54 protein-coding genes, 1 tRNA gene, 1 other RNA gene, 6 pseudogenes and 1 riboswitch are annotated in these 57,671 nt (G+C 43.2%); of the genes and pseudogenes, 37 read left to right on the top strand and 25 right to left on the bottom strand.

Features of this window, described 5'->3' with window-relative positions:
- Positions 1-728 precede the first annotated feature (728 nt).
- From arcB to mtgA, 3 genes are all read left to right on the top strand, one after another.
- A complete protein-coding gene (gene arcB, locus LG003_RS06920; RefSeq protein ID WP_262980416.1) occupies positions 729-3,074 on the top strand; it encodes an aerobic respiration two-component sensor histidine kinase ArcB in 2,346 nt (781 codons plus the stop codon).
- Positions 3,075-3,307: 233 nt separating this feature from the next.
- The gene (elbB, locus tag LG003_RS06915; RefSeq protein ID WP_112878879.1) at positions 3,308-3,961 is read left to right on the top strand and encodes an isoprenoid biosynthesis glyoxalase ElbB; all 654 of its coding nucleotides are present in this window, start codon (positions 3,308-3,310) and stop codon (positions 3,959-3,961) included.
- A gap of 4 nt (positions 3,962-3,965) precedes the next feature.
- Entirely contained in the window at positions 3,966-4,724 is a 759-nt protein-coding gene (gene mtgA, locus LG003_RS06910) for a monofunctional biosynthetic peptidoglycan transglycosylase (protein WP_112878878.1), read from the top strand.
- A gap of 103 nt (positions 4,725-4,827) precedes the next feature.
- On the opposite strand, the gene dolP is transcribed toward mtgA, so the two are convergent.
- The 4 genes from dolP to LG003_RS06890 all read right to left on the bottom strand — a co-directional run bounded on the left by dolP (position 4,828) and on the right by LG003_RS06890 (position 8,224).
- On the bottom strand, positions 4,828-5,403 hold the full coding sequence (gene dolP, locus LG003_RS06905) for a division/outer membrane stress-associated lipid-binding lipoprotein (RefSeq protein WP_112895518.1): 576 nt from the start codon (positions 5,401-5,403) through the stop codon (positions 4,828-4,830).
- 10 nt (positions 5,404-5,413) lie between these two features.
- The gene (gene diaA, locus LG003_RS06900; RefSeq protein WP_112878876.1) at positions 5,414-6,004 is read right to left on the bottom strand and encodes a DnaA initiator-associating protein DiaA; all 591 of its coding nucleotides are present in this window, start codon (positions 6,002-6,004) and stop codon (positions 5,414-5,416) included.
- A 24-nt stretch (positions 6,005-6,028) separates the two neighbouring features.
- Complete coding sequence (locus tag LG003_RS06895) at positions 6,029-6,409, bottom strand: YraN family protein (protein ID WP_112878875.1); 381 nt, start codon at positions 6,407-6,409, stop codon at positions 6,029-6,031.
- Between the two features lie 72 nt (positions 6,410-6,481).
- The gene (locus LG003_RS06890; RefSeq protein ID WP_112878894.1) at positions 6,482-8,224 is read right to left on the bottom strand and encodes a penicillin-binding protein activator; all 1,743 of its coding nucleotides are present in this window, start codon (positions 8,222-8,224) and stop codon (positions 6,482-6,484) included.
- A 63-nt stretch (positions 8,225-8,287) separates the two neighbouring features.
- On the opposite strand from LG003_RS06890, the gene rsmI reads away from it, so the two are divergent.
- On the top strand, positions 8,288-9,154 hold the full coding sequence (gene rsmI / locus LG003_RS06885; protein WP_112878874.1) for a 16S rRNA (cytidine(1402)-2'-O)-methyltransferase: 867 nt from the start codon (positions 8,288-8,290) through the stop codon (positions 9,152-9,154).
- A gap of 77 nt (positions 9,155-9,231) precedes the next feature.
- Positions 9,232-9,608, top strand: an RNA gene (rnpB, locus tag LG003_RS06880) — RNase P RNA component class A.
- 43 nt (positions 9,609-9,651) lie between these two features.
- On the opposite strand, the gene LG003_RS06875 is transcribed toward rnpB, so the two are convergent.
- On the bottom strand, positions 9,652-10,353 hold the full coding sequence (locus LG003_RS06875; RefSeq protein WP_112878873.1) for a pirin family protein: 702 nt from the start codon (positions 10,351-10,353) through the stop codon (positions 9,652-9,654).
- A gap of 110 nt (positions 10,354-10,463) precedes the next feature.
- On the opposite strand from LG003_RS06875, the gene LG003_RS06870 reads away from it, so the two are divergent.
- A complete protein-coding gene (locus LG003_RS06870) occupies positions 10,464-11,360 on the top strand; it encodes a LysR family transcriptional regulator (protein WP_112878872.1) in 897 nt (298 codons plus the stop codon).
- 1,265 nt (positions 11,361-12,625) lie between these two features.
- On the opposite strand, the gene LG003_RS06865 is transcribed toward LG003_RS06870, so the two are convergent.
- The 6 genes from LG003_RS06865 to LG003_RS06840 all read right to left on the bottom strand — a co-directional run bounded on the left by LG003_RS06865 (position 12,626) and on the right by LG003_RS06840 (position 15,541).
- A complete protein-coding gene (locus LG003_RS06865) occupies positions 12,626-13,021 on the bottom strand; it encodes a DoxX family protein (RefSeq protein WP_112878871.1) in 396 nt (131 codons plus the stop codon).
- Positions 13,022-13,233: 212 nt separating this feature from the next.
- Positions 13,234-13,494, bottom strand: coding sequence for a YqjK-like family protein (locus tag LG003_RS06860; protein WP_262980415.1), 261 nt, complete (start codon positions 13,492-13,494; stop codon positions 13,234-13,236).
- Positions 13,487-13,888: a phage holin family protein gene (locus LG003_RS06855; RefSeq protein ID WP_112878869.1), complete on the bottom strand. Its 402-nt coding sequence runs from the start codon at positions 13,886-13,888 to the stop codon at positions 13,487-13,489. Before LG003_RS06855 ends, LG003_RS06860 begins: the two co-directional genes overlap by 8 nt.
- Before the next feature lies 1 nt (position 13,889).
- The gene (locus LG003_RS06850) at positions 13,890-14,195 is read right to left on the bottom strand and encodes a DUF883 family protein (RefSeq protein WP_112878868.1); all 306 of its coding nucleotides are present in this window, start codon (positions 14,193-14,195) and stop codon (positions 13,890-13,892) included.
- A 194-nt stretch (positions 14,196-14,389) separates the two neighbouring features.
- Positions 14,390-15,061, bottom strand: a complete 672-nt coding sequence (locus LG003_RS06845; RefSeq protein WP_112878867.1) for a DedA family protein — start codon at positions 15,059-15,061, stop codon at positions 14,390-14,392.
- A gap of 264 nt (positions 15,062-15,325) precedes the next feature.
- Positions 15,326-15,541: a hypothetical protein gene (locus LG003_RS06840; RefSeq protein WP_112878866.1), complete on the bottom strand. Its 216-nt coding sequence runs from the start codon at positions 15,539-15,541 to the stop codon at positions 15,326-15,328.
- Positions 15,542-15,621: 80 nt separating this feature from the next.
- On the opposite strand from LG003_RS06840, the gene LG003_RS06835 reads away from it, so the two are divergent.
- Positions 15,622-16,584 carry a TerC family protein gene (locus tag LG003_RS06835; protein WP_112878865.1) on the top strand — a complete coding sequence of 321 codons (963 nt, stop codon included), beginning with the start codon at positions 15,622-15,624 and terminating at the stop codon, positions 16,582-16,584.
- A 290-nt stretch (positions 16,585-16,874) separates the two neighbouring features.
- Positions 16,875-18,122 carry a serine/threonine transporter SstT gene (gene sstT, locus LG003_RS06830; protein WP_112878864.1) on the top strand — a complete coding sequence of 416 codons (1,248 nt, stop codon included), beginning with the start codon at positions 16,875-16,877 and terminating at the stop codon, positions 18,120-18,122.
- A 125-nt stretch (positions 18,123-18,247) separates the two neighbouring features.
- On the opposite strand, the gene LG003_RS06825 is transcribed toward sstT, so the two are convergent.
- Complete coding sequence (locus LG003_RS06825) at positions 18,248-20,269, bottom strand: oxidoreductase (protein ID WP_112878863.1); 2,022 nt, start codon at positions 20,267-20,269, stop codon at positions 18,248-18,250.
- An 82-nt stretch (positions 20,270-20,351) separates the two neighbouring features.
- Between LG003_RS06825 and LG003_RS06820 the strand changes: the two genes are divergently transcribed.
- Both LG003_RS06820 and LG003_RS06815 read left to right on the top strand, forming a co-directional pair.
- Complete coding sequence (locus LG003_RS06820) at positions 20,352-20,507, top strand: hypothetical protein (protein WP_158537793.1); 156 nt, start codon at positions 20,352-20,354, stop codon at positions 20,505-20,507.
- Positions 20,508-20,956: 449 nt separating this feature from the next.
- The gene (locus LG003_RS06815; protein WP_112878862.1) at positions 20,957-21,556 is read left to right on the top strand and encodes a GNAT family N-acetyltransferase; all 600 of its coding nucleotides are present in this window, start codon (positions 20,957-20,959) and stop codon (positions 21,554-21,556) included.
- Positions 21,557-21,609: 53 nt separating this feature from the next.
- On the opposite strand, the gene LG003_RS06810 is transcribed toward LG003_RS06815, so the two are convergent.
- Both LG003_RS06810 and LG003_RS06805 read right to left on the bottom strand, forming a co-directional pair.
- Complete coding sequence (locus LG003_RS06810; protein ID WP_112878893.1) at positions 21,610-22,545, bottom strand: VirK/YbjX family protein; 936 nt, start codon at positions 22,543-22,545, stop codon at positions 21,610-21,612.
- Positions 22,546-22,945: 400 nt separating this feature from the next.
- Positions 22,946-23,890 (bottom strand): annotated as a pseudogene (locus tag LG003_RS06805) (IS1595 family transposase).
- 94 nt (positions 23,891-23,984) lie between these two features.
- On the opposite strand from LG003_RS06805, the gene LG003_RS06800 reads away from it, so the two are divergent.
- From LG003_RS06800 to dinQ, 10 genes and pseudogenes are all read left to right on the top strand, one after another.
- A complete protein-coding gene (locus LG003_RS06800) occupies positions 23,985-24,947 on the top strand; it encodes a baseplate J/gp47 family protein (RefSeq protein WP_262980430.1) in 963 nt (320 codons plus the stop codon).
- Positions 24,940-25,596 carry a phage tail protein gene (locus tag LG003_RS06795; protein WP_262980414.1) on the top strand — a complete coding sequence of 219 codons (657 nt, stop codon included), beginning with the start codon at positions 24,940-24,942 and terminating at the stop codon, positions 25,594-25,596. The genes LG003_RS06800 and LG003_RS06795 overlap by 8 nt, the downstream gene beginning before the upstream one ends.
- A gap of 9 nt (positions 25,597-25,605) precedes the next feature.
- A pseudogene (locus LG003_RS06790) lies at positions 25,606-26,931 on the top strand (phage tail-collar fiber domain-containing protein).
- Positions 26,932-26,964: 33 nt separating this feature from the next.
- Positions 26,965-27,414, top strand: coding sequence for a phage tail protein (locus tag LG003_RS06785; protein WP_262980413.1), 450 nt, complete (start codon positions 26,965-26,967; stop codon positions 27,412-27,414).
- Between the two features lie 26 nt (positions 27,415-27,440).
- Positions 27,441-28,034 (top strand): annotated as a pseudogene (locus LG003_RS06780) (tail fiber assembly protein).
- Positions 28,035-28,090: 56 nt separating this feature from the next.
- Complete coding sequence (locus tag LG003_RS06775) at positions 28,091-28,444, top strand: hypothetical protein (RefSeq protein ID WP_262980412.1); 354 nt, start codon at positions 28,091-28,093, stop codon at positions 28,442-28,444.
- Complete coding sequence (locus LG003_RS06770) at positions 28,441-28,758, top strand: hypothetical protein (protein ID WP_262980411.1); 318 nt, start codon at positions 28,441-28,443, stop codon at positions 28,756-28,758. The genes LG003_RS06775 and LG003_RS06770 overlap by 4 nt, the downstream gene beginning before the upstream one ends.
- Positions 28,730-29,266, top strand: coding sequence for a baseplate complex protein (locus LG003_RS06765; protein ID WP_262980410.1), 537 nt, complete (start codon positions 28,730-28,732; stop codon positions 29,264-29,266). The genes LG003_RS06770 and LG003_RS06765 overlap by 29 nt, the downstream gene beginning before the upstream one ends.
- Positions 29,266-30,762 (top strand): annotated as a pseudogene (locus tag LG003_RS06760) (hypothetical protein). Before LG003_RS06765 ends, LG003_RS06760 begins: the two are co-directional and overlap by 1 nt.
- A gap of 463 nt (positions 30,763-31,225) precedes the next feature.
- Positions 31,226-31,297: a damage-inducible type I toxin DinQ gene (gene dinQ, locus LG003_RS23395; RefSeq protein WP_369293964.1), complete on the top strand. Its 72-nt coding sequence runs from the start codon at positions 31,226-31,228 to the stop codon at positions 31,295-31,297.
- Between the two features lie 500 nt (positions 31,298-31,797).
- Here dinQ and LG003_RS06755 read toward each other — a convergent pair.
- From LG003_RS06755 to LG003_RS06745, 3 genes and pseudogenes are all read right to left on the bottom strand, one after another.
- Positions 31,798-32,743: pseudogene (locus tag LG003_RS06755) on the bottom strand (IS1595 family transposase).
- A 122-nt stretch (positions 32,744-32,865) separates the two neighbouring features.
- A complete protein-coding gene (locus tag LG003_RS06750; protein WP_262980409.1) occupies positions 32,866-33,186 on the bottom strand; it encodes a helix-turn-helix domain-containing protein in 321 nt (106 codons plus the stop codon).
- An 8-nt stretch (positions 33,187-33,194) separates the two neighbouring features.
- Positions 33,195-33,374, bottom strand: coding sequence for a hypothetical protein (locus tag LG003_RS06745; RefSeq protein WP_262980408.1), 180 nt, complete (start codon positions 33,372-33,374; stop codon positions 33,195-33,197).
- 705 nt (positions 33,375-34,079) lie between these two features.
- Between LG003_RS06745 and LG003_RS23390 the strand changes: the two genes are divergently transcribed.
- Positions 34,080-34,274 carry a BRO-N domain-containing protein gene (locus LG003_RS23390; protein ID WP_387693061.1) on the top strand — a complete coding sequence of 65 codons (195 nt, stop codon included), beginning with the start codon at positions 34,080-34,082 and terminating at the stop codon, positions 34,272-34,274.
- 545 nt (positions 34,275-34,819) lie between these two features.
- Here LG003_RS23390 and LG003_RS06735 read toward each other — a convergent pair.
- Positions 34,820-34,896 (bottom strand) — tRNA-Ile (locus tag LG003_RS06735).
- A gap of 351 nt (positions 34,897-35,247) precedes the next feature.
- On the opposite strand from LG003_RS06735, the gene LG003_RS06730 reads away from it, so the two are divergent.
- From LG003_RS06730 to LG003_RS06720, 3 genes and pseudogenes are all read left to right on the top strand, one after another.
- Positions 35,248-35,385 carry a hypothetical protein gene (locus LG003_RS06730; protein WP_158537781.1) on the top strand — a complete coding sequence of 46 codons (138 nt, stop codon included), beginning with the start codon at positions 35,248-35,250 and terminating at the stop codon, positions 35,383-35,385.
- Between the two features lie 59 nt (positions 35,386-35,444).
- Positions 35,445-35,747: pseudogene (locus tag LG003_RS06725) on the top strand (helix-turn-helix domain-containing protein); the annotation flags it as partial.
- On the top strand, positions 35,733-36,302 hold the full coding sequence (locus LG003_RS06720; protein WP_240000808.1) for a transposase: 570 nt from the start codon (positions 35,733-35,735) through the stop codon (positions 36,300-36,302). The pseudogene LG003_RS06725 and the gene LG003_RS06720, both read left to right, overlap by 15 nt.
- Positions 36,303-36,416: 114 nt before the next feature.
- Here the strand turns inward: LG003_RS06720 and rpoD are convergent, their stop codons facing one another.
- The 3 genes from rpoD to rpsU form a co-directional block, all read right to left on the bottom strand.
- Positions 36,417-38,261 carry an RNA polymerase sigma factor RpoD gene (gene rpoD / locus LG003_RS06715; RefSeq protein ID WP_112878324.1) on the bottom strand — a complete coding sequence of 615 codons (1,845 nt, stop codon included), beginning with the start codon at positions 38,259-38,261 and terminating at the stop codon, positions 36,417-36,419.
- Between the two features lie 170 nt (positions 38,262-38,431).
- Positions 38,432-40,177, bottom strand: a complete 1,746-nt coding sequence (gene dnaG / locus LG003_RS06710; RefSeq protein ID WP_112878323.1) for a DNA primase — start codon at positions 40,175-40,177, stop codon at positions 38,432-38,434.
- 126 nt (positions 40,178-40,303) lie between these two features.
- Positions 40,304-40,519 carry a 30S ribosomal protein S21 gene (gene rpsU, locus LG003_RS06705; protein WP_001144069.1) on the bottom strand — a complete coding sequence of 72 codons (216 nt, stop codon included), beginning with the start codon at positions 40,517-40,519 and terminating at the stop codon, positions 40,304-40,306.
- Positions 40,520-40,813: 294 nt separating this feature from the next.
- On the opposite strand from rpsU, the gene tsaD reads away from it, so the two are divergent.
- Positions 40,814-41,827: a tRNA (adenosine(37)-N6)-threonylcarbamoyltransferase complex transferase subunit TsaD gene (gene tsaD, locus LG003_RS06700; protein ID WP_112878322.1), complete on the top strand. Its 1,014-nt coding sequence runs from the start codon at positions 40,814-40,816 to the stop codon at positions 41,825-41,827.
- A 71-nt stretch (positions 41,828-41,898) separates the two neighbouring features.
- Here tsaD and plsY read toward each other — a convergent pair whose 3' ends face one another.
- Positions 41,899-42,555 (bottom strand): glycerol-3-phosphate 1-O-acyltransferase PlsY, encoded by a 657-nt coding sequence (gene plsY / locus LG003_RS06695; RefSeq protein WP_112878321.1) that lies wholly within the window; start codon positions 42,553-42,555, stop codon positions 41,899-41,901.
- 106 nt (positions 42,556-42,661) lie between these two features.
- On the opposite strand from plsY, the gene folB reads away from it, so the two are divergent.
- Together folB and bacA are read left to right on the top strand one after the other, a co-directional pair.
- Positions 42,662-43,012 carry a bifunctional dihydroneopterin aldolase/7,8-dihydroneopterin epimerase gene (gene folB, locus LG003_RS06690; RefSeq protein WP_112878331.1) on the top strand — a complete coding sequence of 117 codons (351 nt, stop codon included), beginning with the start codon at positions 42,662-42,664 and terminating at the stop codon, positions 43,010-43,012.
- Positions 43,013-43,188: 176 nt separating this feature from the next.
- Positions 43,189-44,007: an undecaprenyl-diphosphate phosphatase gene (gene bacA, locus LG003_RS06685; protein WP_112878330.1), complete on the top strand. Its 819-nt coding sequence runs from the start codon at positions 43,189-43,191 to the stop codon at positions 44,005-44,007.
- A gap of 53 nt (positions 44,008-44,060) precedes the next feature.
- Here the strand turns inward: bacA and LG003_RS06680 are convergent, their stop codons facing one another.
- Together LG003_RS06680 and LG003_RS06675 are read right to left on the bottom strand one after the other, a co-directional pair.
- Positions 44,061-45,311, bottom strand: a complete 1,251-nt coding sequence (locus LG003_RS06680) for a multifunctional CCA addition/repair protein (protein ID WP_112878320.1) — start codon at positions 45,309-45,311, stop codon at positions 44,061-44,063.
- A 15-nt stretch (positions 45,312-45,326) separates the two neighbouring features.
- Positions 45,327-45,947 carry a TIGR04211 family SH3 domain-containing protein gene (locus LG003_RS06675; protein WP_262980407.1) on the bottom strand — a complete coding sequence of 207 codons (621 nt, stop codon included), beginning with the start codon at positions 45,945-45,947 and terminating at the stop codon, positions 45,327-45,329.
- A 258-nt stretch (positions 45,948-46,205) separates the two neighbouring features.
- Here LG003_RS06675 and LG003_RS06670 point away from each other — a divergent pair, with 258 nt between their 5' ends.
- The 6 genes from LG003_RS06670 (at position 46,206) to LG003_RS06645 (ending at position 53,738) form a co-directional block, all read left to right on the top strand.
- On the top strand, positions 46,206-47,144 hold the full coding sequence (locus LG003_RS06670; protein WP_112878329.1) for a CYTH domain-containing protein: 939 nt from the start codon (positions 46,206-46,208) through the stop codon (positions 47,142-47,144).
- A gap of 33 nt (positions 47,145-47,177) precedes the next feature.
- The gene (gene glnE / locus LG003_RS06665) at positions 47,178-50,036 is read left to right on the top strand and encodes a bifunctional [glutamate--ammonia ligase]-adenylyl-L-tyrosine phosphorylase/[glutamate--ammonia-ligase] adenylyltransferase (RefSeq protein ID WP_262980406.1); all 2,859 of its coding nucleotides are present in this window, start codon (positions 47,178-47,180) and stop codon (positions 50,034-50,036) included.
- 85 nt (positions 50,037-50,121) lie between these two features.
- On the top strand, positions 50,122-51,546 hold the full coding sequence (gene hldE / locus LG003_RS06660; protein ID WP_262980405.1) for a bifunctional D-glycero-beta-D-manno-heptose-7-phosphate kinase/D-glycero-beta-D-manno-heptose 1-phosphate adenylyltransferase HldE: 1,425 nt from the start codon (positions 50,122-50,124) through the stop codon (positions 51,544-51,546).
- Positions 51,547-52,020: 474 nt separating this feature from the next.
- Positions 52,021-52,692 (top strand): CsgG/HfaB family protein, encoded by a 672-nt coding sequence (locus LG003_RS06655; protein ID WP_112878316.1) that lies wholly within the window; start codon positions 52,021-52,023, stop codon positions 52,690-52,692.
- 21 nt (positions 52,693-52,713) lie between these two features.
- Positions 52,714-53,073: a DUF4810 domain-containing protein gene (locus LG003_RS06650; RefSeq protein WP_262980404.1), complete on the top strand. Its 360-nt coding sequence runs from the start codon at positions 52,714-52,716 to the stop codon at positions 53,071-53,073.
- Positions 53,070-53,738, top strand: coding sequence for a DUF799 domain-containing protein (locus LG003_RS06645; RefSeq protein WP_262980403.1), 669 nt, complete (start codon positions 53,070-53,072; stop codon positions 53,736-53,738). Before LG003_RS06650 ends, LG003_RS06645 begins: the two co-directional genes overlap by 4 nt.
- A gap of 66 nt (positions 53,739-53,804) precedes the next feature.
- On the opposite strand, the gene ubiK is transcribed toward LG003_RS06645, so the two are convergent.
- The gene (gene ubiK / locus LG003_RS06640; RefSeq protein ID WP_139655559.1) at positions 53,805-54,092 is read right to left on the bottom strand and encodes a ubiquinone biosynthesis accessory factor UbiK; all 288 of its coding nucleotides are present in this window, start codon (positions 54,090-54,092) and stop codon (positions 53,805-53,807) included.
- Positions 54,093-54,228: 136 nt separating this feature from the next.
- Positions 54,229-54,406, top strand: a riboswitch (FMN riboswitch).
- A gap of 154 nt (positions 54,407-54,560) precedes the next feature.
- Between ubiK and ribB the strand changes: the two genes are divergently transcribed.
- From ribB to LG003_RS06620, 4 genes are all read left to right on the top strand, one after another.
- Positions 54,561-55,214 (top strand): 3,4-dihydroxy-2-butanone-4-phosphate synthase, encoded by a 654-nt coding sequence (gene ribB / locus LG003_RS06635; RefSeq protein WP_112878313.1) that lies wholly within the window; start codon positions 54,561-54,563, stop codon positions 55,212-55,214.
- A 194-nt stretch (positions 55,215-55,408) separates the two neighbouring features.
- Positions 55,409-56,194, top strand: a complete 786-nt coding sequence (ygiD, locus tag LG003_RS06630; RefSeq protein WP_112878312.1) for a 4,5-DOPA-extradiol-dioxygenase — start codon at positions 55,409-55,411, stop codon at positions 56,192-56,194.
- 333 nt (positions 56,195-56,527) lie between these two features.
- Positions 56,528-57,271, top strand: a complete 744-nt coding sequence (locus LG003_RS06625; protein ID WP_262980402.1) for a hypothetical protein — start codon at positions 56,528-56,530, stop codon at positions 57,269-57,271.
- A gap of 43 nt (positions 57,272-57,314) precedes the next feature.
- Positions 57,315-57,671: hypothetical protein (locus LG003_RS06620; RefSeq protein WP_262980401.1), on the top strand; the 357-nt coding region annotated here is incomplete at its 3' end.

Here is a 57,671-nt window from a genome sequence, read left to right as displayed (position 1 = left end):
TCTGTCCGACTCTCACAGAAACTCACAGACATTTGTGAGATTAATATTTTTTACTGGCGTCTGAATTGCGCCCTCAATCAACCACCACTTGTTTATTTGTGATAAACAGGTGGTGACTTAAATGATATTGTGTCACTGCATAATTATGGTTCAGATGAGAATCTGACAGATGATTTCCAGTGACTTTCCAAGTTAACTAGAAATATAAATCAGGTCAAATATCACCGGGATAAGGTCAGGACAGGTGATAAATAAAGTTAATACTATGATTTATAAGTAGAAAAATTAACATTAGTGTTGTGTGATATAGATCATGTTAGGATTTTAATGTGATTTATATCACTAATATTAGTGTAATATCTGTTTTGTATATGCTGTTAAACTTTTATTTATTAGATTTAAAATCTTACTAATGATAACTTTATGGAATTAATATGTATTTTTGTTTCTTTATGAGAATAAAGTTTTATCTTTTTGGGGTATTAAAAGAGTAAAAAAGAATTTTATGCTTATTTTATCAATGTGTTTGATTATTTATTCATGCTTGGATTGTGCGGAAAGACCGGCAGGAGTAAAAAGCCAGAATAATGTTTGGGAAGTCATAACTAAAACTATTAAATAATACTATTGTTTTACCAGGTCAACAATTTCTGTTATTCCTTCAACGAAGTGGCCGGTTTTTTACGGTATGATCCGGAATGGTCATATTTAACGGGAGTCTTTATGAAATGAAGCTGCTCAGGGGCCTGGCCCAATATTATGTTGATTTAATGATGAAATTGGGGCTAGTGCGCTTCTCATTACTGCTTGCATCTGCACTGGTCGTTCTTGCTATGGGTGTACAGATGGTAGTCACTTTTCTGCTTCAGGGAGGAGTGCAAAGTATTGATTTAGTTCGCTCAATATTTTTTGGTTTGTTGATTACACCTTGGGCTGTCTATTTTCTTTCGGTTGTTGTTGAACAGCTCGAAGAGTCCCGTCAGCGATTATCTAAATTAGTTGAAAAGTTGGAAGTTATGCGTCAGCGTGATCGGGAACTTAATCAGCAATTAAAAGACAACATTATTAAGCTTAATCAGGAGATCTCAGAAAGAGAAAAAGCTGAGCAGGCGCATCTGATATTGTTGGATAAACTCAAAGAAGAGATGAAACACCGTGAGCAGACGCAGATTGAATTGGAACAACAATCTGTATTGTTGAAATCTTTTCTCGATGCTTCTCCTGATTTGGTCTATTACCGTAATGAAAATAATGAGTTTTCTGGTTGTAACCGGGCGATGGAATTGCTGACGGGTAAAAGCCAGAAACAACTTGTCGGGCTGACGCCAAATGATGTTTATGACAAAGAGGTTGCTCGCAAGGTAATGAAAACCGATGAAAAAGTGTTCCGTCATAATGTTGCGCTCACTTATGAACAATGGCTAGTTTATCCCGATGGTCGAAAAGCCTGTTTTGAGCTTCGGAAAGTCCCTTTTTATGATCGGGTAGGAAAAAGACATGGGCTTATGGGATTTGGTCGCGATATAACGGAACGTAAGCGTTATCAGGACGCTTTGGAGAATGCAAGTAGGGATAAGACCACTTTTATCTCAACGATTAGCCATGAGCTTCGTACGCCTTTAAATGGCATTGTTGGTTTGAGCCGTATTCTGCTCGATACTGAGTTGACAGCTGAGCAAAATGACTATCTGAAAACGATTCATGTCAGTGCCATCACGCTTGGTAATATTTTCAATGACATTATTGAAATGGATAAAATTGAACGGCGTAAAGTGCAAATTGATAATCAGCCAATTGATTTTACCGGTTTTATATCCGATCTGGAAAACCTCTCTGGGCTGCTGGTGCAACCGAAAGATATTAAATTTGTAATGAACCCAGAACTGCCACTGCCTGCCAGAATCATGACAGATGGTACTCGTTTGCGCCAAATTCTGTGGAACTTGATTGGCAATGCGGTGAAATTTACGCAAAAAGGTGAGATTACTGTTCGAATCTGGTACGAAGAGGGAGAACGTTTGCTGTTTGAAGTCACAGATACGGGGATTGGTATCCCACATGATGAGCTGGAGAAGATTTTTGCGATGTATTATCAAGTGAAAGGCAGTCATGGTGGTTGTCCAGCAACGGGAACCGGTATTGGATTGGCGGTATCCAAACGTTTGGCTCAAAGTATGGGAGGGGATATTGTGGTGGAAAGTGAGCCGGGACAAGGTTCTCGATTTACACTGTCTATCATTGCACCGGCTATGGAGGAGAATCTTTTATGCAAAGAAGATACAGAAGATTATCCACTTCCAGCGTTGCATATCTTATTGGTAGAAGATATTGAGCTGAATGTGATTGTTGCTCGCTCTGTATTGGAGAAATTGGGTAACAGCGTGGAAGTCGCTATGAATGGTAAAGATGCGCTAGAAGTGTTTAAGCCAGGAGAGTTCGATCTGGTACTGCTTGATATTCAGCTACCCGATATGACCGGGTTAGATATCTCCCGGGAATTAAGTCAGCGATATGCCAAAAAGGATCTGCCCCCGCTGATTGCACTGACAGCAAATGTCTTAAAAGACAAAAAAGAGTATCTGGATGCAGGTATGAATGGTGTGTTGAGTAAGCCGCTTTCTGTGAATGCGTTAACCGCCATTATTGAACAATATTGGGGGGAACAGTCTGTGCATCATATGCAGCCGGAAGAAGAGGAGTCAGGATTGGTGAAAAAAGGTGAAGATTTACTTGATACAGAAATGCTTAACCAATACATCGAGCTCGTTGGGCCTCAATTGATTCGCAATAGTCTGAGTGTGTTTGAAAAGATGATGCCGGGTTACTTATCTGTTCTGGATTCAAACATGACAGCTAAAGACCAGAAAGGCATTACGGAGGAAGCGCATAAGATAAAAGGTGCTGCGGGATCGGTTGGATTGCGTCATTTACAGCAACTGGCCCAGCAGATTCAATCACCTGATTTACCTGCATGGTGGGATAATGTTCAGGAATGGGTTGATGAGTTAAAGCAAGAATGGAGAAACGATACGGAAATTTTGGGAGAATGGTTGACGGACGCTGAAAAAAAATAACCCCAACCGAGGTTGGGGTGCGCGAATACTGCGCCAACACCAGGGAAAACTTTTTACACGCCTATCTAATATTTGGTTGCGGCGAGTAAATGAGGAATTCTCCATACATCATACAAGTACCAACATAGCAAAGATAAGATTTTTTGTTACAAGATTCATTAAAATCTGTGATGAAGATTGGTGTTTAACCCCCTAAAGGGTTAAGCAATAATCTACTACAAATGGAGTGAGGTATGAAATCAGTTGCGGTTGTCTTAAGTGGATGTGGTGTATTCGATGGTAGCGAAATTCATGAGTCAGTATTAACTCTGCTTTCTTTAGACCGTTTAGGTGTTAAAACGAGCTTTTTTGCGCCTGACGAACCACAACTTCATGTTATTAATCATATTAACGGTGAAGAAATTGGCGAAGAACGTAACGTTCTACAGGAATCTGCCCGTATTTCAAGGGGAAAAATTAAGCCTTTATCACAAGCAAATGCCGATGAATTTGATGCCCTGATAATTCCTGGGGGATTTGGTGTTGCAAAGAATTTATGTGACTTTGCCGTTAAGACAGTTGATTGCGAAATAAATAAGGATTTATTAAGTTTGGTAAGGGCTATGCATAAGCAACATAAACCGATGGGATTTATGTGCATTGCGCCTGTTATGTTGCCAAAATTACTTAATAAACCGGTGAAACTAACGGTCGGCAATGATCCTGAAACGGTTGCTCAAGTAGAAGCAATGGGGGGTGTCCATATAGTTTGTGAGGTAAATGATGTTGTTGTTGATTTAGAAAACAAAATTGTGACAACACCAGCCTACATGCTTGCTGAATCTATTTCTCAGGCAGAAGTGGGAATTGATAAACTTGTCAGAAAAGTATTGGAAATGACTGAGTAACTGGATGCGAAATCCTTTTCAATTTTTATGGTACTGGCTTAAAAAAATCGTAATCTCAGTTACTATCTTATGGATAGTTTCTGTTGTTGCATTTTCATTTTTGCCAGTGCCTTTTTCTATGGTTATGGTTGAACGCCAGATTAGCGCTTGGTTATCAGTTAATTTTTCTTATGTATCTCATTCTAACTGGGTAGGGCAAGGACAAATATCGCCAAATATCGCATTGGCTGTTATTGCTGCGGAAGATCAAAAATTTCCACAGCATTGGGGATTTGACTTTGATGCTATCGAAAGTGTACTTGCGCGTAACCAAAATAATTCTGGAAGACTCAGAGGAGCTTCAACGATTTCTCAGCAAACGGCCAAAAATTTATTTTTGTGGGACGGACGTAGCTGGGTAAGAAAAGGGTTGGAAGCCGGGATGACCTTTGCTATTGAACTGGGATGGTCAAAAAGTAGAATTCTGACGGTTTACCTTAACGTAGCAGAATTTGGTGATGGCATTTTTGGTGTTGAAGAGGCATCTAAACGCTATTTTCATAAATCAGCCAGTAAATTGACGGCATCAGAAGCCGCTTTACTTGCTGCTGTATTGCCTAATCCACACCGCTATAAAGTTAACTCACCTTCGGCTTATGTCTTACAGCGTCAGCAATGGATTTTGCGGCAAATGCGGTTGTTGGGCGGGGTGAGTTATCTTGAAAAAAATGGGTTAATGAAAAGAAAAATGATTGAAGGAAGAATGAGAGGTTATTCAGTTTGACGTGGGATGATGAAAAGGGTAAAACGCCAGCGCCAAAAAATGACGCGGCCTGATACCTGAATGTTTGACCGATTTATCGTGTCATCACTTTCAATCAATATATTTAATTCAAATAAGTAAATGCGGTTGTTACCCGTTTAACACCGTTAGTTTCGCTGGCAATTTTCGCTGCGGCGTTACCCTCTTGTTTGGTCAGAATGCCCAGTAAAAAGACTTCGCCGTTTTCCGTAACGACTTTTATGTTAGAAGACTTAACCGAGTCACTAGCCAGGATTTTTGAGCGTACTTTAGTTGTAACCCAGGTATCCTTAGAAGCAGTACCTAATTCAACAGGTTTCCCCTGACGAATTTCATTGTAAACGGTGTGTGCTCCATCAACACGCGATGCGATCTGTTTAGCACGGTCTGAAAGGCTTGAGTCTGGGCTTTGACCTGTCAGTAAAACTTTTCCTTGATAGGCAGTGGTAATAATACGGGTTTGCTCTTTGAGCTGCTTATCTTTGTTAAGCGCATTACTAACACGGGCTTCGAGAGTACTATCGTCAACCTGTTGACCAATAGTTCGGGGATCGGTTGCGGTTTTAGTCGCTACGGCAGCAGAACTGACCACGACCGCACCAATACATCCTTGTAACATTACAGCAGCACAAATCGTAGCTAATAGGGAGAAAAATCGCATTATTGGCTCCTTAGTCATCCTGATGGGGAAAAAGTGTATTATCGATTAAGTCACATAAGCAGTTAACTGTTAGCATATGAACTTCTTGAATTCTGGTACTGCGATGAGATGGAATACGAATCTCTACGTCTTGTGGCCCGAGTAAGCCGGCAAGCTCACCACCATCATAGCCAGTAAGGGCGACAATTGTCATATCGCGGGTTACAGCGGCTTCAACGGCTTTGACAATATCACGGCTATTACCATGTGTAGAAATCGCTAATAACACATCGCCTGGCTGACCTAATGCCCGTACCTGTTTAGCATAAATTTCATCATGCTGTTTATTGCTTGAAATCGCAGTGATGACCACATTGTCTGCATTAAGTGACAATGCGGGCAGGCTTGGGCGCTCAGTTTCAAACCGGTTAATCATATTGGCAGCAAACCGTTGGGCAGTCGCTGCTGAGCCTCCATTACCACAGCAAAGGATTTTATTACCATTCAGTAATGACTGAACCATCATCATTGCCGCTCGCGAGATAGCATCAGGTAATGCTTCTGCGGCTGCAATCTGAGTTTGAATACTTTCTGTAAAACAGACTTTAATTCTATCCAGCACGTTTATAACCTACTCAGTATCATTTTAACGAGTAAACTCATTTTGATTGAAGGCATTTTGCAACCATTCAAATTGTTGACCAGTAATAGCACAAATATCAAAGCGACAAGAAGAGGTTTCAAAACATTCACCTCGTTGAAACAGCCATACTGCGGCAGCGTGTAATAATTTTTTACGCTTGCTACGGGTGATTGTCACCAATGCATCTCCATATTGTCCTGATTTGCGAAAACGGACTTCAATAAAGACCCAAGTTTGCTTGTCTTTCATAATCAGGTCAATTTCACCACCGTGAACTTTCACATTTGCGGCGATAAAAGATAATCCTTGTTTTTGTAAAAACAACTTTGCCTGCGCTTCATAGTTGCGTCCTAGCAGATAACTTGTCAGCTTTTTTATTTTCATCCTGCTTTTTTATTTTCATTCTGAAATGAGTCATTTGAATTGAAAGGCCGCTTGGTAGCAAGCGGCAAGTTGCTAAATAGCCGTGATTTGGCCTTGATGATATTGCATCCATGAGAGCTGTCGGAAAATGGTGCAGTTTTCTTGAACAGACAGCACCCCGGAAGCACCATTGAGTTGGAAATCACTTTGAAGCTGAACTTGACTGAATTGATTTGCTAATGACCAGGCATCAATACCCATAGCATAAAGGCGCATCAAAGAGTAATCATTTGTAAATTTACTGGCTGCTTGCTGCATCAGTGACAAGTTAGCACCGGCGATTAAGGGAATGTCACTGAATTGCATTCCCTCCATCTCCAGGCGGAAATCGGGACCAACGCCAGCCTGATTACTGCGGGAACTTGCGTAAAGGGCGGGCTTATCGCGGGAGCTGATTGCCATATCAATCATTGTCTTAATTAGCGTCAGTTCATCCAGGGTAGAAACAATGTAAACTGCATCCACTGAGCCGCCAGTAGAAGTAGGAACGACATCGGTGTTTATCTGGGGGATTTCCAGATCACCAATAGCGATTGATGTAGGTTGATTGCTTGTGACATTGACGGCTGTTCCGGTCAAGCGAATACCGGTACCTCTATTAATTAATTGTTTCAGTTCGGCGGAAGAGCCAAAAGTTTGTTGCAGAACAGCATGTCCCCCTTGTTTTTGCCATTCCTGTGCAAAGGCTTTGGCAATGCGATCACCAAAAGTCCCTCTGGGGACCAAAATCAGAGGATTCTGTTTCTGTTGCTGCCAAATATGTTCCGCAGCATTTTTCGCTTCATCTTCTGGTGACAAAGAAAAATAGCAGATATTAGAGTGTGGTTGAGCATTGTCTAACTCGTTTAGTACTAGCATGTTTAATGCAGTATCTATCTGAACGAGTTTAACCACATCTGGCTTAAGTAACGGCCCGACAACTAAATTCACACCATCCTGCTTAGCCTGAATGAATAAGTTTTCCAATGGCTGGCTGGCTGTGTCATAGATTTTGACCTGTTGTGTGTTAATTGGTGCATTGGCTATGACAGGTGTTGTTTGAGTGGTTGGTCTTGCTGAGTCTATGATCGCCACTTCACTAGGGGACATATCGGTAGAAACCATGCTATCTGACGCGCTATCGTTGTCTGCTATAGATAAATTTTCCGGGTTTTCTGTTGGTAATGATGGACTGGGTAAACCGGCCTGAGCATCAAGAAAACCTTGGCGAATGGCTTCACCGAATACTTTTGCTTGACCACTTAATGGCAGGAACAGAGCAATACGGATATTCGTATCTTGCTGTTGGATGGCTGCCTGTTGTAACTGAGTTGGGAGTGACTGTGCGGCAGGGTTTTGTGGATAACGAATTTTCCAGTCACGGATAGCTGCCTGTAGTTTGTCGGAGTCCTGTTTGTTATCCTGATAGGCACTGAGTAAGTCCAGCCAGCCTTGCAGAACATTTTCATCAGCGTTGATGACCAATCCACGGCGCTCTTGTGGTGAAAGACGGGTCAGCATTTGCCAGGTATCATCAATATTTTTTTGACGAGCCGCACTTTCTTTCACAAGTGGTTCCTGAGCGATATAAGCACGGATGACATCAAGAGAAGGTTCGCCATGGGCGGCATCAATGATGGATTGATAACGGGCGATTTCTGTACTGATTTTGTCCTGAGTTTGCGAAGGTTGTCGCCCCTGTTGATCAGGTACGGTACATCCTGCGATGATCATGACTGCCAGCATAGCTGAACAGACTAAACCAGTTTTGATACGCACAAAAATTGAGGAAAGCATACTGTATCCAGCGATGTTTTTTTCAAAGATGCTCAATTTTAAATCGGCCATTCGGATGAAACAATGAATCAACCTAATCGAGCAGTGGTTACGACATCCACGCTATATGTTGTACCAACCCCCATTGGAAACCTGGGTGATATCACTCAGCGTGCGCTTGAAGTTCTTGAGCATGTCGATCTGATTGCAGCCGAAGATACGCGACATACTGGCTTGTTGCTTCAACATTTTGCCATTAATGCACGCATGTTCGCACTTCATGATCATAATGAACAGCAGAAAGCAGATCAATTAATTACAAAACTCCAACAAGGGCAAAGTATTGCATTAGTCTCTGATGCAGGAACGCCCTTGATTAATGATCCTGGTTATCATGTGGTTCGCCGTTGCCGTGAAGCTGGTATTCATGTTGTCCCACTTCCAGGGCCTTGTGCGGCGATAACCGCCTTGTCTGCTGCTGGTCTGCCATCAGATCGTTTCTGTTACGAAGGATTTCTGCCCGCAAAGCGTAAAAGTCGGACAGATACTTTACGGGCTTTGCAACAGGAGCCACGCACATTAATTTTTTATGAATCCACTCATCGTCTGATCGAAAGTTTAGAAGATATGGTTGAGGTGTGGGGAACTGAGCGTTACATCGTTTTGGCACGGGAATTAACAAAAACTTGGGAATCCATTCAAGGGATGCCAGTAGGTGAACTTTTGGCGTGGGTTAAGGAAGATGAAACCCGTCGCCGTGGTGAAATGGTATTGATCGTTGAAGGTTATAAAAAACCGGATGACGATGTTTTGCCTCCAGAGGCATTAAGAACACTGGCGCTTCTTCAACAAGAACTGCCATTGAAAAAAGCAGCGGCATTGGCGGCAGAGATTCATGGTGTGAAGAAAAATGCGCTTTATCGTCATGGGTTGGGACAGAACGAAGAATAATGGCAATTGCTGATAAACAGGGCAGATAATCAGTAAACGCCTATACATCGTTGGACAAACCTCTTATAATCCGCCGCGGAGTTGACTAGACAGTCGCTGCTTTACCATTAATCCTTTGGACGATGGGTAGAGGAGAGGAAAGTCCGGGCTCCACAGGGCAGGGTGCCAGATAACGTCTGGGGGGTGAAAGCCCACGACCAGTGCAACAGAGAGCAAACCGCCGATGGCCTATTTAATGTAGGATCAGGTAAGGGTGAAAGGGTGCGGTAAGAGCGCACCGCACGGCTGGTAACAGTCCGTGGCACGGTAAACTCCACCCGGAGCAAGGCCAAATAGGGGTTCATTAGGTACGGCCCGTATCGAACCCGGGTAGGCTGCTTGAGCCAGTGCGTAAGTGCTGGCCTAGATGAATGATTGTCCACGACAGAACCCGGCTTATCGGTCAACTTCACAAATTTAGCCCCGTTAGATTGGAATCTGACGGGGCTTTCACTTTTTTAAGCAGCCAGATCAATTAACAGCCCCTGGAATTCCGTATCTGCTTTTAAAACCAGACGACTTTCTTCATGAATAAAAGCGCCATCTCCGCATTTAATTAAATTGTTATCCTTAGAATTGCCTCTTATTTTTATATTTCCGTTTAGGGATTGCAGATAGGCATTTTTTCCCTTCAATTGCAGATGATGAGATTGATTTTTATTAAGGAAAATATAATTTACCCACACTTGCTGACGTAATTGCATACTGCCATCTTCTGCGGTTGGAGAAGCTAGCATAGCCAATGGTTGTTCTGGTAATTCCATTCGTTGCAATGGTAAGCTTTCCTGCTGAGGAAAGGCATTCAGCCAAAGCTGCAAGCGCGTCAGTGGCTTATTAGTACTGGCATTATGTTCACTGTAGCTGATGCCTTGACGGGCAGAAAATAGCAAACATTCTCCCTTGCGCGCTCTGATGTAGTTGCCTTCGCTGTCACGGTATTCTGCTTCACCTTGTAGAATAATATTCAATATATCCACGTGTGGATAGGATTTAGGTTGGAAAGCGGCTTTGGGGGCGATGACTTCTTGATTGAGTACACGTAGCGCGCCATAACCTAAAAACTTTGGGTCAAAATAGTGACCAAATGAAAATGTATAACGAGCCTGTAGCCAACCATAGTCAGCTTTCCCACATTGTTTTGCTGTTCTATTTATAATCATGATGGTGGTTACCTTAAAAAAACACACACTAAGGATAGTAATTATCTGGACGGCGAAATGTTAGCCAGTTAATCTGGTCAGCATATTCAAATTTCCTGATTGAGAAAAATATGAGCAAAGAACGAGCGCTTACACTGGAATCTCTCCGGGTCATGGATGCGATTGACCGGCGGGGAAGTTTTGCTGCGGCCGCTGATGAGCTTGGTCGTGTTCCTTCTGCACTTAGCTATACGATGCAAAAATTAGAAGAGGAGCTGGATGTGGTGCTGTTTGACCGTTCGGGTCACAGAACTAAATTCACCAATGTCGGTCGCATGTTGCTTGAGCGTGGACGTCAATTGCTTGAAGCTGCTGATAAATTAACGGCTGATGCAGAAGCGTTAGCGAGAGGCTGGGAAACTCACCTGACAATTGTTTGTGAAGCGTTGGTTCCTGCTTCTTCATTATTCCCGTTAGTAGGTAAGCTTGCTCAAAAATCGAATACTCAGCTCTCTTTATTGACTGAGGTTTTGGCTGGTGCATGGGAGAGGTTGGAAACTGGTCGGACGGATATTGTTATTGCACCAGATATGCATTTTCGCGCATCGGCAGAAATTAATTCACGTCAGCTTTACAGCATTACCAATGTTTATGTCGCTAGCCCTGATCACCCTATACATCAGGAGCCAGAGCCTTTGTCCGATGTCACGAGGGTGAAGTATCGTGGTATTGCTGTGGCGGATACAGCGAGGGAGCGCCCGGTATTGACGGTTCAATTGTTAGATAAACAACAGCGTTTGACAGTCAGTTCTCTGGAAGATAAACGCCGTGCTCTCTTGGCTGGGTTGGGCGTTGCTACCATGCCTTATCCTATGGTGGAACAAGATATTGCAGAGGGTCGTTTACGGGTGATTAGTTCTGAATATAGCCATGACACAAATGTCATTATGGCATGGCGACGAGACAGCATGGGGGAAGCTAAGTCTTGGTGTTTGCGGGAAATCCCTAAATTGTTTGTTAGTCGGTAAGTAGAAGCGATGTGAGCAATCAAATTAGAAGACAGGCTGAAAAAAACATGATTCGATGATTGCTTAACCTGTGTCTTCCTGTGCCCTTAATTTGATTGCCGAAAGAGCTTGGCGGCTTTGCTACCAAGCTCTTTTTGAGCAGAGTTGTCATCACTGGTAGGTGTAAATTTTGTGATCTCTATTCGCTGAATATTGATGGTTCTATTTTTTTGGTGCCAGACAGTGATAAAAACAGGGAGACTTTCGTATTTATTAATAACACCAGAACGGCTTTTCCCTAGGTCAGAATGGTTGTCCTGATGTCAATATATTCTTATAGGGTTGTTGTCTCTATTATTGTGTATCTTTTCTTTAGTCAATGGCAACAAATAGGACAGGCCATAGTGCATTTTTCTTTGGCAAGAAAGATGCTATTATAGCAACTACCTGACTTTCTGAAAAATTGTACTTATCAGCCGAATCTGTCTCCATTTATTATTTTTAGCCAAAATGATTTTTTGCCATATGATATTGTTTGAGAAGATCATCGGTATTATCGTATGTGACAGAACAGCTACTTATGTTAATTGTTGTGTTATGTTTAGCATTGTCTTTGCTCTTTCTTTTATAATCTTTTATTTGTAGTCTCCAACGTATTCCTAATACCCCAATTCCATCGCTTGAGTATTTGTCTTCATAGAAATTATCTATTAGTAAAATAAATTTAAATAATTATATTGTGATAGAGCTTAATATAATCAATAAATACAGTGTTGCTATTATTAATTTATGGTGTGATGATAATTCGTTTTTGCGTTTTTAACTATATTTTACATGATCTTATTTTTGTGATTAAAAAATTTAATTGGATTAAATAATCTTTAAATATATTTAAGTTAATTGTTGTTTATTTAAATTAGCATTGTGGATTTTAATAGAATTTACACTGCGAATTCTATACTCTTTATATTAAATTATTAAGAGTTATCTTAATGTGTTAATTTATTATCGAGCATGGATTTAATTATTTCTTGCCGAGAGGTGAGATGATTATTTATTTTGATGAAATAACTATTTTATCAGAGTCACTGTGATTCAATAGAAGTTTAGCTTATTGATTAAAGTGAGCCGAAAGATCTTTGGGATCTTTCGGCTTGCTATTTACCTTTAGGCTGAATATTGGATATCTGGCTGATAAAATCCTTGAGCGAGAGTGAGGTTTTGATCGTTTCACCTTCTACCTGAAAACTGTTATTTTTCAGATTCAGAACAGCCACAGCAGAATATTACCAGTTTCTCTTCATCAGACGATCGATACTGAATTTACCTGGACCTGTGATAGACAGTAACAGATAACCTCCTCCGATAGTCAGGTTCTTAAGAAACATAGTCTGGTTCATCCCTTCAGCAAAATTGCTGTGGAAGAGCACGGCAGTCAGGACACAGAAACCAAAGGTAAATAACGCGGTGGTGCGAGTTAAGAAACCAAATAGAACTGCCAGACCACCACCCAATTCAAGTAAGATTGTCAGTGGTAATAGAAAGCCAGGGACGCCCATAGCATTCATATATTGTTGAGTACCCGCGTAGGAATCACCTAATTTTCCATAACCTGCAACGATAAACAGAATCGGCATCAAAATGCGAGCCAGTAGTAGGGCACTATCTTCAAATTTTTTCATTAACAACTCCTAAAACGCAGAGAAATAATAATAGTTTTTTTGATGATTAACTTGTACTAACTCGAAATAGCACGATTTGCTAATCATTAACGGATGGAATGTATACTAAAGGTAGGTGAGCTTAGTTGTAAGCAAGGATTATTAACAATTTTATACAAAGTTTTTGAATGTAGGTAACTAAAGTTATCATCAATGAGATATATTATGAAGAATTATTTCCATTTCAATATTCGAATGATGTGGCGCGACAAACGATAAAATTTCATAGGATGACGCAGGCTATATAAAGAGATAGCGTGGATTGCGGGTCGCAGATAGGGTTTTAATGACAAAAGCTTTTGCCAGCTTTTGTCATAAGGTTCAGTAAAGCTCTTCCAGAGCTGTGTATTGTTGGAAAGTTCAAGTCGCTGTAGCTGGATATTTCTGATTAGTTGCTGTTTTTTAAGCTTTTTTTCCTGACGTTGTTTACTCATTACTGTGATCCTCCAACATTTCTCTATCTATCTTTAATTGCTCGCGAGTTGCACTAAGTAATGTTGAATTTCGCGCTTTCCTGATGGTCCATATAAGGCCAATAAGCGCCAGAATGAGTAGTGTGCTAGTGGTACTAGCTAATACAATAAAGCGCCAGCTAGGATCGATAGCCCAAAAAATCATAACAAGCAGACACATGAGGCCGAAAGCGGTAAGCAGTAGTGTCAGACTGGCTATGACTATTAGCTGTATCAAAGTGGCTTTTTCTTTTTCCAACTCCAGAACGATCAATTGCAAACGAGTTTCTACTATCTCGATAACAACAGCGGCAATGCGTTGGAGAATGTCAAGGACCCCTTTACCGGGGCCTTGAGATTTGGATGAGTTGATCATATTAGCGTTTAGCTAACACTACACCTAATATGGCACCGACAACAGTACCAATACCGATGCTTACCCAGGGCTTATCGTGAACGTAGACATCAGCACGACCCGCCATATCTTTTGTTTTCTTAACAACCATATCACTGGCATTACTGAGTTTAAAACGAGTATCTTTGATGACTTCCTCTACTTTGCCGCGAAGTTCTTCCAGCTCGACTTTGGATTTATCACCAGAGCTTTTGATTACTTCTTCCAGTGTATCTGCGAGTGATTTTAGTTCAACGTGTAGATCTTCAGTAGTTTTGATCTTTGACATGTAGATTACTCCTCAATGTAAGGTGTGTGTATTTGACTTAGTCAGTTGCTTTTCCTAATGCCGGAAAAGACTATCACTAAATATAGCTTATATTTTGGAAGGTGAATAAAAAACATTAGCGTTATTTCACTATTCTGCTGCAAACGATACTTTCATCTGCAGCAGGGAGGGATATTGGATTTTATTGGAATTAATTACTTTTTTTGAGGGGGTTGGCAAGTTTTTTTACGCCATACAACTAACAAACTGCCGCTAAAACCAATAATGAGTAAAGCAAGTGGCAGTAATATCAGGAAATTCATTACCAAGTCTTCATATTGACGGAAAATGGGGGTCTTACCAAATGCATAACCTAAAGAAGTAAGGATAATGACCCACAGGAAGCCACTGAGCCAGTTAAAAAACTGGAAACGACTGTTTTGTAGACCTGTCAGTCCTGCAAGTGTTGGTAAGAGGGTTCTGACAAATGCGAGGAAGCGGCCAAGAAGTAAAGCTGATAGGCCGTGGCGGTGAAAAAGATTGTAAGCTCTTTGGTGATAATAAGCTGGAAGGTGAGAGAGCCAGCCTTGTACTGTCTTGGTATTTCCTAACCATTTTCCTTGGAGATAACCAATCCAACAACCTAAGCTTGCTCCGGCAGTTAATACTACAATCGTTAGGGGGAAACTCATTGCACCTTTGGCAATCAATACGCCAACTAGTATAAGCAGGCTGTCTCCTGGTAAAAATGCAGCAGGAAGGAGGCCATTTTCAAGGAAGAGAATCAAGAATAGCATGATGTAAATGGCCCATAATAGGGATGGGTTGGCCAGAGTTTCATAATCCTGGTACCAAAGTGCATATATAAGTTCTTTTACTATTTCCATCAGGTGTTCCTAAAATGCCTTTGTTCGTTCATCCTGAAAGCATGAGGCTAAACCGATTAAATTACATCCTATTTTACGTTATTTGGTTGGTTTTCATGCCTTTTCACCGTTGAAAAAGGCAAATGACGCAGCCTGCGCCACTGTAACAAAATCAGGGGTGACTAAACAGAAAATTTTGGTGATCAATTGAACGTTCATTAAAATAGGATAAGAAATGGGTCTATGAGGTTGGATGAATTGCGTTTGTTCCTACTGTTTTTATTGTCATTTTTTTATTTTTTCAGTGGTAGATTGATTCTTGTCTGAATTTGATTTATTTTTCACCGCAGCAAAGGGGAGTAACTTCCTTGCCGGTTTATCGTCATTACGATGCAACAGCATCCGGTAGCCGGGCAACCTTGAACTTATACCTGATGGTACATTTTCTGTGTTGTAAGTGAGACCTTGCCAGAAGGCGAGGGTTGCTTGCAATACATCCATCTCCACGATGTGGGGAAGAAATATAGCAGCGGCTGGCGTCTTCTGAGACTTCAGCCGTTTTTGTTTGTGAGAGAAAGAAAATGAACTCTGTGGGTAGCCCTCTTTTATGGGGAAGTTTTGCTGTCTTAATTACGATTATGTTGTTGCTGGATCTATCCTTACAGGGGCGTAAGAAAGAGCAGGCAATGTCATTTCGTCAAGCTGCTGTCTGGAGTGTGATCTGGATAAGTTTATCGCTCTTATTTGCATTAGGATTATGGTGGTATTGCAGAGAAACCGCAGGGGAAGTTGTTGCCAATAGTCAGACAATGGCTTTCCTTACTGGGTATTTACTTGAGAAAGCACTTGCTGTTGATAATGTGTTTGTTTGGCTGATGTTATTTAGCTATTTTGCTATTCCGGCAAATTTGCAACGTCGGGTGCTCATTTACGGTGTCTTAGGCGCAATTGTGTTGCGTACCGTGATGATCTTTGCAGGGAGCTGGTTGGTTTCTCAATTCAGTTGGATACTCTATTTGTTCGGCATCTTTCTGCTGGTTACCGGCGTTAAGATGGCGTTGGCGAAAGAGGATGATTCCCCGATAGGCGATAAACCTTTTGTCCGTTGGCTAAAAGCGCATATTCGCATCACTGATAATCTTCACGGAGAACGTTTCTTTGTGAAAGAAAAGGGGTTGTTATATGCGACTCCACTAATCTTGGTCCTGATTCTGGTTGAAATTAGTGACGTTATTTTTGCGGTAGACAGTATTCCTGCTATTTTTGCTGTGACTACAGATCCTTTTATTGTTTTGACCTCTAATCTTTTCGCTATCTTAGGATTACGTGCGATGTATTTTCTGCTGGCAGGGGTGGCAGAGAAATTTACAATGCTGAAATATGGTTTATCAGTCATTCTGGTATTTATCGGTATGAAAATGCTAATAATGGATTTTTGTCATATTCCTATGGGGATTTCTCTGGGAACTGTAGCGAGTATTTTGACAATAACAATGATTATTAATGTTTGGGTAAATAAATACAGAACTAAAGAGATACAGTAATTAGATAACTATTTTTTAACAGATAACCATATCTTTCTTGAATGGGGAGATATGGTTTCTTATTGTCTTAAATTGCTGCGAAATGGTTAAACATAAAAACAAATAATTGTGTTTTGTAAATGTGTAAATTGCCGTTTTGATCACACAAATGTGAATGTATTGTTAATAAGTGCTGGCGAGGTTGTATATTTTAACTATCGTAGCTTTTCACTACTCTTGGTTTCCCTATACTGAAGAAACAAACACAAAAAATATAGGCTTAACAGAACTGTTAATAAAATGGATCAGCTATGGAAAAACAAAAACGTGGCTTCGTGCATTACATTGTACAAGGGAGCCTGGTTAAACAAATTTTGATAGGTTTAATTGCAGGGATACTGTTAGCGTGGTTGACACCTTCGGTTGCCAAATCAGTCAGTTTACTTGGGACGTTGTTTGTTGGCGCCTTGAAAGCAGTAGCCCCGGTATTGGTATGGATTCTGGTCATGTCTTCTATTGCTAACCATAAAAAAGGCCAAAAAACCAATATTCGTCCAATCCTTATCCTCTATATCTTGGGTACATTTTTTGCTGCTCTGGTTGCCGTAGTCGGTAGCTTTATGTTCCCGTTACAACTGGTGCTAGCTGTCAATGATGCTCAAATGTCTCCGCCTGAAAACATTATGGAGGTGATTAAAGGGTTACTGGTTAATGTTGTCGCTAATCCAGTAAACGCGTTACTGAACGGTAACTATATCGGTATCCTTGCTTGGGCTATTGGTTTGGGTATCGCCCTGCGTCATGCAACGGATTCAACTAAGTCTCTAATTCATGACATGTCTGAGGCGGTTACTCAGGTTGTTCGCGTGGTCATTCGTCTTGCACCGATTGGTATTTTTGGTCTGGTGTCTGCAACAATTGCAGAAACGGGATTTGGTGCCTTACTGGGATATGTTCAACTGCTGGTTGTATTACTGGGTTGTATGTTGGTTATGGCACTCATTGTAAATCCGTTGATTGTTTACTGGAAAATTCGTCGTAATCCTTATCCGCTGGTATTTGCTTGCCTGCGTGAAAGTGGTGTAACTGCATTTTTCACTCGCAGTTCGGCTGCAAATATTCCAGTGAATATGGCGATGTGCCGCCGTATGAATCTGCATGAAGATACTTATTCAGTTTCTATTCCATTAGGCGCAACTATCAATATGGAAGGCGCTGCGGTGACCATCACGGTATTGACTCTGGCTGCGGTCAATACGCTAGGTATATCGGTTGATTTGCCTACAGCATTTCTACTGAGTGTGGTTGCTGCAATTTGTGCCTGTGGTGCTTCTGGTGTGGCTGGGGGATCGTTATTGTTGATCCCTTTAGCGTGTAGCATGTTTGGGATTTCCAATGAGATGGCTATGCAGGTTGTGGCAGTTGGTTTGATTATTGGTGTATTACAGGATTCCGCGGAAACGAGTCTGAACTCTTCTACCGATGTATTGTTCACTGCCGCTGTTTGTCAGGCTGAGGATGATCGTCTGGCATCGGATCAACTAACTCAACGTAATTAATTGATTGAAGTATTTTGGTTTAAAAAAAGATTAGGTAAGAAAGAGTAAAATATCCGCGCCAGGAAGGCGCGGTTTGAGGATTTACTCTGTTTTTACGGCCTGTCTATGACCGTCATTATTTATCATCAAATTTTAAGGCCTAACCGAGTACCTTGATCGATAGCCCGTCGGGCATCCAATTCCGTTGCAACATCTGCCCCACCAATAAGATGCACTGTTTTTCCCGCTTGCTGTAACGGTTGATATAATTCTCTCAGTGGCTCTTGTCCGGCACAAATAACGATATTATCTACGGCAAGGCAGCGCTGTTCACCATTGCTGCTAATATGTAATCCCTGATCATCTATTTTCAAATATTGCATATTGTTGAGCATTTTCACACCACGCAGGTGTAGATTGGTTCTGTGTATCCAACCTGTTGTTTTACCTAGTCCTTCACCAACCTTTGTCGGCTTACGTTGCAATAAATAAATTTTCCGGGGAGAAGATTCCGGTTTGGGGCCTTGAGGGGATAAACCACCACGATGTGTCAGATTATGGTCAATACCCCACTCTTCACTGAAAGCGGTGCTATCAAGGCTAGAACTTTTTCCTGGTTGACTCAGATATTCTGCGGTATCAAAACCGATGCCACCTGCGCCAATGATAGCGACACGTTGACCGACATTTTTCTTATCTCTTAATACATCTAAGTAGCTCAGTACCTTTTCGTGATGGATACCATCAATTGTGAGTTGGCGAGGCGCAATGCCGCTGGCGATAATTACTTCATCGAAATCAGAGAGTGCTTCGGTTGTGGCAGTCTGGTTCAACCGTACATCAACATGATGGATTGCTAACTGACGCTGAAAATAACGCAGTGTTTCATGAAATTCTTCTTTACCTGGGATCTGTTTGGCAATATTAAATTGTCCGCCAATCTGTCCGTCTCGTTCAAACAGAGTGACATGATGACCACGACTGGCAGCGGTCACCGCGAATGACAATCCGGCAGGTCCGGCACCGACAACCGCCAGTTTTTTCGGTGTGGTGATTGGTTCGGCGGCCATTTCTGTTTCGTGGCAGGCGCGGGGATTAACTAAACAAGAGGCTATTTCACCGACAAAAATCTGATCCAGACATGCCTGATTACAGCCAATACAAGTGTTAATCTCATCGGCCCGTCCTTGTTGGGCTTTCATAACAAATTCAGCATCAGCCAGAAAAGGTCGTGCCATAGAAACCATATCGGCACAACCTTGTGCTAGCACTTGCTCTGCAATGTTGGGATCATTAATTCTGTTTGTTGTGATCAGTGGAATAGAAACTTTCCCCATTAGCTTTTGCGTTACCCAACTGAATCCGGCGCGGGGAACCATAGTGGCAATCGTTGGAATTCGAGCTTCATGCCAGCCGATACCGGTATTGATAATAGATGCTCCCGCTTGCTCAATAGCAACAGCGAGTTGCTCGATTTCTTGCCAATTAGAACCATCCTCGACTAAATCCAACATCGAAAGCCGGTAGATTAGAATAAATTCTTTTCCTGTTGCTTGACGGACGGCTTTAACAACCTCCACGGCAAAGCGCATTCGATTTTCAAAACTTCCTCCCCATTTATCTTGGCGGTGGTTGGTGCGAGTAGTCAGGAACTGGTTAATCAGATAACCTTCAGAACCCATGATTTCTACGCCATCATAACCTGCTTGTTGCGCCAGTTGTGCACAATGAGCGAAGTCAGCAATGGTTTGCTGAATGTCCTCTTCTGTCATTTCACGAGGCATGAATGGATTAATTGGTGCTTGAATGGCAGTAGGGGCGACAAGGTGAGGTTGATAGCTGTAACGGCCGGTATGTAAGATTTGCATTGCAATTTTTCCACCAGCCTGATGAACTGCGTCTGTAATAACTTTATGGTGAATAAGATCTTTTTCATCTACCAGGAATGCAGTGCCTTTCCCTATAACACCTTGTTTGTTTGGCGAAATGCCGCCTGTGACAATCAATGCCACGCCTCCGGCTGCCCGTTCAGCGTAAAAGCGGGCAAGCCTCTGGGCGCGGTCGGGATGTTCCTCTAGCCCAATGTGCATTGATCCCATCAAAATGCGGTTTTTTAGTGTGGTGAACCCCAAGTCTAGAGGGGCGAACAGGTGAGGATAATGGCTCATTGCAATCTCCATCGGGTGTTTGTCAATCATAACCAGATTATTATTGTGTTTTAAACCACGGAACAAAACGCCAGGTGGTCGGATGAGTAATGGTTCAAATTTAGATGGAATAAGGTCAATTGGGAAAAAAATGTTAAATGAATGTGATGAAGGTCATGAAATCAGGTTTTGTCATAGAGTTAGTGAAAATAATCTGAATGCAAAAGTTGTTGATGTACTCTTTGTTGATTGGTTCTAGAAAGGTTAAATAGATCACACTGTGGGCCATAATCGATTTCAGTCGTTCACTTTCCCAGATAGTCCGTAGCATGGTTTTGTATTCTTACATGGAGAGAATAGAGTGACTGTTCCCCGCCGTAAAAAACGGTGAGGCTTCCCACTTCTCAGGCCGCAACCGTCGATGCAACGGATTTACGCTGGCCTCAAAGCCCTTTGGGCTTTTCGCCTGATATCCCCGTCTGCACTGGGCAAGGGTTTACGGCGGTTTTTGCTAATTCAGTCAGGCGATTTGTTTACCCAGTTTTAGTATTTTTTTCTGAATGATGCGACAGCCACCTGAGATGTTAAAAGTGCGGATTTTGCTTTAATAGGGGGTTGATTTTCCATATATTAATTCGATTCCGGTTTTGATTCCGGAATAGGGTGAGTTCTTCTATTCTGACTTAATTTATAACATCAGTGGTTATTATGAAAAAACAGATAACTGAATGGGTAACTTTGGCAGGAAAAGGGGTGACTTTAGAACCTCTGACACATCAACGGCACGATGAATTTTTACAAGCAATTGAAGAGGGTGAATTGCATAAATTGTGGTACACCCGTGTTCCTTCACCGGCTGAGCTGAGTAGCGAGATTGAGCGTCGTTTATTGCTACATAAAAAAGGTACTATGCTGCCTTTTGCGATTGTTGATCATCGAACAAGTAAAGCGGTTGGCATGACCACGTATATGAATATTGATTCTGATGTCCGCCGGGTGGAAATCGGCTATACTTGGTATGCATGTTCTGTTCAGCGGACACATGTTAATACGGAAGCGAAATATCTCCTATTGAAATACGCTTTTGAAGAATTAGGGTGTATTGCAGTGGAGTTTCGCACTCATTTTTTTAATCATCAGAGTCGAAAAGCGATAGAACGACTGGGTGCAAAACTTGATGGAATTCTGCGTAGTCATGGTGTATCTAAAGATGGCAGTATCAGGGATACCTGTGTTTACAGCATTATCAGTGGTGAATGGCCTGCGGTTAAAATACATCTTGAATGGCTGATGGTTAAACCGAGATAAGAGTCATCTCAAAAATTAGGCCGTCCTGTGAAAGGTTGCGGCCTGATTCTGATTTAATTTGAAGGCAGAGAATGCTGCATTCCATTATCCAGTTCATCTAGTAATTGATAGCGGCGGCGATATTCTGCCCGCTTCTTACTGGCTATATCTTCAAGCGGTTTTCTTTCAATGGATAAGGGGAGATGGAAATCCTTATTTTTTCTCTTTGCTCCACCTAATGATTCCCAGAAAGAGTCGTAATCAGCGACTAATTTGTCTTTCTTTTTATGCCAATAGCGTAGACTCTTATAGATGTGAGTATCATTGCTAGCTGCCAGAATTTGCTGGCATTCAAAGTGGGCTGCGAGACGGCAAATGGATTCAATCAGTAAGCGTTTTGGAAATAATCCATAACAATCTTTCGTTGCATCGCGGATAATTTCAAGGGTTGCATCGCCTTTGGAACCTTGTAGTCCACCGATGAACAGTGTTTTTTTACCAGCAATAGTGAGTAGTGTGAAAGCGCATCTTGCCAAGGTTTTATTATCTTCTGTTGTAATAAATAGAGTAAGCTCACCTTCTTTATTAAAACAGTCCATAGAATCTAGAAAAATAGTGTAAGTTCCACTCTTACCATTGATAACCGCTAATGGATATGCATTGGAACGAAATATTTTATTAACAATAGACTGATTTAACCCAGTAAATAATAGCTGGTAATGTTCATTTATTGCACGTAACGTCTGCCCTCTATTGAAGTTAATGCTTAGATAAGGGCGATGTAATTTAGAAGGTAAACAAGGTTGTTTCTTCAAAATATCCAGATAGAACGGCGTATTAACTATCTGGTTTAATAGTTTTAGTGTCGATATTGGCATCAGAGCGCTACGTAAGGCAAATTTAGTGCGATTCTGGGCAGAATACCAATGAGGGCTAGGGCTAATTTTTTTTCCGACTAAATCTGTGAACAGCCGAATTCCTGAACTGGCAGGTTGATACATATATTTCATTTCTTTATCTAGTTCTAAAAAATACTTGGAGGGAATGAAGACTTGCAAACCGTGAGTATACTCCTTCGATATTAAACAAAACTTCAACGGATGTTTATTTATGTTTTTTTAAGATAAAAAATCAACAGCTGTTTAATGAATGTTTAGTTATTAAGGGGATTTTCTCGTGTTTTTTTATTATTCGTTTATTATTCATTTAGTTTTCTGTGATGTTTTTTGTTGTAAAAGCACATCCAGAAAGATGAGAGAAACGGCTATAACTTGGTGTGATACCCGAGCTCATGATCTGTAACAAATTTAGTAGGTGAGTATCGGCGATAAATGATTAATGTTGGATATATTCTTTTTTGAATCCATTTAATTAAAACATTAATAATTATTCTATTAATTTGTTTCCTGATTACCATCGAATCTCAGCTAGCTTGAGTAAATACTCAGGTATAGGTGCTGCCCGGATACATGAATAAATAAGCTGTTCGAATGTTTTTTTAAGGTTAAAGCGCCAATTGAACTTGAAACAGAATTAGGCAAGATAACGAGGTAAATACTTTTTGCTAATCGAATGATATGTTCCGCGTATCGAATTTTTTACATTACTAATCATTGTGTTAACCCACTGAAAATAAGGAAGCTTAACACTCTGCGCTCCACCGCCGGTGACGAGGGGCAAATGGAAAGTCCCGGCTTGCTCAATCCCCCGAAAGCAAGCTAATCCATCTGAAATAACAAGGGATTTTGGTTTAAGATGCACTTTAGCCCAACGGGTAAGTTCCCTGGCCTTAAACCCTTTCACAGCGCTGAAACGCATGAACATAGGGTGGCCCTTTTCATTCATTGAAACCGCCGCAACGAAAGGGCATTTCCCTTTTGCCCCTCGCCCTCGGGGGCCATGCTGAGCCCCGCCCCAGTATGCGTCGTCAAGCTGAATAAACCCGCCGAGAGGCTTATCGTCATCCCGTTCTTTCATCGCTTTCATTAGCTTGTGTTTCATACGCCATGCAGCGTTGTAGGAAATGCCCAGTTGACGTGACAATTCAAGTGCAGAAATCCCATTTTTCTCCTGAGTCATGAGATAAATCGCCAAAAACCACACGGTTAAAGGCAATTTTGACGCAGAAAACAATGTGCCCGCCATCAAAGATGTCTAATGATGGCATTGATTGCACTGATAAAGGAGACGAGATTTTAACTGGCAATACTTATCATGCCCACAATGAGGACAGCGATATCCCGTAGGCCAGCGCATATCGAACACCTGTTTCTGGCATTGTTCTTCATGACCCTATAATGAAATAAGCTCATGAATAGAAATGCCTTTTTGGAATTGAATCTGATTTTTAGCCATTTTCATTTACCTCCACACAGACTTATTTTAAGTATACGCCTATGGGAGCTGGATTTAAGTGATAATCAGGTTAATTAATGTCACCCTGAAAAATATGTATTTGGCGACCGCATCGGGGGAGTGGTTGGATATGTTTGCGTGGGGGGTAAACTTGAAACGCAAGCCTGCTACGGCGGCACAAGGCGTTATCCGTTTTTATAAAGCCGCTGGCGCATCGGCGGTCACTGTACCCGTAGGAACGGTTATCCAGACCGAGCGCATTAATGGTGAAATCTATCGCGTCAGCACCACGGAAAGCGTGGTGATTGCGGAGGGGGTCACCAGTGCCTTACTGCCTGTAACCGCAGAGACCGTAGGGGGAGCATTCAACCTTGCGCCCCGCTATTTTCGTCTCTTGCCCGTGTCCGTATCCGGTATTGAAAGCGTGCAGAATGAGGAAGGTTGGTTATTGACACCCGGCGCAGATGCGGAATCTGACGATGATTTGCGTGATCGTTGCCGGAATCAATATAACCTTGTGGGTAACTATCACACGGACGCAGTTTACCGCGGCATGATTGCCAGTGTTGTAGGCTTAAGTATCGACCGCATTTTTTTCCTGCATGATGCGCCTCGTGGCGCCGGAACGGCAAACGCCTATTTATTACTGGATTCGGGCGTTATCAGCCAGCCCTTTATTGACGTAGTGAACGATTACATCACCTATCAGGGGTATCATGGGCATGGTGATGATATGCAGTGTTTACCGCTGCCGGAAACACATCACGCGTTAACGGTGACGCTATTTGTCGAGAATGTGGCGAACTATCGCCAGGAACAAATCGCCGCTTTAAAAACGGAGGTGGGAAACCTTATTCGCTGTGCCTTTCGGGAAAATACCGAATATCACGTGAAAAAAACTTGGCCGTACTCTCGATTTTCTTTTTCGAACTTAGGGCGTGAAATTCACCGTGAATTTACCGAAATTGAGTCTTTGTCATTTTCATTGGATGACATTTTGAGTGATTTAAGTGTGCCCAGGCTGCAATCATTGATAATTGAGGTGAAGCATGTCTGAATTTAGGGAACGACTCAAGCGGTTGGCCTTGCCGTCATGGATGGATCAGGGAGAACCCGCCAAACTGCTTTGGGCCGCGCGTGAGTTCTGGTTAATGATTTACCGCGGGTTGACATGGCCGTTAGCCCAATTGGACGCGGAAACTTGTTCGGCGGAATTACTGCCGATGTTGGCCTATCAGCGGGACATCCAGCGTTTTAACGGTGAACCGCTGACATTATTTCGTAAGCGTGTGAAATACGCGTTTATTAACGCCAGAGAGGCGGGCAGTGTCGCGGGATTTATCGCCATCTTTGAACGTTTAGGGGTCGGCCATGTTGAAGTACTGGAACGTCAGCCAGGCATAGATTGGGATGTGATTATTTTGCGGATCAGTGACGGCCAAATAGCCGAGCATCCTGATTTGCTGATGAACATTATTCGTCAGTACGGCCGTACCTGCCGACGCTACCGTTTTGAAGTGATAACGAATAACAAACTGTTTATGCGTGTGGGCAGTTTAGGCGCGGAATATTGCTGTTATTACGCGGCCATGTCCTCGCCGCCTTTGCTATTAAAAGTGGGTGACATGTCGGGTGAATCCGTTTTTGATAGCGCCAGTTTAAAGGCGATTACCGCACCGAATATGACCTACGGTGCATCATTATAAGGAAATAATATGGCATCAGTGATTACCGTAGACTTTGAAAAATGGAAAGCGCAGCAGGCTGCGGCGGGAAAGCCCGTGGTTTTGGATGAATTTGTTTTTGCTTATGTGCCGGATTTAGATCCCGCTCTTGCCATTAATCGCGATGAGAAATTACCTGCCGAAAGTCATATTGTGCATCGTCAGGCTGTGAACAAAACAGGGTTAGCGAGCGAAAACGCGGTAGCCTACAGTGTCACATTGGGAACGGAAGCCGGTCATTTTGATTTTAACTAGATTGGCCTGATAAATAAGGCTTCTGGCATTATTGGCATGATTACCCACGCCTCAACTCAGAAAAAAATTAAGACCGCGAACGGATTACAGGGAAATGTACTCACCCGTTCTTTCTTGCTGGAGTTTGACGGGGTAGCTAAAGAGACCGCTATCACGACCACGGCGGAAACCTGGCAGATTGATTTTACCGCCCGTTTATCCGGCATCGATGAAATGCAGCGCCTGATTAATGCTGACAGTTACGGTGAGGCGGCTTTTTTCGGTGATGGGTTTTCCGTGGTTCGCAGTGGTGATCAATACACGGTAAAAAAAGGGCTGGCTTATGTTGGCGGGTTGCGGGGTGAATTGGTGTTTGACCAAACGCTTAACCGCCTGCGTGATACCCGTGTTTATGCGGATTTTAGCTATCAAGGCAATTTGGTCAGCCAGTGGAAAACCGTCGTTCATGTCACCACAGCCAATGATCTTAAAAACTACATTGATGCGGCAGGGTATCCGCATTATGTCTTTGCGGTTGCGGGTGTTGATGGTCACGGTGATGTGATGGATTTGCGCATTAAAGGGTCATTGAATGCCCGTGATATTTCCGCTATTTATCAAGAGATTGATAACGTGAAACGGGAATATGTGACTCAGCAGGCATGGGAAAGCGGTCTACAGGGGAAACAGTCGAAAGGGGACTATGCCACTAATGCCGCATTAACCGTTGTCAGCGAAAACGCCAATAGTCGCCTGGCTAAACACCAGAACGGCGCAGATATTCCCAATAAGAATGAATTTGTCAAAAACATAGGCTTAGTGGAAACCATCGAACGGGCAAGGAATGCTGTACCTAATGACAGGAGAATTAACGGGAAATCGCTATCGTCTGATATCAGTTTGATGGCGGGTGATGTTGGCGCCTATCACCAGACTACCTATATGACTGCGCTACCGGGCAGGCACTATTCAGGGCCATTTTCTTGTGGTCGGGAAAATGGATGGGCCAAAGGGGTGAGTATCGGTGTAGGGGGTGACACGGGGCAAATTTGGATCGATGCCGATGCACAGTTGCACACCTGATTTCTCAATGCTAACGGTGCCGTAGAGCAAAAGATGACGATAGGTATCCCTATTGGCGCCACTATCGAATGGCATTCGGCTGCGCCGATACCCGCCGGATATGAACCCAATGAGGGACGCTCGTTCCGTGCGGCATATTACCCTGAGCTTGCCAAAATTTTTCCCGATCTGAAATTACCTGATGACAGAGGCTTATTTAAGCGTGGTCTGGATAGAGGACGCGGTTTAGATTCCGGTCATTCGTTAGGGAGTGTTCAGGGGGACGCGATCAGAAATATCACGGGATCATTAGGTAATCCCACTATTGAGAGCGGGAGCAACGCGTCTGGGGCATTCAGCTACCGGTATAAGGTAGGCGGCCGCGCAGCCGGTGCCGGTGGTGGGGTGGTTTCATGGACATTTCACGCGTCCAGAGTGGTTCCGACCGCAAATGAAAACCGACCTGTTAACAAATCAGTGATTTATATTACGAGGGTAAAGTAGTGGCTAAATACAGTGCAGATATTCAAATGGCCCGGTTTGATGATGATGGGTTAGCCATTGTTAGCGGATGGGTGGCGGTTTATCGTTGTCATCCTGAAACACGGGAATATATTGGGGCCGATATGGATCACGTGCCACGCGGTTTTTCTGTTGCGGCTAATGCGTATCTGGATGCGCCCGCATTACCTGGTACGCATGACGTTGCGATTTGTCGTAGTGTAGATGAAAAATCCTGGCGACATGTGCCTGACTATCGGAGTAAAACAGCGTATACAACCGATACAGGCTGGCCGATCAATATTACCGCCATCGGCGCGTTGCCAGATAATCTCACCCTGCAATCACCTCAAACCCCCTTTGATAAGTGGGAGAATAAGCAATGGGTCACAGATAAATCAGCCCTAAAAGCTCATCAAATTGAACAGGCTGAGCAGCAAAAAATCTCGCTACAGTAGCAGGCCGATGCGGCAATTAAGCCCTTACAGGATGCCGTTGATCTGGATATCGCCACTGATGCCGAAAAATCAGCGCTCGTAGAATGGAAAAAATATCGTGTTCGGGTGAACCGAGTAGACCTTTCAACTGCCCCCGATATCAACTGGCCTGGGCAACCTGCGTGATGAATTGGCAACGGAAAATGATGCGCATCTCGAATATGACGGGGATGCATTGCTCGATGCTATCCGTCCATCCGTTCGTGTACGGCATCGGACATAAAGCGGACAGCGGTCGCTATCTGAGTCCGGCAAACGCCATCAATTATCTGGCAAATAAAATCTGGGGAACGGGAAACATAAGCGCAGTGGTACTCATGATCTGCGCGAAGACGCATAATGAATTTATCCAGCATTTAACCCAATTTTCAGCGGTGTTGCCGTTGCCGGTATTTTTTCAGGTCACCCGTATGGCAAAGACAGCGGAATGTCTGGCGATCACCAAAATGCAATTGCCTGGGAGAGCGGGGGGCGGTTTGCCGCCGTCTCAACCGTTTTCAACATCGACCAGCCGCATGGCCGTGAATGCCAATTGATTGCGCAGGCTAAAACACAGGCTAGCGCCGGCAGCAGCATTGCGGGATTGAAATCACAATTAACACACTTCACGACAGTAAGACAGCACGCCTTACAACAAGTGACTACCGCTTTGAATGGCGTCAGGAGCAAATCGGCCCGTGTCTGGACATTCTCAGGGAAAGGGAATGGCGCATTACTGGCCGAAAAACTGCGCCAGGATATCCCCGAACAGGACGCCGTTTACACGCTGGCGACATTATTTACCGGGGACGATATTAGCGCATTAGAAAGGATGCTACACAATGAGCCAAATTATCACATTCGCCCTTGATGGCGAGGCCGTACCATTAAAAAGTCTGACCGTAACCCCATCGATGATGTTTCAGGATACAGACCAAAGCGGCCAGTCATCCAGTACCGCCGTGGCAGAGCAAGGCATTAAGCCTAAAGAGTTACGTGTTACGGGGATCATTCCGTTTACTGAGCAAAAAACGCTGTCACGCTTATTTGCCCTGGCGGAAGCGAAAGACGGCGGTAGCCTAAAACGCTACCGTGTCGCCAACCTCACCGCACAGGCCATCAATTTTCGTATCGGGACATTCACCCATACCCTTGATGCCAGCAAAATCGACGGTAAACAGGCATGGCAGGTCACATTTACTTTGCGTGAACATTTATCTGTTGCCGAGAACCGGGACGCCCGCACTGCTGATAATATTCAGGCCAAAAAGCAAACAGGTCAGGGCACAGCCGCAGCAAAAGAAGCGCCGGAAAAATTAAGCTGGTTTGAAAGAAAAGTATTGAAACCGATTAATGACAAAATAGGACCCGCCAAATAATGACACCGATTAACCGGCTCTATCTTTCCGGTGATGAAATTCACCTGGTTGACGCCAATATTATGCTGGAACTGTCATCCTGTGGCCGTGGTTTTATCACGACGGAAACGACAACCGATTACACCGGAAAATTGGTGCGGCTGGATGTGGGTTACACGGATTTGGTGTTGTGCTGGTTCACGGGCTATGTGGAACGCTCACAGCCAGCCCAAAATGGTTACCAGCGTTTGTTTGTGCGTGAGCTGGTCGGCGTGTTTGACCGATTATGGCCGTGTTCATTTCAGCATCCAACACTGAGCCAGATTGCGGATTGGTTGCAGGAGTACAGCGGACTCACTTTCACATTGCCGGATGCTCCTTATACGGAGACACCCATCCCGCATTTTACCCATCATGGTACCGGCTATCAGTTGCTGGCTAATCTTGGGCAGGTTTTTTCGATTGAGGATTATCTCTGGCATCAGTTGCCGGATGGTTCGGTTTATGTGGGCAGTGGGGCGCATTCGATGTTTGCGGGAAAACCGGTAGAGATCCCCAATGAATTTAGCCAGCGCCAGTCCGCAGGCAATGCGATGACTATTCCCATGATCCTATCGTTGCGTCCAGGTGTGGTGATCAATCAGTACCGGTTGAACAAGGTCAATCTGAACAATGAAAACATGGTCATTACATGGGAAGCTGTCAACAAACTGACCGGTCAGTCGCAGACCAGAACGCCAATGCAGCGTCAGATTGATGCCGCTGTTCCTGTTTACCACGCTGTCCTGCTGCCTTTGCCGATGGCGGGCAGTGAATCCGGTATGTTCCAATATCCGACAGTCGGAACGGTGGTTGAAATCGCTTTTGAGGCAGGTAGGCCGGATAAGCCCTTTATCCGGCAGACATTAAGCCAGGGCAATACCTTGCCCGATATCAAGCCAGGCGAGCAATTGCAGCAGCAGCGGGCGGAAGTCTCGCAGAGAGTGACGCAGGAGGGGAGTTGGATTCGTCAGACTGACCAGACCATTCATGAATCGTCTATGCACCGTGAAGTCAGGGCAGACACGGAAACACGTACCGCAGTTGCACGGGAAACCACGATACAGGCCACGGATAAAGCTACCGTTTTGGGTACAGCTACGCTATTGGCGGGGACAATCCAGCAAATTGCTGACGGCGATTATTGCATAGCAACGTCATCGAATTTTGTCGCCAGTGTGGGGAAAGGGGCCAATATTGAAATCGGACAAAAGCTGATAGAGAAAATTGGCCTGCTTAAGCAGAGCATTGCCGGAGCCAGGCAAGAAATCGTCGCACCAGTGGTTTGGGTGGGCAGCTAGCAAATCAACGTTATGACTTTGATGTTAGAGACGTTGGATGTGGTTAAAGAACTGGCGGAACTGACTGCCGCGCATACACACCACAACACAGGCACGCCGGGAAACTCCAGCGCAATAAGGAATACGGCCTATAAATCGGATGGGCTGAAACAGAAGTATTCACCTGTGATTGGGTGAATATCGTCCATTTGTGTGAGGTCCTTTACGCTGTACCCTAGGTTGATATTTTATGCTATAGGTATTAGACTGGTTACGTCAGTTAAGGAATATCGCGCTAGGACTGAGGCTACTAATCTCGGTAATAGCACAAAAGATACCCCCGCCCTGTATGGGTAAAAACAAAAAAGCCAACCTCACCAGTTGGTTTTTTTGTTTTTACCAACTCATCATTTTAATTGATTGAATCATCTGAAAATAAACCTATAATCAACGGCTGTTAGTTTGGGGTAGCGTTCTGGCCTGTGTATCTCTGACGCAAGTTTTCGTAAGTCCTGGCTGAGTACAGGTGGTACTGATTCAGTGCCTCGGTCAGAGCGCGATATTCCTTAACTGACTTGATGGAAGCTAGCCGGACAGGCAGCGTAAAGGCAATGGCTGGTTAAGTCGTGCTCCTAACTGGAGCAAACGGGTGAAAGCATTTATTGACACTGCTATCATCGTTCTCAAAGCGTTAATCGCGCTTTTAGAGCTGATCCGTGCATTTCTGAAATAGATAACGGAAACGTAGCTAAGGCCATCGGGGTAACCTCCTGGTGGCCTTTAACATTTACCGCTTTTGATCAAGCTACTGTGTTTTATAATCTTTACCTCTCACAAAACGCAACCAGATGCACATAGCGTCATTCACTCATCAACCTATTAAGCCACTCTTGTTTAAGTGGCCTAATATACTGATCTAGCAGCTTAAATTTGGCAATCCCGACTGGACTTGAACCCTTGCTCAAGCGATTATTGCTCCAGTAGTATGGGAGGGTAGTCAACAGATTAGTGTAATGGAGTTAATGAGTTAATCGATTGATATGGTTAAATAATTTTCAGTTTACCGCGAGTCATACACATAATAACACTGGGACGCCTTTTTAAATGTGGTATCAATCAGCGCTACTGGTTCGTGTTCTGATGGTCTGAAACACAATTATCTCGCCCGCAACATGCGGGCTTTTTTTACACCTTCATAGAGCTTGAATACAATTCTGATATTAAAGAACCTGATTACCATCGAATCTCAGCTGGCTTGAGTAAATACTCAGGTATAGGTGCTGCCCGGATACATGAATAAATAAGCTGTTCGAATGTTTTTTTAAGGTTAAAGCGCCAATTGAACCTGAAACAGAATTCGGCAAGATAACGAGGTAAATACTTTTTGCTAATCGAATGATATGTTCCGCGTATCGAATTTTTTACATTACTCATCATTGTGTTAACCCACTGAAAATAAGGAAGCTTAACACTCTGCGCTCCACCGCCGGTGACGAGGGGCAAATGGAAAGTCCCGGCTTGCTCAATCCCCCGAAAGCAAGCTAATCCATCTGAAATAACAAGGGATTTTGGTTTAAGATGCATTTTAGCCCAACGGGTAAGTTCCCCCGGTCTTAAACCCTTTCACAACGCTGAAACGCATGAACATAGGGTGGCCCTTTTCATTCATTGAAACCGCCGCAACGGAAGGGCATTTCCCTTTTGCCCCTCGCCCTCGGGGGCCATGCTGAGCCCCTCCCCAGTATGCGTCGTCAAGCTGAATAAACCCGCCGAGAGGCTTTTCGTCATCCCGTTCTTTCATTGCTTTCATTAGCTTGTGTTTCATACGCCATGCAGCGTTGTAGGAAATGCCCAGTTGACGTGACAATTCAAGTGCAGAAATCCCATTTTTCTCCTGAGTCATGAGATAAATCGCCAAAAACCACACAGTTAAAGGTAATTTTGACGCAGAAAACACTGTGCCGGCCGTCAAAGATGTCTGATGATGGCATTGATTGCACTGATAAAGGAGACGAGATTTTAACTGGCAATACTTATCATGCCCACAATGAGGGCAGTGATACCCTGTAGGCCAGCGCATATCGAACACCTGTTTCTGGCATTGCTCTTCATGACCCTATAATGAAATAAACTCATGAATAGAAATGCCTTTTTGGAATTGAATCTGATTTTTAGCCATTTTCATTTACCTCCACACAGACTTATTTTAAGTATACGCCTATGGGAGCTGAATTTAAGTGATAATCAGGTTAAAGAATGGGCAGTGAGTGTAATAAAAAACTGATAATTCAGAGTGTTATATTAGTTTAGTGGTTTAAACGTTGTCGTTACTTTTTCGGGTATAGAAATAACTGATGTGATATCAGAATTGTTTGGTAAATCATTTCGAACAGTTCGTTTGATAGGCTGCTCATTTTCATCAAAATACCGACTAGCCCATATCTCAGCAGGGGTTACACCAATTTCCTGAGCGATCAACAATTCCCCTTTAGGCCAGGGGCGCGTTAAAGCATTTGCTAATGTTGAAGAGCTTAAGCCGTGCTCTCTGGATAATGATGCCAGCGTTTTATTCTTCTTACGTATCGCTGCGATAATATCGGCGGTATGCCATTCTTTTTTCATATTCCTGCTTACCTCTTTGGTGGTGGCGATTCAAACAGGGTTTGCAGACCGGCGTTCATTTCCGGCGAGGTGTTAACCTCCCCTGCCTGAACCGCCATAGAAGGGCGATAGCAAGCGCGCTGGTAAAAACTTCTTACCAGCGTCCATGAACGCAAGGCTGCAAAACCTTGGTCACTGGATTTTGCCAATGACAACACTACTCTAACTGATTGTATTATCTGACTCAAGGATCAGATAGTTTGTACTATTACTATTATGACACGAAATAAACGAACTTATGATGAAAACGGCACTACACCGCACCCGCCTGCACGTTTTGGATCAAAAAATTTTTTCAGTTTTAAAATCCTACGAAGCGAACTACCAAACCGCGTTATAGCACTGGTATTGTGAGAGAAGCGGCAAATTGAAATGGTTGAAAAAATTTTCAGAAAATTTCAGTTTTTGGATCAATGATGGATCACGAGGAAATAACCAATGTATTGATATTAAAGGTGAATTCCTATCTTGCGTGATAGGGATGATCGCGGAAAATAGCAGCGTTGAATTGTGGAACTCAAGTAGAGCGCGGCTTTAGCTATGATATGATAATGAAATCTGCCTCAAAAAAATTGTAGTTGACCTTCTGAAAACAATTTATTACCGTTTTATGCATGAGGACTCAAAACCTCAAGTAAGCGGTCAAAACCAACCCCGTTAGTGTTGGGTTTTTTATGCCTAATTTTTAATGGTAGCTATTCGGCTATTATCTCTCTGATTCAATGTCGGGAGGGCGACTAATACAACACCCGCAAGGGGAATAAGTCCGCGGTTTCTTACTGCCGTTTTGAGCCTCCCGACACCATACTCTTAAATGGTAAACTCAATTCTCAAAGAAAAGTAAGGAGTCAGCAATGGCTAGTCTATCCGTAACTCCATTCATTTTTGAAAACCAGCAAGTACGTACATTGATTAAAAATGGCAATCTTTGGTTTGTTGCACAAGATGTATGTGATGCCTTAAAAATCACAAACAGCCGCGAAGCTATCGCAAAACTTGATGATGATGAAAAGGATGTAGCTTTAAGTGACACCCTTGGTGGAAAGTAAAAAGTAAACATTATCAATGAATCAGGAATGTATTTTCTGACAATCCGCTGTCGTGATGCCGTAAAGAAAGGAACTTTACCTCACCGTTTTCGTAAATGGGTTACCAGTGAAGTTTTACCTTCGATTAGAAAGACCGGTAGCTATATAGGCAGGAAGAAGAGTATTTCACTAAATCAGTTCATTATTTGCCCTTGTTGTCAGAAACCCGCCAATGTTCTAAGTACAGAAAAATTGAATAGACACAGAATTGAGGTCTTAGCAATTTGCAATTCTATTCGGTGTCCAGAACAAGCTTTTAAAATTGAGATATATTTCTCACATTATCTTCAAGAGGAAGCAGGGATAAGAGTAGGAAAAGTGATGATGTTAAGAGGTTGATAAATGGCCTAATTCCTGTCCAGAAATTGAAGCTGGCTAGTGTGTTTTCATCTAGGCAATGGCTTTATGAAAAAATCTCTGTCGCCATTTTGTCGCCACTGATTACCAGAAACAAAAAAACCACTCGTTGTTGAGTGGTCTATCTATCTGTTTTCACAGCTAAAATCTGGTGGCCCCTACTGGACTTGAACCAGTGACCAAGCGATTATGAGTCGCCTGCTCTGACCAACTGAGCTAAGGGGCCGTTGAATGGGAAGGATTATACGTACAGTTTTGCTCGCGGTCTAGCTTTGTAAATTCGTATGATTATTTTATGTGCAAAATTGCGTTTTTAGTAAGTAGTGAAAACGGGGAGTGATATATATTAGTTGCTTTTATGGTCTATTTAACGTTTTTATCCGTTACTGGATTAATTTCTCAGAAGCGATTTTGCACCATCTGGTTATATATTATTCCGATAAAAATATATTTTATACATTATTATTTTAATGATAATCATATCCCTTTCATTCTTCCTTAATCACCAGATGGAAAACGACTTTTTTATCTATCGGCTAGAGAGAATGTTGATTGAGTTATATCAGAGGAACCTGTGATGATATTTCTGCATAAATACCATATTGTCAGAGGATTTAGCAAAAACCGCCGTAAACTCTCGTCCAGTGCGGACGGGGATATAAGGCGAAAAGCCCAAAGGGCTTTAGGGCTGGCTACTGCGACGTATCCTGGCTGAATTGATATCTGCCTGTAAAACAGGCTAAAATGAATGCTCTTTATCAATGAGCGCTGAATATGTTAAGAGCGACCAAAGTCCGCATCTACCCCACCCCCGAACAGGCCGAGTATCTTAACAGTCTGTTCGGTGCGGTCTGTTTTGCGTACAACAAGGCGCTGCACATCAAAAAGCATACTTACAAACGTCACGGCGTGAGTTTAAATCCGCGCAAAGACCTCAAGCCGCTACTGGCGGTCGCGAAGAAATCCCGCAAGTACGCCTGGCTCAAGGCATATGATTCCATCGCGTTACAGCAGGCGGTGATTAATTTGAATACTGCGTTTGATAATTTTTTCAATCCGAAGTTGCGCGCCCAATACCTTATCAACGCCGTCCGTAACCTGCGTCGAAAGCAGAAATCGCTCTCCCGCAAACAAAAAGGCAGCGCTAACCGCGGTAAGGCCCGATTACGTCTGGCGGCAGTCCATGAGCGGGTAGTCCATGTTTGCGCCGATTTTCAACACAAACTCTCTCGAACAATAGTTGACGAAAACCAAGTGGTCATTGTTGAGACGCTGAAATCGGCCAACATGATGAAGAATCGCCGCCTTGCCCGCGCTATCGGGGATGCCGGCTGGAATAGCTTCCTCATGAAACTGGAATACAAAGCCGCAGCGGCGGGGGTCCACCTGGTCAAACTGGATCAGTGGTTCGCCAGTTCGAAAACCTGCCATTGCTGCGGTCACAAAGAGCCGGAAATGCCGCTAAATAAGCGGATCTGGCAATGCCCGGTTTGTCATGTCGAACATGACCGCGATATTAATGCGGCGAGCAACATACAGCGCAAAGGCATAACAGAATTACAGGCGGCGGGACTCGTCGTTTCTGCCCACGGAGGCCAGCGTAAATCCGTTATAAAGACGGTTGCGGCCTGAGAAGTGGGAAGCCTCGCCGTTTTTTACGGCGGGGGGCAGTCACAGTATCGCTGATATAAAAGACAAAAGCGTCTGCCTGAGCAGACGCTTTTTAGTCAGAATGAATAAATTTGGTTATTCATCAAGGAAGCTACGTAGAACCTCAGAACGGCTTGGATGACGTAGTTTACGTAGTGCTTTCGCCTCGATCTGGCGGATACGTTCACGGGTAACGTCAAACTGTTTACCGACTTCTTCCAATGTATGGTCAGTATTCATATCAATACCGAAACGCATACGCAGTACTTTTGCTTCACGAGCGGTCAGACCTGCCAAGACATCGTGGGTTGCTGAGCGCAGGCTTTCTGAGGTTGCAGAATCCAGCGGCAGTTCCAGCGTTGTATCTTCAATGAAATCACCTAAATGTGAATCTTCATCATCACCAATTGGTGTTTCCATTGAGATAGGTTCTTTGGCAATTTTTAGTACCTTACGGATCTTGTCTTCCGGCATCAACATACGTTCTGCTAGCTCTTCCGGCGTTGGTTCACGCCCCATTTCCTGCAACATTTGGCGGGAAATACGATTGAGTTTGTTGATTGTCTCAATCATATGAACGGGTATACGAATGGTACGAGCTTGGTCGGCAATTGAGCGTGTAATTGCCTGACGGATCCACCATGTGGCGTAAGTTGAGAACTTGTAACCACGACGATATTCAAATTTATCAACCGCTTTCATCAGGCCAATGTTGCCTTCTTGGATCAGATCCAAGAATTGCAGGCCACGGTTGGTATATTTTTTGGCAATTGAAATAACCAAACGTAAGTTGGCTTCAACCATCTCTTTTTTCGCTCGGCGGGCTTTTGCTTCACCGATGGACATACGACGGTTGATGTCTTTCACCTGTTCAATGGTTAAACCGGTTTCTTCCTCAATTTGACGAAGTTTTTGCAGGCTACGCTGTATTTCTTCTTCCACCTCAAGGAGTTTTTCAGACCACGGTTTGTTCATTGCTTTTGCAGCAGTAAACCAAATGTCGCTGGTTTCATTACCGGAGAACAAAGTGATGAAGTTCTTCTTCGGCATTTTGCACTGTTCAACACACATTCTCATGATCTGGCGTTCTTGAAGGCGAACGCGATCCATCATAGAACGCATGTTGTTGACCAGATAATCAAACTGCTTTGGCACCAGACGGAACTGTTTGAAAACTTCTGAAAGTTTTAAGATTTCGGCCGCAGTATTTGGATGATTGCGGCCGTTTTCCTTAATTTCCTGACGGGTGATGTCATACTGTTGTCGCAGTTCTTGAAATTTCTGGCGCGCTAATTCTGGATCGATGCTGTTGTCATCATCACTATCGTCATCACTGTCTTCATTATCGTCGTCTTCATCATCATCGAGCTCTTCCTGTGGAAGTTCAGAACCAACGTGGGTGGCAGTAGGTGCAAGTTCTTCTTCTGCGTTCGGGTCAACGAAACCAGTGATGAGATCTGACAGGCGAGCCTCACCTGCTTCCACACGGTCATATTGTTCCAGTAAGTAGGTGATTGCTTCAGGGTATTCAGCAACGGAACACTGTACCTGATTGATGCCATCTTCAATGCGTTTAGCAATGTCAATTTCACCTTCCCGGGTCAATAACTCAACGGTACCCATTTCACGCATGTACATACGTACCGGGTCGGTGGTGCGACCGATTTCAGATTCAACACTAGACAGTACTTGCGCAGCAGCTTCCACAGCGTCTTCATCTGTGTCGTTAGCGGTTTCTGCTAGCATCAGATCATCGGCATCAGGTGCTTCTTCCATTACCTGAATGCCCATGTCATTGATCATCTGGATGATATCTTCGATCTGATCGGAATCGACGATATCTTCCGGCAGATGGTCATTGACCTCAGCATAGGTCAGATAGCCTTGCTCCTTACCACGGGTGACAAGTAGCTTTAGCTGTGACTGCGGGTTTTGCTCCATAAGACGGTATCCACACTTCAGAGTATTTGGGTTGGTGTCGGTCGGCGAAACTAATCTGCCAACAATAACTTTTAAGGGCGTTTTCGTTATATTGCCGCTGCCCACTTATAGCGGCAAAATGTAGGGTTATTTCCCTACCTAATGCGGCATTTAAGCCGTGAATTCAGTGTTTACTTTCTGGCACGGGATTCATTAATCAAGCGAACTTCTTCGCGCTCTTCCGGTGTCAGGCCTTCAGTTCTTGCTCTGGCGATAAGAATGTCTAAACGTTCTTCTAACGCTGAATCAACAAGATGATCCAACGCGTCACGAAATGTATTTTCTGCTATTTCTTCTACTTGTATATCGTTCCATGTAGCTAATTTTTCAAGTTGTTTACTAAATTTATTATCACGATATTGCTCTAGCAGTTGTCCAGTTGTCAGCCCTGGCTGAGTAAGACAAACCTCCACAAGCTCCATAAATAATGGTAAGCCTGCAATTTTGGCCTGCATAATTCCCTGTAGGGGGGGAACTAAAGCGGCTAAGTGTGGGTTTTGTACCAACAGTCCTATAAGTATACGCATAGTTGTCGGTTTTAGCTGCGGCATCTGATAATTATTCCCACTTTCCAGATGCTGCGGCAATAAACGCTCCAACTGCACTGCATCAGGGATGCCCATCATATTGCCAAGTTCTTGTCTCATATAGAGACGCAGAACCTCCCCCGGAATCTGGTTGATCAATGGTACGGAAAGTGAACTGAGTTTTGTTTTCCCTTCAGGATTACTCAAATCAACTTGTGGCAGTAATGATTCGAACAGAAATTCAGACAATGTATGAGATTGTTCCATTCTTTGTTCAAATGCTTTCCGGCCTTCCTTACGGATTAGTGAATCAGGATCTTCGCCATCAGGCAAAAACATAAAACGTAACTGCCTACCATCATTCAGATAAGGGAGCGCTGTTTCCAATGCCCGCCATGCTGCATCACGCCCGGCTCTGTCACCATCGTAACAACAGATGACGTTATCAGTAGAGCGGAAAAGTAATTGAATATGTTCCGATGTAGTCGAAGTACCTAGTGAGGCAACTGCATAATCGATACCAAACTGCGCCAGTGCTACCACATCCATATAACCTTCAACTACTAATAATCGTGAAAGGTCACTGTGATTTTGTTGTGCTTCATAGAGGCCATATAGTTGGCGGCCTTTATGGAAAATTTCAGTCTCTGGTGAGTTGAGATATTTTGGGAGTGCATCTCCCAGAACTCGTCCACCAAATGCAATTACGCGCCCTCTACGGTCACGGATTGGAAACATTATTCGTTCGCGGAAGCGGTCATAGGTACGGCCATTATCATTTGCGACCAGCATTCCAGCATCATTTAACTGTCGACGATCTTCCGCATTATGAGCAAACCGCTTCAAGGTGTTGTCCCAACCAGCGGGAGCGAAACCAATCGAGAAACGGTGGATAATTTCTTCACTAAGCCCACGCTGAGCCAGATATTGCCGGGCTTGTTGTGCAGCAGGGGTGTTTAATACATTTTGATAGAAGCTATTAAGCTTATCCATCAGTTGATAAAGGTTTTGTCTTTGGTGACGTTCTATCTGACTGCTACTGGAACCTGCTTCATAAGGGACTTCCAGACCATGCATAGCAGCTAATTCTTCGATGGATTCGACAAACTCAAGTCTATCGTAATTCATCAGAAAATCGATGGCGTTGCCGTGAGCTCCGCAACCAAAGCAATGATAAAACTGTTTATCGCCATTAACAGTAAACGAGGGTGTCTTTTCGTTATGAAATGGACAGCACGCGTGGTGATTTTTACCCTGTTTTTTAAGTGGCACACGAACATCAATCAGATCGATGATATCGGTACGAGCTAATAAATCATTGATAAATGCGCGCGGAATTCGTCCAGCCATAAGCCCTTTTACGCCTGTTGATGAACGACAATAAACCGCGCTCCCTTTCGGAAAGCACGGCCTTTATCTGCAACTATTGTTACTGTTGTCTGCAAATTCAATCACTATGCGGATCAACCGCAAGGATTAGTACAGACGAGTGCGGCGTGCGTTTTCACGAGCCAGCTTTTTAGCGTGACGTTTTACAGCAGAAGCTTTAGCGCGTTTACGCTCAGTCGTTGGTTTTTCATAGAATTCACGACGGCGAACTTCTGCTAATACACCTGCTTTTTCGCAGGAACGCTTAAAGCGACGCAATGCTACGTCGAATGGCTCGTTTTCACGTACTTTAATTACCGGCATGTGCCTCTCACCTCAATAGAAATCGGTCTTGCTGGCGTGGGATGCCAGCCATCTTAAAATGGTGCGGAATTTTACTTCAATGAACACGGCTTTGTAAAGCGCCACAGCAAATTGAAACAACAACATTACGACGGTGATCTGCAAATCAGTTCCGTAATATTGATGATAACCACACAGGGATTTTATGTAGAGGGGTGATTATAGACTAAGCAGCAAAAATAGTCAGCATGTAAGCCGCGCAAATTAACTTATTAATGATAAACTGGCTCTCTTCTGTGGAATATAGGTAGTGTAATGCGAGTTTTAGGTATAGAAACGTCCTGCGATGAAACCGGAATCGCAATTTATGACGACAAAGCCGGTTTATTGGCAAATCAATTATACAGTCAGATTAAACTGCATGCCGATTACGGTGGTGTCGTGCCTGAATTGGCTTCACGTGACCATATCCGCAAAACAGTGCCCTTAATTCAAGCTGCTTTGAAAGAGGCAGGATTAACCTGTAAAGATATTGATGCGGTGGCTTATACAGCAGGTCCTGGTCTGGTTGGTGCGTTATTGGTGGGGGCGACGATTGGCCGTTCTCTGGCGTTTTCTTGGGATGTTCCTGCGATTCCTGTTCATCATATGGAAGGGCATTTACTAGCTCCAATGCTGGAAGATAACAGCCCTGAATTCCCGTTTGTGGCTTTGCTGGTGTCTGGTGGTCATACACAGCTTATTAGTGTGACGGGTATCGGTAAATATGAGCTACTTGGTGAATCAATAGATGATGCCGCTGGTGAAGCATTTGATAAAACAGCTAAGTTACTGGGATTGGATTATCCAGGAGGGCCGATACTCTCCAGAATGGCTCAGAAAGGAGAAGCTGGGCGTTTTGTATTTCCTCGCCCGATGACAGATCGTCCTGGGTTGGATTTCAGTTTTTCAGGATTAAAAACTTTTGCGTCTAATACTATTCATAGTAACAGCGATGATGAGCAGACTAGAGCGGATATTGCCCGCGCTTTTGAAGACGCGGTAGTTGATACATTAGCGATTAAATGTAAAAGAGCGCTTGAGCATACCGGGTTCAAGCGACTAGTGATGGCTGGTGGTGTCAGCGCCAACAGAGCATTGCGTATTAAAATGGAAGAAGTCATGGCAAAATTGGGTGGCGAAGTATTTTATGCGCGCCCTGAATTCTGTACAGATAACGGCGCCATGATTGCGCTTGCCGGCATGGTCCGCCTAAAAGGAGAGGTGAATGACTCACTTGGCGTGACAGTCAAAGCCCGCTGGCCATTGTCGGAATTACCTCCATTATAAATCTTCTTGATATAATGAAAATAAAAGACCAGTAACTCAATGAGTTGCTGGTTTTTATCCGGCCTTAGTTGTTAATCTTCTTTTCTTTGCTCTTTTTCTGTTCGGTTTTTTTCTTTTTCGGTCATCTCTTTTTTCTTTTTTAGCTTGTTCCAGAGACGATTTTCTTGGCCGCGCCACAGGCGCTGGATATTATCATGGTGACGTAGTAACACCAGACAGCAGAGCATGGCTACGGGGAAAGTGAATTCGGGTTTAAACCACCAGACATAGAATGGTGCTATCAAGGCACTGACAATGGCCCCTAAAGAAGAATAGCCGCTCAATAATATGGTCAGCAGCCAAGTACCCATCATCAAACCTGTCAGATCCCAACCAATTGCCGCAATAGCACCAAAAGCAGTTGCGACACCCTTACCGCCTTTAAATTGGAAAAAGATCGGGTAAATATGGCCGAGACAAGCAGCTATTGCTGTAATTCCTAAATAGAAAGGGGGAACATAGAATTGATAAGCCAACCAGACGGGGATCATCCCTTTTAGAACATCACAAATTAGTACTATTGCCGCAGTACTGCGGCCACCAATTCGCAATACATTTGTCGCGCCTGGGTTGCCTGAGCCATGTTGACGAGGATCAGGTAGCCCAGCCAGACGACAAATAAGTATTGCGCTGGAAATTGAACCGCAAAGATACGCGAAGATGATCATACCAAGCGCGATAGCACTCATAATGTCTCCCCAATAATAATGGTCGTTTTCTTAGCCTAGTCATGGATAATACGCATATTTAGTCGGAAGTGGTATCCGACAAGTTGAAAAACAGGAAAATGACGTGATAGATATCGTATTTATTGAGGAGTTAGTCGTTATTACCACAATTGGTGTTTACGATTGGGAACAGACCATTAAACAGAAGTTAGTGTTCGATATCGAAATGGGATGGGATAATAAACGCGCATCTTCCAGTGATAATGTCGAATATTGTCTGGATTATGCCAAAGTCAGCGAAGCGATTATCAGTCATGTAGAAAATCAGAATTTTGCTCTGGTTGAAAGAGTGGCTGAAGAGGTAGCGGATCTACTGTTAAAACGCTTTAATTCGCCGTGGGTACGGATAAAAGTGAGTAAACCGGGTGCTGTCGCACAGGCTCGTCAAGTGGGTGTTATTATTGAAAGAAAAAAATAATCTGATCAGTAGTGAATTCAGCTGCCATATTATTGTCATTGTTCTTACATAGACTGGCGTGCAGTAGTGCCAGGCTTGATAATCATGTTAATTGATTAATGACAATGAGAATAATGGTAGCTGGGGTTATTCCATGCTACTTGTTTCGGGTATTTATTAATGGGCGACCTCTCTATATGACTGACCTTTCTACCTTGTTTCATGCAGCGGTTCTTGGTGTTGTTGAAGGGCTAACTGAATTTCTTCCTGTTTCCTCTACCGGCCATATGATCATTGTTGGCCATATGTTGGGATTTACTGGCGATAAAGCTGAAACATTTGAAGTTATTATCCAACTTGGATCTATCCTTGCTGTGGTAGTAGTGTTTTGGCGTCGCTTGTTTGGACTCATTGGCATCCACTTTGGTGAAGTTCCTCATGAAGGTAAAACCAATGGCAAACTGAGATTGAGCCATATTATTTTGGCAATGCTACCTGCGGTGACGCTTGGGTTGGTGTTCCATGATGTCATCAAATCACTGTTTAACCCACAAAGCGTGATGTATGCCTTGGTTATTGGTGGTGGGTTGCTAATTACAGCAGAAATCTTGAAACCTAAAACACCAAAAGCAGAAGGGCTGGATGATATTACTTATCGTCAGGCTTTTATGATTGGCTGTTTTCAGTGTCTAGCTTTATGGCCGGGATTTTCCCGTTCAGGTGCGACAATTTCTGGTGGAATGCTGATGGGGGTTAATCGTTATACTGCATCAGAATTCTCGTTTATTTTGGCTGTACCGATGATGATGGGAGCAAGTGGATTAGATTTATATAAGAGCCTGCACTTTTTGAGTGCTTCTGATATCCCAATGTTTGCTGTTGGTTTTGTTACTGCATTTGTTGTCGCGTTAGCCGCCATTAAAACTTTTCTGGCATTGATTAAGCGTATATCTTTTATCCCATTTGCTATCTACCGCTTTATTGTGGCAGCCGCTGTGTACTGGGTATTTATGTAGTGAATGATTCCCCCTGATATCATATTGCCTAGTGTTTGATATCAGGGGATGTTTCAGGTAACCGTATTGTCTTGAACTGTATTGTCTTGTTGTTTCCATTCCGCCAATGCGTGCTGACGCTGACGTCGTAACTCATGACCAATGTCAGCGCCACGTAATCCACTGTCTACAATATTTTTCACCTGAACTTGGCTGGCAACTTTGAATGCCTGTCGCAGATAATCACCTTGTGGATAGGGTGTATCTTCAAAACCGATACGACCCCGCGCATCGGCTTCACTGATGATAACTAATTGCTCTATTCGCTGTGGTTTACGCCATGCATCAACAGCATCAAACAACTTAAGTAATGTTTTCGGCCGCAATTGAGCGACGGTATGCACTAAATCATGATACTGAGCAGCCAGTTTTGCCAAATCACGAACAGAATTAGGAACACGCAGACGTTGGCATAATTGGTCAACTAACTTAACACCTGCTGGCCCATGTCCATAATGGTGAGGCCACTGTTCTGGTGGTGTCAGCCCTTTACCAAGATCATGGCATAGAGAAGCAAAACGACTATCGACTTCATTTGTTAATTCAGTCGCTACTTTCAGCACCATTAACGTATGAATACCGGTATCAATCTCAGGATGCCACTTCTCTGGTGCGGGAACACCAAACAAATTATCAATTTCAGGAAACAACACCCCCAATGCACCACAATCACGTAAAACCTGAAAAAAGACCTGAGGGGAAGGGCTAGCAAGGGCTTTCTCGGTCTCTTTCCAGACACGTTCTGGTGTGAGTACTGATAACTCGCCGTTGGTTGCCATATTTGACATTAATGCTTGTGTTTCGGGCGCGATGGTAAACCCTAAATGGGCGAAACGAGCGGCAAAACGAGCTACTCGTAGTACCCTTAGTGGATCTTCAGAGAAAGCATCAGAAACATGGCGTAGAATACGATTGTTCAAATCATCAACACCATGATAAGGATCAACCAGTTCACCAGTGGGTGTTTGAGCGATCGCATTAACCGTCAGATCACGACGCTGCAAATCGTCTTCCAGTGTGACATCCGGCGCTGCATAACAAGTAAAACCCGTATATCCCAGGCCGGATTTTCTCTCAGTGCGTGCTAAGGCATACTCTTCATGGGTTTGGGGATGCAGGAACACCGGAAAATCTTTGCCAACTTGCTGATATCCTAGGGATAACAGCGTTTCTGATGTTTCACCCACAACGACCCAATCCCGCTCTTTTACAGGAAAATTTAGCAGTCGGTCACGTACTGCGCCGCCAACCAGATAGACTCTCACCTAACATGTTCCTTATCAACTCATCCAACGGTCATTTCGCTTACGGCGAGGGATCATATGCGGCAGTAATAGCCCAAAGATTAAACCAGCGCCTGCAACACCACCGCCATACATAAACCATTGCAGAATGATATTACGTTGTTTGTCATCAAGCTGTAGATTTGCAGCATCAAGCTTTTTTTCTGCTACCGTCAGTTTGTTTTTCAACTTCTCATTCTCTTTTTTCAGTTCTGCAACAATGCTACTACTATTGGCCGCCTTTAGTTGCATGTCGGCAGTGCGCTGATTCCAGTTATTGTCTATATTGGCTAACTTCTCCGTCAATGTTTTCACTTCCTGTTCCAATTCTGGGAGGCGGGTGCGTAGGCTTGGTTTATTACTGAGTTGGTTAACGGGTAGCCAGACAAGGCGGCCTTTATCATCTTTAACTTGAGCGTAATTACTATCCCGATTGATGCTTATCAATGTGACTTCATCACCGGCATTCAGTGTACCGGCAATACGATACTGGTTACCCGGCCCGGCGTGTGTGTAGGTAGATAACTCATCAGATACATAGCGCTTTCCTTCCGCGTGGGTAGTGAGCGAAAAGCTGAGGCTTATTAATGCCGTGAGAAGTAAATGTAGTTTTCGCATTGTGATTTCAACCGTTTTTTATCTATGGTGAGTTTAAAATTTGATAGTAAAGAGTTAAGTTTGCTAGAGCAATCAGTAAACCAAAATGACATTTTTCTAATTGGTTGAATACGGGGCTTGTTATCTGTTGAACGAATTTCCTGTTAATGACTATCATAACTTGCAGAAAAGGGAAATTTTAATTTTTTTCTTACTCGTCGTAGCAAAAAGCGAAATCAAGGTAAGATGAGAGCAAAGATTGTCATCAACGGTGTAGATATGAGTGTAGAAATTGAATTAAAACTTATCGTCAAACCACAAGTTATTCCTACAATTCGCCAGCAATTATTGTTATTTCCGCATTACTATTTTTCTCCCCAAAAGTTGACCAATATCTATTTTGAAACGTCGGATAATCAACTGCGTGGTCTTGATATGGGGTTGAGGATCCGTGGTTTTGATGATCAATATGAGATGACGGTTAAAACAGTTGGTAAGGTGGTTGGCGGTTTGCATCAGCGACCGGAATATAATGTGCCATTGGCAAAGCCGGAACTGGCATTGACTCTGTTTCCACCGCACATCTGGCCTGACAACTGTGATGTGGAAGCATTGCAATCCCGTTTGAATGCGTTATTCAGTACTGACTTTATGCGTGAGAAGTGGGTGGTGACTTATGGACAAAGTGAGATTGAAGTGGTGCTTGATCAGGGAGAAATTATTGCAGCCAATCGCAAGGAGCCAATCTGTGAATTTGAACTGGAGTTAAAACAAGGAATCATAGCCGATGTATTAGCATTGGCGGTTGAGTTGGCAACATCAAATGGCTTGCGGCAAGGAAATAGAAGCAAAGCGGCCCGTGGTTATCAATTAGCTCAGGGAAAACCAAAAGCAGTTTGGCCTTCAATCCAGGTGGAAATTGATATGCAGCAGTCATTGCCTTCGGTACTTACGTCAATATTAGCCCATTGGCAGGAGCAAGAGGAATGTTGGCTGGCCGGTTTATCAGACGGTCGAGATGGCTTAAAGCAAGTACTGACTTTGATTCAGCAGACGATCGAATATTCTAGTGAGCCGGAACAGTTGGACAACCAATTAGTTGCTATCAACCAGAAATTATTGGATACGGAAACAGACGCCGAAACGCTATGTTATAGCTCGCTCTATTTGCAATGTAAGTTGGCACTGACTATGTGGTTAATAGATCTATGTGGTTAATAAATCTCTCCGTTTAAATAACAGGAATTCTCTATGTTGCCACTTTCAACTCCGCTTCTGGCCCAGTTACAGCGTGTGACTGAACATTTTCATCAACTAACTTTGAACGTTGAGCCTGTTGCTGCTCATGAGCAGGCCATATTATCCCTGAGCGATTTTGTTGTTGAAAACCTGCAAACTCATCCTGAATGGTTAGCTGAGATCCGCCAACATCCACCTGAAGCGCAGGAGTGGCATCAATATGCTGAATGGCTGCAACAATTACTCGCATCAGTAGAGGATGAAAATACCCTCATGCGGGTTTTACGCCAGTTCCGTAACAAGGTTCTGGTCAGAATAGCCTGGTCGCAGGCGCTACATAGCATGACGACTCAGGAGACACTGCAACAGCTTAGTATGTTGGCTGAAACGTTGATTATTGCTGCCCGTGATTGGTTGTATCAGCGTTGTTGTCAGGATTGGGGAACGCCTTGTAATGAGCGAGGCGAACCACAACCGCTGTTGATTCTCGGTATGGGAAAACTGGGCGGTGGTGAGTTGAACTTCTCTTCTGATATTGATCTGATTTTTGTCTATCCTGAAAACGGCATTACCCAAGGTGGCCGGCGTGAAATGGATAACACCCAGTTTTTTACCCGCTTGGGGCAGCGTCTTATCAAAGTGCTCGATCAACAAACTGTGGATGGTTTTGTGTATCGGGTAGATATGCGTTTGCGCCCGTTCGGTGATAGTGGCCCATTGGTGTTTAGTTTTGTTGCACTGGAAGATTACTATCAAGAGCAAGGGCGTGATTGGGAACGTTATGCGATGGTGAAAGCACGGATTATGGGTTCGGGCAACCAAGCGTATGGTGAAGAGCTACGCCGGATGTTGAGACCATTTATCTTTCGCCGTTACATTGATTTCAGTGTGATTCAATCCCTGAGAAATATGAAAGGCATGATTGAACGGGAAGTGCGTCGCCGTGGCTTGAAAGACAATATCAAACTGGGGGCTGGTGGTATTCGTGAAATTGAATTTATCGCCCAGGTGTTCCAGCTTATTCGTGGTGGACGTGAACTGTGTTTGCAATCTCAGGCGTTGTTACCAACTCTGCAAATAATAGCGCGGTTGACGCTTTTACAATCATTGCAGGTGAAACAACTTGCTGACGGTTACCTTTTTTTGCGGCGGTTAGAAAATCTTTTACAGTCAATTAATGATCAACAAACTCAGACTCTGCCAGAAGATGAGCTGAATCGTTCGCGACTGGCATGGGGCATGGGATTTGAAAGTTGGGACGCTCTGATAATTGAATTGAACAGCAAGATGGGTGCTGTTCGGGCTATTTTTACGCAATTGATTGGCGATGACAGTGATAATAGTGAAGAGGAACCTAGTCATGTACCATTTAAAAGTCTGTGGCTGGAAGAGCTCGAAAAAGAAGAGTTAATCATACTAGCTCCGCACTTGGATGAAGAGATTGCACAGCAGATATTGCATATTATTTCTGTGTTCCGCCATGATGTGGGTAAAAGAACCATTGGCCCTCGTGGGCGTGATGTGCTTGACCATCTGATGCCACGTTTATTGGCAAAAGTCTGTTTGCGACAAGATGTCAATAATCAAGATGTCAGTATAGTACTAGAGCGGGTTATTCCGTTGTTGTTAAGTATTGTCAGCCGTACAACTTACCTGGAACTGATACTTGAATCGGAAGCTGTACTGACACATGTTATCCGACTGTGTGCTGCTTCACCGATGATTGCGACTCAGCTTGCCTGCCATCCATTGTTGCTGGATGAACTGCTTGATCCACAGTTTCTGTATGAGCCTTTGCCATTAAATGCCTATAAAGATGAATTGCGGCAATATTTGTTGCGGATACCAGAAGATGATGAAGAGCAACAACTAGAAGCGCTCCGCCAGTTTAAGCAGGCTCAATTACTGAGGATTGCGGCGGAGGATATCACTGGTGTATTGCCGGTGATGAAAGTCAGTGATCATCTCACTTATTTGGCAGAAGCGATTATTGAAGCAGTTGTTCAACAGGCGTGGGGACAAATGGCAAAACGTTATGGTGTTCCATCACATTTGAGTCAGCGGCAAGGTCTGGGATTTGCTGTGATTGGTTATGGCAAATTGGGTGGTTGGGAGTTGGGCTACAGTTCTGATCTTGATTTAGTTTTCCTGCTTGATTGCCCGGTGGATGTGATGACTGATGGCGATCGATCGATTGATGCTAGACAATTTTATTTGCGTCTTGCCCAACGAATTATGCACTTGTTCAGTGCTCGAACCTCCTCTGGTGTGTTGTATGACGTGGATCTCCGCCTGCGTCCTTCAGGCGAATCAGGCATGTTAGTCAGTACCATCGGTGCGTTTGCTGATTATCAGCAGAATCAAGCGTGGACTTGGGAACATCAGGCGTTGGTACGTGCCCGTATGGTATTTGGTGATGAAAACTTGCATCGGGATTTTGAGCGGATACGCCATCAGACATTATGTACGCGACGAGAACCCGCTTTGTTACGTCAGCAAGTAAGGGAAATGCGGGAAAAGATGCATAAACATTTAGGCAGTCACCATCCAGATCAATTTGATATTAAAGCTGATCCGGGAGGGATCACCGATATCGAATTTATCGCTCAATATTTGGTGCTTCGTTATGCTACTGAAAATGCGCGTTTGGTGAGTTGGTCGGATAATGTACGGATTTTTCAATTAATGGCGGCTTATGAAATTATGGATGAAGATGAGGCAGCCGCATTAACGCAGGCTTACGTTTCTATGCGTGATGAACTACATCATCTGGCGTTACAGAAGCTTTCCAGTCGGGTATCAACCCATTGTTTCAGTGAACAACAGGAACGGATACGTCGTAGTTGGCAACAGTGGTTGGGTGAACAATAACGGGTTTTACTGGTTTGGTGTAGGGATTTTACGGTCGTATGATAATATTTGGCACCAATTTAATATCTAATATTTGGAGCAAGGGATGAAAATGACACTCCCGGATTTTCACTGTGCAGGAGTTTTAGTCGTCGGTGATGTTATGTTAGATCGCTACTGGTATGGACCGACCAGCCGGATTTCACCGGAAGCGCCGGTGCCTGTTGTAAAAGTCAATACTATTGAGGAGCGTCCGGGAGGGGCTGCTAACGTTGCTATGAATATTGCGGCTCTTGGCGCAAATTCGCGTTTAATCGGTTTGACTGGAATTGATGACGCAGCACATGCACTGAGTGAGAAACTGAGTAGCGTTAAGGTGCGCTGTGATTTTGTTTCTGTTCCAACCCATCCGACAATCACTAAGTTGAGAGTGCTTTCCCGTAACCAGCAGTTAATTCGCTTAGATTTTGAAGAAGGCTTCGATAACGTCGATGCGCAGCCGATGTTTGAGCGCATTGAACAGGCGTTACCCCATATTGGGGCATTGGTTCTATCTGACTATGCCAAAGGTGCATTGAGTCAGGTTCAGGAAATGATCAAACTGGCAAACGCGGCTAAGGTTCCGGTATTAATCGATCCGAAAGGTAATGATTTTGAGCGTTATCGTGGTGCAACTTTGTTAACGCCGAATCTGTCTGAATTTGAAGCGATAGTGGGCCACTGCAAAGATGATAATGAATTGGTTGAAAAGGGTACTCGACTAGTTAAGGATTTGGATCTTCAGGCATTACTGATCACCCGTTCTGAACAGGGGATGAGTTTATTGAGTGTTGATCAACCGCCATTACATTTGCCTACGCAGGCGCAGGAAGTGTTTGATGTTACGGGGGCTGGCGATACGGTTATTGGCGTGTTAGCAACAGCGATTGCGGCTGGAAAATCACTGAATGAAGCTTGTTTCCTGGCGAATACGGCTGCGGGAGTTGTCGTTGGCAAACTGGGAACGTCGACCGTTTCGCCGATTGAACTGGAGAATGCTATCCGTGGCCGTGCTGAAACGGGTTTCGGAATGATGACCGAATTTCAGCTTAAACAGGCTGTTGCTGATGCGCGTCAACGTGGTGAAAGGATTGTGATGACCAATGGCTGCTTTGACATTCTGCATGCAGGTCATGTCTCTTATCTGGAGAATGCCCGTAAACTGGGTGATCGGTTAATTGTTGCTGTTAACAGTGATGCATCAACTAAACGGCTGAAAGGCGAGAGCCGTCCTGTTAATCCACTAGAGCAACGAATGATTGTATTATCTGCTCTGGGCGCTGTGGATTGGGTTGTGCCGTTTGAAGAGGATACACCACAGCGATTGATTGCGGATGTTTTGCCGGATGTATTGGTAAAAGGGGGAGATTATAAACCGGAAGAAATTGCTGGCAGTGAAGAAGTTTGGGCTGCGGGCGGAGAAGTCAAGGTATTGAACTTTGAAGATGGTATTTCAACAACTAATATCATCAAGGCGATTAAAAATCAGTAAATAATGCTTTAGCTTGTTATTGAAAACAGCCAGAAGATATTACTGTATTGAACGCTGTAGATTATTTATTTGATCATATTATTAGAATGAAGGCCGGGTAAGAGATGAAATCTTCCTGGCTATTTTTTATTTAACTTGTGCTTGATTGAGTGATATTTCATCATAAATAATATAGATATTTTTAATATCGTGTGCGAGTAATTTAATTAACGATATGATTATCATTAAAATATTTTAATGATAATTTGATTTAGTGTAATTTTATTCTCTGGATGATAAGGGGTTAATCAGAAGAAGTGTGATGTGACAGATAATTTTTTATCTTTTTGGCATAAAATGCTGGTCACATAACGCTGGCTTATTCATAATGATTTCTGATGTAAATGATTTTTTAATAAAATATCTTATCTATAACTTTTACATCTTAAGGTTAGTAGATAAAACGGATAAATTTTTACGCAGGAATAAGTTCTTATGCAAGGTAAGTTGATTTTATCTTCAATTTGTTTAGCTTCGGCAATATTAGCAGGGTGTACAACTGAATCTTCTAATACCGTCCAGGTACAAAAAGTTAATTCTTATAATACGGTATATCAGGGTGTTCGTAGTCCAATTGCGATCGGTAAGTTTGAAAACCGTTCCAGCTATCAAAATGGCATTTTCTCCGACGGAATTGATCGCCTTGGTAACCAATCTAAAACGATTTTAGTCTCGCACTTACAGCAGACTGGACGCTTTACGGTGCTGGAACGTACTAATATGGCGGAACTGAAAGCAGAAGCGGGTTTACAAGGTAAATCGCAGAAGTTGAAAGGTGCTGCTTACGTTATTACCGGTGATGTGACTGAATTTGGCCGTAAAGAGGTGGGTGATCATCAATTATGGGGCTTGTTAGGGCGTGGTAAATCACAGGTGGCTTATTCTAAGGTTATGCTGAATGTGGTGAATGTAGAAACTTCCGAAGTGGTTTTCTCTGTAGCAGGGGCTGGGGAGTATAAATTATCCAACCGTGAAATTATCGGCTTTGGTGGCACTGCCAGCTATGATTCCACACTGAATGGTAAGGTATTGGATCTGGCTATTCGTGAAGCAGTAAACCGTCTGGTTGAAAGTATTGAAACCGGTGCATGGAAGCCATCTAATTAAGAAATATAGGGATATATATTCATGATGTTAATGAAAAAAGCGGGCTTATTGCTGGCAGCTATGGCCTTAGCGGGTTGCGTCACGAAGCCAAAAACAATTTATGAGTGGGATAAATACCAACCTACAATTTATCAATATTATCAGCAGGATAAGATAGGGTTTGAAGAGCAGTCACAGGCTTTGCAGCAGGTAATTGAAAGAGCGAAAGCGAAAGATAAACCTGTACCGCCTGGGCTGCATGCACAGATGGGTCTGCTTTATAGCAAAACAGGTCGTGTTTCAGAAGCATTCCATCAGTTTGAAACAGAGAAAAAATTGTTTCCTGAGTCAGCGCCATTTATGGACTTTTTATTAAGTAAAAATAAAGGAACTATGCAATGAACCGTATTCTTTTAGCATTTAGTTTATTGGCGGCGTTTGTACTGACTGGATGTAGTAAATCTGTCCCTTATGATTATTCTGCATTTAGAGAGAGCAAACCGAAATCCATTCTGGTTCTGCCGGCGGTAAATAAATCTCTGGAAGTCAAAGCAGGGCACAGCCTGATTTCTCATGTGACATATCCATTGGCGGAATCGGGCTATTACGTTTTTCCGGTTGCTGTTGTGGAAGAGACATTTCAGCAAAATGGCATGACAGCGGCGCAGGATGTTCAGAATATCAGTTACAAAAAATTGCATGATATTTTTGGCGCGGATTCCGCGCTCTATTTGGATATTGAGGAATATGGTACGCAATATCAGATTATCAACAGCGATACGCGTGTAACGGCTTCAGCGAAGCTGGTGGATTTGCGTAATGGTAAACAATTGTGGCATGGACGGGCGGTTGCCTCATCGACTGAAAATGAAAGCAGTTCGAATAGCCTTGTTGGCATGTTGGTATCTGCCGTAGTTTCACAGATAGCGAATACCATTATGGATAAAGGTCATGAAATTGCTGGCATTACAAGTAACCGCTTACTGACAGCCGGTGGTAGTCGTGGCTTGCTTTATGGTCCACGTTCTGAGCATTACGGTAAAGAACAGCATTTAATTTCTGATTAGTGTGAATGTGTAATGAGCAGATATCACATTCTGCTCATTATCACGGTTATTTTTGTATGGTAATAATTACTCTTCTTTTGCTGTGTCATTAGCAGATGGAACATTCTTATTTTCAAACTTCGCTTCTAGTTCATTTAAACGCTGTTCCATTGCGGTCAATTTTTCACGAGTACGTAACAGAACCTGAGTTTGAATATCAAATTCTTCACGATTCACTAAATCAAGCTTGCCAAGTTGGGATTGCAAAACCATCCGTAATTTTTTCTCTACATCACCACCAAACTCTTTAACCCCCTTTGGTAAAGAATCCTGGATCTGGCGGGCAATTTGTTCAATTTTTTTGGGATCGAGCATGATGCATCCTTTTTATGACATAAATAATTCCTGAATAGTGTAATACCAGATAGCAAAACCACAAACCATTGTGAGCTAGGTTTCACATTTGATTTTGTTGATTGCCGCCGGTAAATATTAGCGTTATAGTTCACTGGCTTATCTCAGGGCGGGGTGAAAGTCCCCACCGGCGGTAACATCAGTCCATCTTTCGGGTGGCTTGGTGAAGCCCGCGAGCGCTCCGTTTGAGGTTATCTTTTGTGATAAAGCGGAGGTCAGCAGATCCAGTGTAATTCTGGAGCCGACGGTGATAGTCCGGATGGGAGAGAATAACGACATCTGTCGGGCTTTGTGCTCGTCTGTTGTTCCGGCTATGGCATTCGCGCATTATATTAATAGCATTAATGTTACGGCGTAATGTCATCGCGAGAACTCCTCAAGACCGCCCTGATTCTGGTAATCCATAAATTTTAATGAGGTTTCTTTACCATGAATCAGACGCTACTTTCTGAATATGGCACATCATCAGAACGTGTTGAACACGCCATTAACGCTTTGCGTAATGGAAGGGGGGTGATGGTGCTGGATAACGAAGATCGTGAAAATGAAGGTGACATTATCTTTGCGGCCGAAACAATGACCGTAGAGCAAATGGCGCTGACTATTCGTCATGGCAGTGGTATTGTCTGCTTATGTCTGACAGAAGAGCGCCGTCAGCAATTACAATTGCCCATGATGGTAGAAAATAACTCTAGTTCGTTCCAGACTGCATTCACCGTAACCATTGAGGCCGCTCAAGGGGTGACGACGGGGGTTTCTGCGGCTGACCGTATCACGACTATCCGTGCAGCGATTGCAGATAATGCCAAACCCAGTGATTTGAACCGTCCGGGACATGTTTTTCCGCTGCGCGCTCAACCTGGCGGTGTGTTGGTTCGTCAGGGGCATACTGAGGCAGCAATTGATTTAGTCAGTTTGGCCGGTTTTAAACCAGCAGGTGTATTGTGCGAATTAACCAATAATGACGGTTCAATGGCGCGTACCCCGGAGGTAGTGCAATTTGCGAAACGACATAATATGCCGGTAGTCACTATTGAGGATTTGGTGATTTATCGCCAGGCAATAGAGCAGATAGCAAGTTGAGTCGTAATTGTCCGATAACCGGATGAAATATCAGTTATAACCTACACGTTCTCTAAAGTCACAGTTTACGCAAGCTGTGACTTTTCAGTTTTTTTGAAAAACTCCATCACCGTTAGCCCACTGTTTTGCTTATCTGAAAGGCGTAACCTGTCCGCAAGTATTAAAATTACCTATATTTGGTGTGGGAGGTCGTTATGAATATTTCCAGAATGCCAGCACTGTTTATTGGTCATGGCAGCCCAATGAATGTACTGGAAGAAAATCGCTATACCAATGTGTGGCGTGAACTTGGTGAAAGGCTGCCTATACCCAGAGCGATTCTGGCGATTTCTGCTCATTGGTATACCAATGGCACGGCGGTGACAGCCATGACTCAACCGAGAACTATCCATGATTTTCGTGGTTTCCCTCAGGAATTGTATGAAACTCAGTATCCAGCGAAGGGATCACCTGAACTGGCGGTTTTAGTACAGGAGATGTTGGAACCTGTAGAAATTTATGCCGATTATCATCAGTGGGGATTGGATCATGGGACTTGGGGTATTCTGGTTAAGATGTATCCTAAGGCTAATATTCCTGTGATTCAACTGAGTATAGATGACGCCAAACCAGCGACGTACCACTATGAATTGGGGAAAAAGCTGGCGGCTTTACGAGATGAAGGTGTTTTGATTCTAGGGAGTGGTAATGTGGTACACAATCTTCGTACTATGAAGCGGCAAGAACCTAATGCTGAACTGTACCCTTGGGCGGAATCATTTAACCATTATGTGCGTGATAACCTTACCAGTTATGAGCAGCCTTACCCTTTGATTCATGCATTGGACAGGGAAGATGGCCTATTATCGAATCCATCTCCTGAACACTTTTTGCCATTGCTGTATATCATGGGAACGTGGGATAGAAAAGAGGCGGTTTCCATTCCAGTAGATGGTATTGTGTCTGGTTCGCTGAGCATGTTGTCTGTGCAGGTTGGTTGAATCGCCGGTTTACGTGCTGTATTGATTGAAGGTTATTTACCCTTTTGGCGACTTCTGGTGGTGAGATCATCACCATCTTGTCTGCGCTATGATCATTGAAACATGGCCTTACGTCGGATTAGATTCCATCACTAATTATCTTAGTGCTAATACTTATTTCTGAATTTCTTCTCGTGATTTTTTACATATGTAAAAATATTGATTTTGTGAGTATAACAAGAGAATACGATCTGGAAGGATTATAAACTTAGTAATATGCTTTTTAGCCCAAGAAAATGGGAAGCTACAATTGTAACTTCAATATAATTAAATGTTGCATAGGTAGATTAGTGAATGACGAGTAGAAAAGATATAGAAAACGGTAGATTAATTTATACTGAAGATTTAGGGTGGATTGATTTAGGTCATGCGAAAGGTGATGATTCTAAAATGTTGTGGGATCAATTAATCACTGAAGGTAATGGTTCACCTTATAAAAAAGGCTATTTCTTGGTTTACTATTTTCAGGAGATGAGTAAATATAATATTTCAACCAGAGTTGCTGCTCAGTGGATGGTAAAAAAAGGATTATCTATAGAAACTAAAAGGTCCATTGCATTTTCAATAATGTATTGTGTTTCATTGGAGTTTGAGACTTTACAATCAAACTCATTTTTTTCCCATTTTAGTGATAGCGGGTTTAGTTGTGAGGATTTAGTTTCAAATTTATTAGGTTTATATAAATCTGTATTGCCAAGAGATTATATGTCTTTAATAAAACCCAAAGATAAAGAATATGCATATAAAATATGGGATTATTATGGTCCCGTTGGTAAGTATAAGAATAGAGAACTTAAACCTTGGTTTTTTCCTGATCCTGATAAGTATCCTAATAATGCTTTCCCATATAAGAAAAGCCTCCCTTATTACCTTAATATAATTAAACCTTTTTATTCTTATAGAAAGGATATTGTTATTAGTCATTATATACCCGTTATCTTTCAAGTTGCCTCTTTGTTGGCTGCACTCACTCACCCCGGTCACATAGTTACCTATGCTCCCGGGGATTCGCTCCTTTGCCGTCGCGATGCATCTTGAAATCCATAGGGTATAAACCTACAACTATTTATGGTCTGAAATTATGAATAAATTAACCGTGACAATAGTAATAATATTAATGATGGCGTTATCTTGTATATGCTTATTTTTATGGTTATTTATGATGCCTAATGTTATTTATAAAGAAAATGATTTTTTAAAATATCATCTTCTTACTAATGAAAAAATAAAAGAAGCTCCTCGTATTTCTAAAAATTATTTTTTCGGATATTATCCGAATGATGAATCATCGCCTATATATAGTTCTATTTATTCTTGTGATTTGATAGATATGGAAAATAGTTATAATAGAATTGTTGATTATATAAAATCAACTGGCTATATAGTAAATAATGATGCAATATGGTATATGAAAGGTTCTGAGACTATATATGATGAT

It is taken from the genome of Photorhabdus kleinii, assembly GCF_025384885.1.
In the GTDB taxonomy this organism is placed as follows: domain Bacteria; phylum Pseudomonadota; class Gammaproteobacteria; order Enterobacterales; family Enterobacteriaceae; genus Photorhabdus; species Photorhabdus kayaii.
The sequence above is the reverse complement of the archived record's forward strand: the minus strand, read 5'-3'. Positions and strand labels throughout refer to the sequence as shown.

Excerpts from the sequence above, each read along its gene's own strand:
- rpsU (WP_001144069.1), bottom strand. The coding sequence starts at position 40,519 with ATGCCGGTAATTAAAGTACGTGAAAACGAGCCATTCGACGTAGCATTG.
- LG003_RS06870 (WP_112878872.1), top strand. The coding sequence starts at position 10,464 with ATGAGCAAAGAACGAGCGCTTACACTGGAATCTCTCCGGGTCATGGAT.
- LG003_RS06840 (WP_112878866.1), bottom strand. The coding sequence starts at position 15,541 with ATGGATGTATTGCAAGCAACCCTCGCCTTCTGGCAAGGTCTCACTTAC.
- LG003_RS06810 (WP_112878893.1), bottom strand. The coding sequence starts at position 22,545 with ATGAAATATATGTATCAACCTGCCAGTTCAGGAATTCGGCTGTTCACA.
- LG003_RS06815 (WP_112878862.1), top strand. The coding sequence starts at position 20,957 with ATGAAAAAACAGATAACTGAATGGGTAACTTTGGCAGGAAAAGGGGTG.
- LG003_RS06835 (WP_112878865.1), top strand. The coding sequence starts at position 15,622 with ATGAACTCTGTGGGTAGCCCTCTTTTATGGGGAAGTTTTGCTGTCTTA.
- LG003_RS06775 (WP_262980412.1), top strand. The coding sequence starts at position 28,091 with ATGCTATCCGTCCATCCGTTCGTGTACGGCATCGGACATAAAGCGGAC.
- mtgA (WP_112878878.1), top strand. The coding sequence starts at position 3,966 with ATGCGAAATCCTTTTCAATTTTTATGGTACTGGCTTAAAAAAATCGTA.
- LG003_RS06825 (WP_112878863.1), bottom strand. The coding sequence starts at position 20,269 with ATGAGCCATTATCCTCACCTGTTCGCCCCTCTAGACTTGGGGTTCACC.
- LG003_RS06625 (WP_262980402.1), top strand. The coding sequence starts at position 56,528 with ATGACGAGTAGAAAAGATATAGAAAACGGTAGATTAATTTATACTGAA.
- LG003_RS06670 (WP_112878329.1), top strand. The coding sequence starts at position 46,206 with ATGAGTGTAGAAATTGAATTAAAACTTATCGTCAAACCACAAGTTATT.
- LG003_RS06655 (WP_112878316.1), top strand. The coding sequence starts at position 52,021 with ATGCAAGGTAAGTTGATTTTATCTTCAATTTGTTTAGCTTCGGCAATA.
- LG003_RS06800 (WP_262980430.1), top strand. The coding sequence starts at position 23,985 with ATGTATTTGGCGACCGCATCGGGGGAGTGGTTGGATATGTTTGCGTGG.
- LG003_RS06765 (WP_262980410.1), top strand. The coding sequence starts at position 28,730 with ATGAGCCAAATTATCACATTCGCCCTTGATGGCGAGGCCGTACCATTA.
- LG003_RS06750 (WP_262980409.1), bottom strand. The coding sequence starts at position 33,186 with ATGAAAAAAGAATGGCATACCGCCGATATTATCGCAGCGATACGTAAG.
- LG003_RS06875 (WP_112878873.1), bottom strand. The coding sequence starts at position 10,353 with ATGATTATAAATAGAACAGCAAAACAATGTGGGAAAGCTGACTATGGT.
- ribB (WP_112878313.1), top strand. The coding sequence starts at position 54,561 with ATGAATCAGACGCTACTTTCTGAATATGGCACATCATCAGAACGTGTT.
- dnaG (WP_112878323.1), bottom strand. The coding sequence starts at position 40,177 with ATGGCTGGACGAATTCCGCGCGCATTTATCAATGATTTATTAGCTCGT.
- arcB (WP_262980416.1), top strand. The coding sequence starts at position 729 with ATGAAGCTGCTCAGGGGCCTGGCCCAATATTATGTTGATTTAATGATG.
- tsaD (WP_112878322.1), top strand. The coding sequence starts at position 40,814 with ATGCGAGTTTTAGGTATAGAAACGTCCTGCGATGAAACCGGAATCGCA.
- LG003_RS06675 (WP_262980407.1), bottom strand. The coding sequence starts at position 45,947 with ATGCGAAAACTACATTTACTTCTCACGGCATTAATAAGCCTCAGCTTT.
- LG003_RS06650 (WP_262980404.1), top strand. The coding sequence starts at position 52,714 with ATGATGTTAATGAAAAAAGCGGGCTTATTGCTGGCAGCTATGGCCTTA.
- glnE (WP_262980406.1), top strand. The coding sequence starts at position 47,178 with ATGTTGCCACTTTCAACTCCGCTTCTGGCCCAGTTACAGCGTGTGACT.
- dolP (WP_112895518.1), bottom strand. The coding sequence starts at position 5,403 with ATGCGATTTTTCTCCCTATTAGCTACGATTTGTGCTGCTGTAATGTTA.
- hldE (WP_262980405.1), top strand. The coding sequence starts at position 50,122 with ATGAAAATGACACTCCCGGATTTTCACTGTGCAGGAGTTTTAGTCGTC.
- rpoD (WP_112878324.1), bottom strand. The coding sequence starts at position 38,261 with ATGGAGCAAAACCCGCAGTCACAGCTAAAGCTACTTGTCACCCGTGGT.
- LG003_RS06850 (WP_112878868.1), bottom strand. The coding sequence starts at position 14,195 with ATGTCAAAGATCAAAACTACTGAAGATCTACACGTTGAACTAAAATCA.
- LG003_RS06855 (WP_112878869.1), bottom strand. The coding sequence starts at position 13,888 with ATGATCAACTCATCCAAATCTCAAGGCCCCGGTAAAGGGGTCCTTGAC.
- elbB (WP_112878879.1), top strand. The coding sequence starts at position 3,308 with ATGAAATCAGTTGCGGTTGTCTTAAGTGGATGTGGTGTATTCGATGGT.
- LG003_RS06895 (WP_112878875.1), bottom strand. The coding sequence starts at position 6,409 with ATGAAAATAAAAAAGCTGACAAGTTATCTGCTAGGACGCAACTATGAA.
- sstT (WP_112878864.1), top strand. The coding sequence starts at position 16,875 with ATGGAAAAACAAAAACGTGGCTTCGTGCATTACATTGTACAAGGGAGC.
- LG003_RS06865 (WP_112878871.1), bottom strand. The coding sequence starts at position 13,021 with ATGAAAAAATTTGAAGATAGTGCCCTACTACTGGCTCGCATTTTGATG.
- LG003_RS06795 (WP_262980414.1), top strand. The coding sequence starts at position 24,940 with ATGTCTGAATTTAGGGAACGACTCAAGCGGTTGGCCTTGCCGTCATGG.
- LG003_RS06860 (WP_262980415.1), bottom strand. The coding sequence starts at position 13,494 with ATGAGTAAACAACGTCAGGAAAAAAAGCTTAAAAAACAGCAACTAATC.
- LG003_RS06890 (WP_112878894.1), bottom strand. The coding sequence starts at position 8,224 with ATGCTTTCCTCAATTTTTGTGCGTATCAAAACTGGTTTAGTCTGTTCA.
- LG003_RS06730 (WP_158537781.1), top strand. The coding sequence starts at position 35,248 with ATGATATTTCTGCATAAATACCATATTGTCAGAGGATTTAGCAAAAAC.
- plsY (WP_112878321.1), bottom strand. The coding sequence starts at position 42,555 with ATGAGTGCTATCGCGCTTGGTATGATCATCTTCGCGTATCTTTGCGGT.
- LG003_RS06820 (WP_158537793.1), top strand. The coding sequence starts at position 20,352 with ATGAGTAATGGTTCAAATTTAGATGGAATAAGGTCAATTGGGAAAAAA.
- ubiK (WP_139655559.1), bottom strand. The coding sequence starts at position 54,092 with ATGCTCGATCCCAAAAAAATTGAACAAATTGCCCGCCAGATCCAGGAT.
- ygiD (WP_112878312.1), top strand. The coding sequence starts at position 55,409 with ATGAATATTTCCAGAATGCCAGCACTGTTTATTGGTCATGGCAGCCCA.
- bacA (WP_112878330.1), top strand. The coding sequence starts at position 43,189 with ATGACTGACCTTTCTACCTTGTTTCATGCAGCGGTTCTTGGTGTTGTT.
- LG003_RS23390 (WP_387693061.1), top strand. The coding sequence starts at position 34,080 with ATGGCTAGTCTATCCGTAACTCCATTCATTTTTGAAAACCAGCAAGTA.
- rsmI (WP_112878874.1), top strand. The coding sequence starts at position 8,288 with ATGAATCAACCTAATCGAGCAGTGGTTACGACATCCACGCTATATGTT.
- LG003_RS06845 (WP_112878867.1), bottom strand. The coding sequence starts at position 15,061 with ATGGAAATAGTAAAAGAACTTATATATGCACTTTGGTACCAGGATTAT.
- LG003_RS06645 (WP_262980403.1), top strand. The coding sequence starts at position 53,070 with ATGAACCGTATTCTTTTAGCATTTAGTTTATTGGCGGCGTTTGTACTG.
- LG003_RS06785 (WP_262980413.1), top strand. The coding sequence starts at position 26,965 with ATGACGATAGGTATCCCTATTGGCGCCACTATCGAATGGCATTCGGCT.